Source organism: Nonomuraea sp. NPDC048882 (genome assembly GCF_040649755.1).
Lineage (GTDB): Bacteria > Actinomycetota > Actinomycetes > Streptosporangiales > Streptosporangiaceae > Nonomuraea > Nonomuraea maheshkhaliensis.
In genome coordinates this window covers 56,617-111,900 of the sequence record NZ_JBEZGB010000012.1, presented here as the reverse complement: position 1 = coordinate 111,900, position 55,284 = coordinate 56,617, and the positions used below count along the sequence as shown (strand labels likewise).

Sequence of the window (55,284 nt, the reverse complement as noted above, 5' to 3'; positions counted from 1 at the left end):
CTGTCACGGGGCATCGAACGGGAGATCCTGCCCGTCTGCCGCGAGCTCGGGATCGGCGTGACCGCGTACGGCGTGCTGTCGCGCGGGCTGCTGAGCGGCCACTGGAGCAAGGACCGCGAGCTGGGCGCCACCGACTTCCGCGCGCACGCGCCGCGCTTCTCCGGCGACAACCTCGCCCACAACCTGGCGCTGGTGGAGGCGCTGCGGGCGGTCGCCGAGGACAAGGGCGTCACGGTGGCGCAACTGGCCATCGCCTGGGTACTCGCGCAGGGCGAGGACATCGTGCCGCTCGTCGGCGCGCGCAGCCGCGAGCGGCTGGCCGAGGCGCTGGGCGCGCTCGACGTGCGGCTGAGCGCCGGCGATCTGGCCGCGATCGAGGCCGCCGTGCCCGCGGGCGCCGCCGCCGGCGACCGGTACCCGGAGTTCATGCAGGCGGACCTCGACAGCGAACGCTGAGCGGAACATCCCTGGAACGAGCGCTGTCCCGTGCTGAGCAGGCCCTGGGCGGCGCTAGGGTTGGCCGATGCACATCGACGAGTGGCTGCAGGCGATCCCCGCCGGATGGCTGTACGCGACGGTCGCGCTCGTGATCGGGTTCGAGAGCCTCGGGATCCCGCTGCCGGGCGAGATCGTCCTGGTCAGCGCCTCGATCCTGGCCTCCAGGGGCGTCGTGGACCCGGTGTGGGTGGGCGTGTGCGCGAGCGCCGGCGCCATCGTCGGCGACTCGGCCGGATACGCCGTCGGGCGCAAGGGCGGCGCGCCCATGTTCGCCCGGCTCGGGCGGCGCTTCCCCAAACACTTCGGCCCCCGCCACGTGGGCAGGGCGGAGGAGTACTTCCACCGCTTCGGCATGTGGGCGGTGTTCTTCGGGCGCTTCATCGCCCTGCTGCGCATCCTGGCTGGGCCGCTGGCGGGGGCGCTGCGCATGCCGTACTGGAGGTTCGCGGTCGCCAACGTGTTCGGCGGCATCGTGTGGGCGGGCGGCACCACCGCGGTCGTCTACAGTCTCGGGCTCGTCGCCGAGAAGTGGCTCAAGGGCTTCTCCTGGGCGGGGCTCGTGGTGGCCGTGCTGTTCGGCGTCGCCACCACCCTCTACCTCAAGCGCCGCGCCGCCCGGGTAGTGGGTGCGGACGACGCGGAAGACGGCACAGGGGACGACCTAGAAGACGACGCTGGGCCTCAGCGCTCGATGAGCGTGACCTCCAGCGAGTAGTGCGAGGCCCGGTAGACGTGTGAGCCGTGCTCGACCGCCCGGCCCTGGTCGTCGTAGGTGGTGCGGAGCATCGTCAGCAGCGGCGCGCCCCGGCGCTCCTCCAGTAGCCGGGCCTCGGCCTGCGAGGCGGCCCGCGCGCCGATGCGCTGGTTGGCCACCCGCATCCGCACGCCCGCCCCGCGCAGCAGCTCGTACAGGCCGCGGCCTTCGAGGTCGGCGGCGGTGAGCTTGGCCAGGCCCGTCGGCAGCCAGTTGTGCAGCACGGCCAGCGGCTCGCCCGCCGCGAAGCGCAGCCGCTCCAGGTAGAGGATCTCGGAGCCGACCGGCACGCCGAGGATGGCGGCGATCTCCTCCTCCACCGGCCGCGTGTCGAGGGCCAGCACCTGTGTGGCCGGCTCCTGGCCCGCCCTGCGCAGGTCGTCGTAGAGGCTGGTCAGCTCGACCGAGCGCTTGACCTGCCCGTGTACCACCTGCGTGCCGACGCCGCGCTTGCGCACCAGCAGGCCCTTGTCCACGAGATATTGGATCGCCTGGCGGATCGTGGGCCGGGACAGGCCGAGCTTGTCGGCCAGCAGGATCTCGTTGTCCAGCCGCGAGCCGGGGGCCAGGTCGCCCCGCCGGATCGCCTCGGCGATCTGCTCGGCCACCTGGAAGTAGAGCGGCACGGGACTGGATCGATCCAGGTCGATGGCCAGGTTCGCGGTCATGCTGATCAGCTTAACGCAGGTCAGAATGTCCTGACAAATGAGTCATGTAGCATTCAAGCGTGTGCCGCGGCCGCGCGGCAGGTAGAGGAGACGGCATGGATGCGACCGACCTGCTCGACACCGCCTGTGAGGCGGCCCGTGCCGTCGGCCCCCAGTTGCGCGCCGCCTTCAGGTCCCGGCCCGAGGTGAGCACCAAACGCGACTTCCACGATCCCGTCACCGAGCACGACCGCGCCGCCGAGGAGAGCATCCGCGCCGTCATCGAGGCGCGCGCGCCGCACAGCGCTATCGTGGGCGAGGAGGGCGGCACCACCGGCTCCGGCGACCTCGTCTGGTACGTCGACCCCATCGACGGCACCGCCAACTTCGCCGCCGGCCTGCCGTTCTTCTGCGTGTCCATCGCCGCCGCCGTGCGCGGGGAACTGGTGGCGGGCATCGTGTACGACCCCGTACGCGACGACGAGTTCACCGCCACCCCCGACGGCGCCTGGTGCAACGGCAAGCCGCTGCGCAGCGAAGGGGCGACCGGCGACCGGGAGGCCATGCTGCTGTCCAGCTACCCGACCCCGCTCGACCTCGACGCCGGCGGCGAGCTCGCGCTGGAACGCTACGGCCGGCTGCTGAGCTCCTTCTCCGCCGTACGCAAGGTCGGCAGCGCCGCGCTCAAGCTCGCCCACGTCGCGGCCGGCTGGTCGGACGCCGCGTACGGCACCAGGTCCAACCCGTGGGACGTGGCGGCCGGGGCACTGCTGGTGCGCGCCGCGGGCGGCGTCTACCTGGGGGATCCGCTGGTCAAGGGGGACTATCTGGCGCACGTGAGCGGGTTCGACCTGGAGTCGTCGGCGCTGGCGGAGGTCGTGCCCCGGTGATCGCAGGGCGGTCAGCCGAGCAGGCCGGGCAGCTCGGTCAGTGAGGTGATGCGCGGGAAACCGGCGGGCGGAGGCTCGGCGCCGAGCCGGTCGAGCCAGACCGAGCGCATCCCCGCCTCCGCCGGCCCCGTCACGTCGTTGCGTACGTCGTCGCCCACCAGCAGCACCTCCCGCGGCTTCAGCCCGAGCGCCGCCGCGGCCCCCTCGTAGCAGGCGGGCGCGGGCTTGAACCGGCCGTCCAGCACCTCGCCGGTCAGCACCGGCCCGACCAGGCCGTCCAGCCCGATCGCGCGGACCTTCTCCTCCTGCATGCGCTGCGTGCCGTTCGTCAGCACCCCCAGCGTGAACCCGCCGAGCCCGGCCAGCGCCTGCGCCACGTCGGGGAACGCGGCCCAGCCCTTGCGATAACGGCCGGCGAAGTCTTCGTAGGCGGCGTCCAGGTCGGCCGGGACCGGAACGGCCAGCTCGGCGCAGAGCGCGGACAGCCGCAGCCGCCGCTGCTCCTGCCACGAGCAGCGGCCCGCCTGCCACATCGCCAGGTACGGCACCTCGAACCCGGCCCACAGCGCGGCCGCCTCACCCAGCCGCGGATGGCCGGGGGAGCGGGCCTCCAGCCAGGCGGTGATGGCGGCGTCGGCGGCGCCGCGGTGGTCGAGCAGGGTGCCGTCCAGGTCGAACAGGATCCCCTTGACGTCCCCGATCACGCCGCCGCCCCGGAGGTGACGCGCGCGGCGATGCGGGTGGCCGTCTCGCGGGGCGGATAGCCGAGCGTGAGGCCGCGCACCGACAGCGGGGCCTGGGCGAAGAGCGCCTCGGCGTCGTCGCACAGCACGTAACGCAGCGCGGGGGAGCAGGAGCGGTGCTCCTCCAACGCCCGCACCTCCGGCTCGGCCAGCTCACCCGGCAGCGCCTCCCGGTAGTCGGCGATCAGCGCGTCGAGGTCGAACAGTTGCGCGTAACGCTCCGACGTGCCCGCCACCACCCGCACCAGGTCGTCGTCCTCCGTGCGCGCGTGGTAGATCAGGCTCGTCCCGCCGCTCTTGCCGCACCAGCGCAGCGCCTCGTCCGCCGGCAGGGTGAACGCGCCGTACGGCTTGCGCCCGTACAGCAGGGCCTCGGCGATCCACCGGTCGCACCACAGCTCGTCGCGGTACGGCGTCGGCGTGCCGGGAGCGGCGGCCAGGCCCTGGGCCAGCACCGGATTCCAGGCCGACACCATCGGGCTGCTGAACCTGGGCATGCGCGGGCCGCGCCAGCGGCTCAGGGCGTAGCCGTACCAGACGGTCACGACTTCCGTCCTGAGCTTGGGCAGGGGCCGCTCGTAGGTGCCGTTCATGACCTGGCCGCCGTCGGGATGGCGCCAGGGACCCGGGGGGAAGTGCGCGTCTGTGGGGGCCGGAGGAGTCCGGTAGTCGGGATGGAGGATCCACGCGTCCGCCACAGTGTTGAGCCTTTCGGATCGGCGTATGCATGACGTGTCAGGCCATTAGAGTGGCCATCGTGCATCAGCCGTCACTCCCTTGCAAGAGACCAGGTGTAAACGCTGAGTTTTGTCACAGATGGCTGTGACAGACGTATGCAGTTGAGCGTCGTGGCGGCCCGGCTCTGCTCGCTGCGGGCCGCGAGCGGGATGTCGATGGCCGCCGCCGCGCAGGCCGCCGGGCTCAACACCTCCACGATCTTCCGTATCGAGCACGGCCTCGTCGCGCCGCGCGAGGCGACCGTGCGCACCCTGCTGGAGCTGTACGGCCAGGGCGAGCACGCGCCCCGGCTGCTGTCGCTGCTGCGTGAGGAGCGGGTGCCCGGCTGGTACGACGCGCCAGGGGTGCCGCTGGGGCTGTCGGCGTACCTGGAGCTGGAGGACGGGGCGCAGGTGATCTACACCTACGGGCCGCGCCTGGTGCCGCCGCTGCTGCAGATCCCCGCGTACGCGCAGGCCGCGGCCCTGTCGGCCGGACTGCCCGGCGGGGTCGCGTACGAGCAGGCCGCCGACGCGGCACGGCTCGTCGCCGTCCGGCAGGAGGTGCTCGACCGGCCGCGCGGGCCGCACCTGTGGGCTGTGCTCGACCGGCCCGCCCTGCTCGACCCGCCGCTGCACCGGCCGGAGGAGCGGATCGCCCAGCTCGACGCGGTCGCCATGGCCGCCAAGCAGCCGCACATCGCCGTGCAGGTCGCCCGGCCAAGCGCCGAGAGCGGGTTCCTCCACCAGGGGCCGCCGTTCACGCTGCTGCGCTTCCCCGAATCGTCCCGGCCCGACGTGCTGGTGCTGCACCTGCTGCACGCCCCGATCGTGGTCGAGGACCGGCGGCGGGTGGAGGAGCACCAGCAGGCGTTCGCGCGGCTGTCGCTGTCGGCCTGCGCCGTGGACGCCACCTCCGGCGTCCTGGACGAGCTACGCGCCACCCTCCTCGGCTGACCGGCCGGCTGAGCGCGACCGGGCGGCTTTGCGCGGCCGGGCGGACGGGTGCGGCGGGTGGCCGGGCGGCTTATTGCTGCTGGCGGAACTCGCCGGCGCGCCGGACGTGGTCGATCATGATGCGTTCCGCACTGTCGCCGTCGGCCGCCTCCAGCGCGGCCAGGATGCCCTCGTGCGCCTCCAGTTGCGCCTTGACCTGCGTCTCGTCCAGCCACAGCGACGCCTCGGCGGGCACGGGGAAGCTGTTGCGCACCGACCTGGCGTGCTCGCCCAGGAAGGCGGGGCCGCCGATGTCGACGATGGTCAGGTGGAAGCGCCTGCTCTGCTCGCCCAGCCGGTCGTTCCTGCCCTGGGCGGCGTCCTCGGTCATCGAGGCGTGCAGCGCGCGCAGGTCCTCCAGCTGCTCCGGAGTGATCCTGGCCGCCGCCAGCCGCGCGCCCAGGCCCTCGACCACGGCGCGCAACCCGTAGTACTCGGCCAGCGCCTCGTCCCCCAGGTCCACCACGGTCGCGCCGTGATGCGCCTCGTAACTGATCAGCCGGTCCTTCTCCAGTCTGCGCAGCGCCTCGCGCACCGGCGTGACGGAGACGCCCAGGCGCTTGGCCACCTCCCCGGCCCGCAGCGCCGTCCCGCCCGGGATCCGCCCCGTGCGGATCTCGTCGAGCAGCACGCTGTAGACGTAGTCGGCCTTGCTCATGGGCGGCCGCGGCTCGCTGGGTGACATGTCGCTAAGTGTCTCGCATAACGGTCACATGGTTGACCTATGACATATTTCTTATAAGTTACATACCCATGACAAGCCTCGACGACCTGCGGGTCATCGACGCGGCGACGCTGTTCGCCGGTCCCTCCGCGGCCATGATGCTGGGCGACTTCGGCGCGGACGTGATCAAAATCGAGCATCCGCGCCGGGGCGACCCCTCGCGCGGGCACGGCGCCTCCGTGGACGGAGTGGGCCTGTGGTGGAAGACGCTGTCGCGCAACAAGCGCAGCGCGGCCGTGGACCTGTCGCGGGCCGAGGGGCAGGAGATCCTGCGCCGCCTGGCCGAACGGTCCGACGTGCTGATCGAGAACTTCCGCCCCGGCACCCTCGAACGCTGGAACCTGGCCCCCGAAGACCTCCTGGAGCTCAACCCGCGGCTGATCGTGGCCCGGATGACCGGGTTCGGGCAGTTCGGGCCCATGGCCAAGCGGCCCGGCTTCGGCACTCTGGCCGAGGCCATGAGCGGCTTCGCGGCCATGACCGGCGAGCCCGACGGGCCGCCCACCCTGCCGCCGCTGGCCCTGGCCGACGGCATCGCCGGCCTCGCCATGTCGTACGCGATCATGGTCGCCCTGCGCGCCCGTGAGCGGACCGGCCGGGGGCAGGTCATCGACCTGGCCATCATCGAGCCGATCCTGGGGCTGCTCGGGCCGCAGATGACTGCCTACAAGGCGCTCGGCGTCGTCCCCCAGCGGACCGGCAACCGTTCCAGCAGCAACGCGCCGCGCAACACCTACCGCACCCGCGACGGCCGCTGGCTGGCGATCTCCACCAGCGCCCAGCCTATCGCCGAGCGCGTGGTCACCCTGGTGGGGCGGCCCGACCTGGTCGAGCAGCCCTGGTTCGCCAGCGGGCACGGCCGCGTGCAGCACGTGGACGAACTCGACGCGGCGGTCGCCTCCTGGATCGCCGAGCGCGACGCCGACGAGGTCATCGCCAGGTTCGAGGAGGTGCAGGCCGCGGTCGCGCCCATCTACGACGTCTCCGACCTGGCCGAGGATCCGCAGTACGCGGCCCTGAACACGTTCGTCGAGGTGCCGGACGAGGAGCTGGGCTCGCTCACCATGCAGAACGTGCTCTTCCGGCTCTCCGACACGCCCGGCGAGATCCGCTGGCCGGGGCGGCGGCTGGGCCGCGACACCGACGAGGTGCTGGCCGAGCTCGACTACCCCGGCGATCGCATCGCCGCACTCCGCTCGGACGGAGTGATCGCATGAGCGTCCCCGACGGGCCCGCCGCCTCTGGGCCGGCTGGCCTCGGGCCCGCCGTCAGGCGGCCCGGCGCCGCCGAGGGGGTGCCGGTGCCGCCCGTGACCTGGCTGTACGTTCCCGGGGACCGGCCCGAGCGGTTCGACAAGGCGGTGGCGTCCGGCGCCGACGTCGTCATCATCGACCTGGAGGACGCGGTCGCACCGGCGAAGAAGGACGAGGCCAGGCGGAACGCCGTCGCCTACCTGCGCGCCCAGCACGGGCGGCCTGCCCGGTGGCCGCGGCTGCACGTGCGGGTCAACGACCCGGCCACCGCCCGCGGACGCGACGACCTGGCTGCCGTCGGGCCGTTCGCCGACGGGGTACGGCTGCCCAAGGTCGAGTCCACGGCCGTGCTCGACGCCGTGACGGGCGCGCCCGCGTACGCGCTGCTGGAGTCGGCGGCCGGGATCCTCGCCGCCCGCGAGATCGCCGCCCACCCCAGCGTGGCGGGCGTGGCGCTGGGCGAGCAGGACCTGGCCGCCGAGCTGGCCGTCACCGACGAACAGGCCATGAACCAGCTCAGGCTCCAGGTCGTCCTCGCCGCCGCCGCGGCCGGGCTGCCGCCGGTGCCCATGTCCGTCTATCCGGATGTCAAGGACGAGGTGGGGCTGGCCGACTCCTGCCGGGCCGGCCGCGCCATCGGGCTGTTCGGCCGGACCGCGATCCATCCGCGCCAGATCCCCGTCATCAGGCAGGCGTTCCGTCCGGCGGAGGACGAGGTGGCCAGGGCCGCCGAGATCGTCGCGGCGGCGGAACGCGCCGAACGGGCCGGCGTCGGCGCGGTGGCGCTGCCCGACGGCCGCTTCGTGGACGCCCCCATCGTGGTCCGGGCCCGCCGCACCGTCACCCTGGCCGCCCGCCTCGCTGACCCACCCGACCCCGCGGAACCTCCCGCCAACCCACCCGACCGGGCGGAACGTTCCGAAAGCCCGTCCGACCCCGCGTACCACCGCTCAGGCCCGCCGCCGGACGTCACCACCTGACCGCAGGCCGCCACCGCCGCCGGCGCGTGCCGACCACCCCCGCACCACCCCCCATTGGAGGTCCTTCGCCATGGGAATCGCCGTTTGGGCGCTCATCGCCTACATCGCCATCATCGTCGTCTGGAACGGAGTGCTGAAACGCAACATCGGTGAGGCGATGCTCATCGGTTTCGCCGGCGTGTGCCTCTTCGGCGGCACCCGCTTCTTCGAGCTGGCCTGGGCGGGCCTGGCCGACGCGTTCGCCGAGGAGGTCGTCTTCGCCGCCCTGGCCTTCGTCTTCATGGGTTACCTGCTCACCAAGCTGGGCCTCATCCAGGAGCAGGTCACCGTGCTGAACTCGGTGTTCGGCCGCCTGCGCGGCGGCGCCGGCTACGTCTCCACCTCCGCCGCCGCCCTCCTCGGCGGCCCCTCAGGCTCGGGGTCGGGGATCTCCGCGTCCGTGGGCTCGGTGACGATCCCGTGGATGATCCGCTCCAACTGGCGCCCCGACCTGGCCGCCTCGCTGGTCGCGGGCAACGCCGGGCTGGGCATCTCGATCCCGCCGAGCTCGTCGATGTTCCTGCTGCTCGGCTCAGCCGCGGTGGCGCCCGTGCTCAGCGCCGACCAGCTCTTCGTGCCCGCCCTCGTGGGCGGGTTGTGGACGGTGGCCTACCGGTTCGTCGTGGTGTTCGTGTGGGTGCGCAGGCACCGCATCGCCGCCACCGACGCCTCCGACATCCTGCCCCTGCGCGCGGCCCTGCGCGCCGGGTGGACGTCGCTGCTGGTGTACGCGGGCATCCTCGTACCGGTGCTCATGACCCTCGACTTCGGCGTGGCGCTGATGGAGTCGCGGGTGGGCGAGGAGGCGGCCGACGCCATCAGCATCGTCGTGTGGATCCCGGTGCTGACCGTGCTGGCCACGTTCGCGGTGGCGTGGCGGCGGCTGCCGCGCACCGGCCGCGCGTGGAACGAACTGCTCGGCGAGATGGCCCCCCGCTACGCCGTCATCGGCGCGACCCTGTTCTTCGCCTTCGCGGCCGCCGCCAGCCTGGGCGAGCTGGGCCTGGTCGACCAGCTGACCACGATCATGCAGGCCCTGGACGCGCCGGCCGTCGTCATCGCCACGCTCGTCGGGCTGCTGCTCGTCGTCATCGCCGCGCCGCTGACCGGCACCGCCACGATCGCCGCCGTCGGCGGGGTGGCCTTCAGCGCGCTGACCGCGGCCGGGATCGCCCCGGCCGCCGCGGCCACCGCGATCCTGGTCTTCGCCTCGACCGAGGGCGCGTCGCCGCCCGGAGCGGCCCCGATCTACATCGCCAGCGGCATCGCCCAGGTGGACCCGGCCAGGACGTTCGGGCGGCTGATCATCTGGTTCGTCGTCCCGACGCTGGTCATGGGCGTGCTGATCGCCGTCGGCGCGCTGCCGATCTGAGAGGAGAGCCCGTCATGAAGAAGCTCACCATGGTCCTGTTCAAGATCGGCCTCGTGCTGTTCCTCGTGCTCGGGGTCGCCGTCGTGCTGATCCAGGCGGCCGGGCTGATCGCGGGCAGCTCCGCGCTGGTCTCCGGTGCGGTGTCGGCGCTCGGCATGGCGATGACCGTGTCGGCCGGGGTGACCGGGCTGCTCGGCTTCCTGATGTCGTACCTCTACCACTGGCAGGCCGGCGAGGACTAAGCCTGCGGACGCCAGCGGGCCGCGAGCTCCACGTCCGCCGGTGGCGGGCCGGGCAGGTCGCGGTGGGCGGGCGGCACCCGCAGCGCGTCCATCGCCAGCGTCAGATAGCGCTGCCGCAACTGCCCCGCGCGCTCGTCGCCGCCCAGCTTGATCGAGGCGAGCTGCTCGAAGAGCAGCGCGATGTCGGCCGGCGTCACGTCCGGCCGCAGCACGCCCGCCGCCACCGCGCGGCGGTGCGCCTCGACGGCCAGCGCCGACGCCCTGGCGGCGTCGCGGCCCAGCTCCTCCGTCGGGGTGAACGTGCCGGCCAGCTTGATGGTCAGCGAGCTGCTGTCGGCCTCGACGATGCCGCGCAGATAGGCGGCGAACGACTCCCACGGGTCGCTGTCGTCGGCCAGCGCCCGCTCGGCGACCTCGATGTAGAGCTTCAGTCCGTCGCCGCACAATTTCTGCAGCAGGGCCTCCTTGCTCGGATAGCGGCGATACAGTGCGCTGATCCCGACGCCCGCCTTCTCGGCCACGGCCGCGATGGGGGCGCCGGGGTCGGCGGTGAAGACGGCTCGCGCGGCCTGGAGGATCAACTCGTCGTTACGCGCGGCCTGTGCCTTGCGGCCGCTCATGGGTGGGCTGCTCATAGATCCAGTGTACTCGGAACGTACGGTTCCGTTCTACTAGAGTGGCGCGAAAAAGCGTTCGCGGATCTCCTGGGACGGCGGCTACCTTCGGGCGGATGAACGACGTACCCCTGTCCGTGCTGTGGTTGTCCGGGCCGTCGGGCGTCGGGAAGTCCTCGGCGGGCTGGGAGACGTTCGCCCAGCTCAGCCGCGAGGGCGTCACGGCCGCGTTCGTCGACGGCGACCAGATCGGGCTGTGCTACCCGGACCCCGACGGCGGCCCGCACGCGATCAGGGCGCGCAATCTCGCCGCGATGCTGCCGAACTTCAGGCGTGCGGGCGTGCGCCGTCTCGTGCTGGCGGGTTTCGTGGACACGCGGGACGAGGTGGACGTGTACACGAGGCTCATGCCGGACGTGGCGTTCACCGTGTGCCGGTTGCGGGTGGACGCGGGCGAGCTCGAACGGCGCTTCCTGGCGCGGGGATGGCGGCCCGACCTGGTCGCCGAGACCGTCGCGGAGGCGCTGGCGCAGGACCGTACCGACTACGCCGACCTGTGCGTGGACACCACCGGGCTGACCGTCCAGGAAACCGCCCGGCTGATCCTGGCCCGCACCGCCGGCCTGCCGGCGGCCGGTGGGGAGCCCGTGCCCGTGCTGTGGTTCTCCGGCGCCACGGCCGCGGGGAAGTCCACGGTCGGGTACGAGGTCTTCAGCCAGATCGTCCGCACCGGTGTGCGCGCGGCCTACATCGACGTGAAGCAGATCGGCGCCCTGCGACCGGCCCCGCGCGACGGCCAGCGCGACGGCCAGCGCGACGGCCAGCGCGACGGCCAGCGCGACGGCCGGCCCGACGGCCCGCACGGCGACCTGGACGTGCGCCAGCTTGTGGCGGGCAACCTCGCCGCCGTCTGGGCCGGGCACCGCGCGGCCGGAGCCCGCTGCCTGATCGTCTCCGGCGGGCCCGACTCCGACGACGTCATCCGCGACCGCGTCGCCCCGATTCCCGGCATCGACCTGACCGTCTGCCGCCTGCACGCCACCCCGGCCACCCTCGCCGAGCGCATCCGCCTGCGCGCGGGCGGGCAGGCGCCGCAGTTGCCGGGCGACGAGCTGAAAGGGCTCGGCCCGCAGGACCTCGACCGGGTCGCCGAACGGGCCGCGGCCGAGGCGGAGGCGCTGGAACGCGCGGGGTCGGGCGACCTGCGCATCGAGACCGACGACCGCACCGCCCAGGAGATCGCGGCCTTCGTCCGGGAACGCGCCCTGCCCTGGTGAGCGGCCCTGTGCCGCTGAACACACCCTGTCCCTGAGGAGGCGCGCTGTCCGGGGAGCGTGTCCTCCGCTCGGTGAGTCGCGCTGTCCGACGAGGGCGCCCCGACCAGGCGAACCGCCCTATTCCGACGAGCGGGCGCGCCAGGCGGAGCCGCTTCCCGACGTCAATGAGGACAGCCGCTCGGTCAGCCGGCTGATCCCGTAGGACAGCCACGGCGGGGTGTGCGCGACCAGTGGCGAGTTCCGCTTGTCGAGCAGGGTGATCATCTGGTGCGGCGGGAGGTCGATGTAGCGCGGCAGGTTCTCGTACCAGCGGGCGCTGTAGCGCGCCGCCTTCTGCGGGGCCCGGATCACGGACCTGCGCTGGCGCTCGTAACGGGCCAGGGCGCCGGCCGGCCGCGGGTCGGCGTGCAGGGCGTCCACCAGGAAGGCGACGTCGCCCAGCGCCAGGGTGGTGCCCGCGCCGACGGAGTAGTGGGTGGTGTGCGCGGAGTCCCCGAGCAGCACCACGTTGTCGTGGTACCACCTGCGGTTGGTCACGGTGCGGAAGTTCAGCCAGTGGGCGCTGCCGTCGATCTGGGTGCGGCCCATGAGCGAGTGCCCGTCGAGGATGTCGGCGAACAGCTTCTCCATCAGGGCCAGGCTGTCGGCCTCGTTCGCCTCGTGGAAGCCGAGACCCCGCCACGTCTCCGGCGAGCATTCGACCACGACCGTGCTGCGGTCCTGGTCGTAGCGGTAGCCGTAGCACCAGATCCAGCCGTGCGGGGTCTCGGTGAAGGCGAAGGTGAACGAGTCGAAGACCTTCGTGGTGCCGAGCCAGACGTACTTGTTGCGCCCGACGGCGATCTCGGTGCCGAAGTGGGCGGCGTGGCGTTCGCGCAGCACGCTGTTGACGCCGTCGCCGGCCACGATCAGGTCGGCGTCGGGGAACTCGCGCTCGTCGGTGACCTCCCGCTCGAACTCGATCCGCACCCCGAGCGCCCGCGCCCGCTCGGTGAAGATGTCGAGCAGCCGCCGCCGGCTGACGCCGGAGCCCTCGTCGCCGTGCTCCACCGTGATCGTGGCCCGGTCGTGCAGGTGCACGACCCAGCTGTCCCAGCGGACGGAGCACTCGCTGATGGCGCGGGCGGACTCGGGGTCGACGCCGTGCAGGAAGTGGAACAGCTCGTCCCAGTACGTCACGCCCCAGCCGTACGAGGATCCGGCGGGGTTCCGCTCGTAGATGGTGATGTCGTGGGACGGATCCACCCGCTTCATCAGGATCGAGAAGTACAGGCTGGCGGGTCCGCCGCCGACACAGACGACCTTCACGAGAGCTCCCCCTACTACACGAAACGTCATCAATATGTAACAGAGAGTAGCAGTTGGTGAAGTCAGACAGCCGTCACAGAAGCCGTGTCGCGGGAGGTCGGGTCAGCCTGTCGCGGGCGGCCCGACGGGATTCACGCGGGTCGGATGGGCGGCGGGAGGGCGTTCGTGCCGGTCAGCCGGTGGCGGGCGACGCGAAGGCGTTCACGCCGGTCAGATCGGCCGACAGTCGCCACAGGCGGGCCGCCTCCCGCGGGTCCACGGCCCACTCGGCCACCCCGGCGACCAGCGTCGCGCCGGGCGGGAGAGGGTCGGCCACGTCGCCGTCCTCGCAGTAGAGCCCGCCGAGCCCGTCCAGCCGCGGCGAGATGGCCGCCCACACCTGGGTGGCGGCGCCCTCCTGCACGCTCTTCCAGCCGGGGTTGCCGGGCGTGGACTCGATGGTCTTCTTCAGCTCCGCGAACTCCTCTGGCGGGATGTCGCGGGCCAGGGACGTGCCGGCGATGGCGCCGGGGTGCACCGCGAACGCGCGCACGCCCGCCTCCTTGCCCAGCGCGTCCAGGTGCACGGCGAACAGCACGTTGGCGGTCTTGGCCTGCCCGTAGGCCAGCCACTTGTCGTACCCCCGCTCGAACTGCACGTCGTCCCAGCGGATCCCGGAGAGCTGGTGGCCGTTGGAGGAGACCGACACCACGCGCGCCCGGCCCCGCGCCAGCGCCGGCCAGAGCCGGTTGACCAGGGCGAAGTGGCCGAGGTGGTTGACGGCGAACTGGGACTCCCAGCCGGGGCCGACCCGCCGCTCGGGGCCGGCCATGATGCCGGCGTTGGCGATCAGCAGGTGCAGGTCGCGCCCGGAGGCGAGAAAACGCTCCGCGAAGCGCCGCACGCCGTCGAGGTCGGCCAGGTCCAGCTCGGCGACCTCGACCCCGGGGACGCCGGAGGCGTCGGCGCCGGCGGCATCCCGGAGCTCGCCGACCTCGACGCCGGGGAGGCCGGCCAGGGCCTCGATCGCCGCCTCGGGACGCCGGGCCGGGACGATCACGCGCGCGCCCGCCTCCACCAGCGCCCTGGTGGTCTCCAGTCCGAGGCCCGAGTAGCCGCCCGTGACGAGGGCCAGCCGCCCTGACAGGTCGATGTCCCGCAGGACATCGGCCGTGGTGCTGTGGATTCCGAAGCCGGAACCGAGTTTGTGCTGTTCAGTGCTCATGTCGGCGACGCTATGACCTGGAGTCGGCTCCAGGTCAAATGGCGCGCCGGGCGTCGACCAGGACCTCCACCCCGTCGAGGATCCGCTCCAGCCCGAACTCGTAGCCGAGCTGCCGCTCGTCCTCGGGCAGGCCGGCCGGATAGTCGAACGCGCCCGCGTCCACGGCGGCGCGCAGGGCCGGCAGCCTCCGTGCGTCCACGCGGGAGCCGAGCAGCGCGCTGTGGGCGGCGATCGACGCGCTGGAGGCGGCGGATCCGAGGTCGGCGCCCAGCCGGGCGGTGGCGTGCATGTACGTGGCCACCAGCAGGACGATGCCGGCCTTGTCGCGCTCGTCCAGCCCCGTTCCGCCGAGCACGGCCAGCGCCCGGTCGGTCCAGGCCAGCTGGTTGGGCGTGGCGGGCGGCCCGGTGATCGGCAGGCGCACGATCCACGTGTGGGTGCGCAGCATCTCCCACTGGGCCCGGCACCAGCGGCGCAGCCCGTCGCGCCAGTCGTCGCACGGCTCGTCGAGCCCGGCGGGCACGCCCGCGACCGAGTCGAGCATCAGCAGCAGCAGTTCGTCCTTGTTCTTGACGTGCCGGTAGAGCGACATCGTGGTGAAGCCGAGCCGCGCGGCGACCCGGGCCATCGACACCGCCTCCAGCCCGCCCTCGTCGGCCAGCTCCACGGCCGCCCGCGCGATCCGGGGCAGGCTCAGCCCGGTCTTCGGCTCCGGCTCCGGCCGTTCGAGTCGTTCCCAGAGATCCATCCCGGCAGTGTATGTCATACACTCGGTGTATGACATACACAGCATTGATCGCGGGCGGCGGGATAGCGGGCACGGCGGCCGCGATAGCCCTGCGCAAGGCGGGCGTCGACGCCGTGATCCACGAGGCGTACGACAGGACGGCCGACCAGGCGGGCGCCTTCCTGACGCTCGCGCCGAACGCGCTCGACGCCCTGCGCGCTCTGGACCTGGACGTCGGCGGGCTCGGTTTCGAGACCCCCGGCATCACGATCTCCAGCGGTTCCGGCAGGCGGCTCGGCGCGCTGTCCTACGCCCACGGCGGCGTGGTGAGCAGGACGGTCAAACGGGCCGACCTCTACCGGTTCCTGCGCGGGCACGACCTGCGCATCGAGTACGGCAAACGCCTGACCGCCGCCGCCTGTACCCCGGGCGGCGGCGTGCTGGCGACCTTCGCCGACGGCACCACGGCCGAGGCGGACCTGCTCATCGGCGCCGACGGCCTGCGCTCGGCGGTGCGCCGGATCATCGATCCGGACGCGCCGGGCGCGCGCTACACCGGCCTGCTCACCGTGGGAGGGTACGCGCGCGGCATCTCGACCGGCTCGGAGCCCGGCATGATGTGGGCCGTCTTCGGCAAGCGCTGCTTCTTCGTCCACACCACGCACCCGGACGGGGAGGTGTGGTGGGCCGCCAACCCCGCGCAGCCCGTCGAGCTCACCCCCGCCGAGCTGGCCGCCGTCACCGCGCGGGAAGGGCGGGACCGGCTGAGCGAGCTGTTCGGGAACGACCGGAGCCCCGCCCTCGACATCATCGCGGCGACCGGAGAGATTCTCGCGGGCTGGAACTCCTATGAGGTGCCGAGCGTGCCGAGATGGCACCGCGGCCGGATGATCGTCATCGGCGACGCCGCCCACGCCACCGCGCCGTCGATCGGGCAGGGCGCGGCGATGGCCGTCGAGGACGCCGTGGTCCTGGCCAAGTGCCTGCGCGACAGCCCGGGGGTGGAGGCGGCGTTCGCGGCGTACGAGCGGCTGCGCCGGGGGCGGGTCGAGCGCGTCGTCGAGCAGGGCAACCGTACCGGCGGCTGGAAGGCGCTCAGCCCGCTCGCCAGGGTGCCCCGCGACCTGGTCATGAGCCTGGGCATGAAGCTGGCGGCCATGACCGGGGCCGACCCCAGCCGCTGGATCTACGAGCACCACCTCGAATGGGAGGAGCCGGTCGGCGAGCCCGTCTGAGCGCCAGGGCGGCGGCCCTCAGCCCCGTCGCGGCGAGGCCGTGCTGGCGCGGGCCACCAGGCGGGTCGGGACGAGGTCGGTGCCGGGGCGGGACGCCTCGTTGTCGCGGATCTGCGCCAGGGCCTGCTGGACGCACCGCCGCCCGACCTCGGCGAAGTCCTGGTGCACCGTGGTCAGCGGCGGGACGAAATAGGCGGAGTCGGGAATGTCGTCGAAACCCACCACGCTGATGTCGCCCGGCACGGCCCGCCCGCGCTCGTGGAAGGCGCGCAGCAGCCCCAGGGCCATCTGGTCGTTGGAGGCGAAGACCGCCGTGCATGAGGGCTCGGCGGCCAGGGTGAGCCCGGCGGCGTAGCCGGACCCGGCCGACCAGTCGCCGTGCAGGGGCTCGGGCACCGGCCGCCCGGCCTCCTCCAGGGTGGCGCGCCAGGCCTGGGCCCGGCGCTGGCTCGCGTACGACGTCCGGGGCCCCGTCACGTGCCAGACGGTCCGGTGCCCCAGGTCGAGCAGGTGATGCACGGCCCGCCGCGCGCCGTCGGCCTGGTCGGTGTCGACCACGCTGTAGCGGTCGCCGGCGTCGGAGTCGACGACCACGGCGTGCACCCCGGGCGGCAGCGTGACGGTGCCGGCGTCGAGCAGGTGGACCTCGATGATGACGATGACCGCGTCCACGGCCAGCTCGCCCATCCGGGTGAAGGCGCCCAGCACGTTGTCCTGGGTCGGCACGTCGATGGGCGTCAGCGTGATCGCGTAGCCCTCGGCGGCGGCGTGGGTGGCGATGGCCTCGACCGTGCGGCTGTTGCCGGTCGAGGAGAGCCCGAAGAGGATGACGCCGATGGTGTTGAACTGGCCGTAACGCAGCGCGCGGGCGGCGCTGTTGGGCCGGTAGCCCAGCTCGCGCATCGCCGCCAGCACTTGCTCGCGGGTCGAGTCGATCACGCCGGGATGGCCGTTGGAGACACGGGAGACCGTCTGCGAGGAGACCCCCGCCCGCTGGGCGACGTCGGCCATGGAGACCCGCTGCTTGCGCCGCCCGCCGGGCACTCCGGAGCCGCCACGCTGCGCGCCGGCGTGCCCAGTCCCAGATACGGGCCCAGATACGGGCCCAGATACGGGCCCAGAAACGGGCCCGGGCCCGGGGCCGGGTTCGGGGGCGGGGTCCTGCCCAGTCGTCACTGCCATCGTCCGTCTGCCTCCGCAACGAGCATCCCGGGGGGTGCCTTGACCGGCCCGTACGGCCGGTGCCACGATACCGCAACAGAAGTTTACGTAAACATAACGGTGGGGAACCCCCCGGCGACCCTCGGTCAGCGGCCATCCCACGCCTCCCCCCGCAGTTGGTGTTTGCGTTGACGAAGCGGCGAGTGAGGAGTGCACGGGTGGTCGCAACAGTGCCCAGGGCGCGTCGGTCCTGGGCGGGCTGGCGGTTCGTCGGGCCGTTCATGGCGGTGTTCGCGCTGGTCTTCCTGGCGCCGATCGCGTACTCGATCTATCTGAGCCTGTTCAGGACCCAGCTGATCGGCGGCACCGCCTTCGTCGGCGCGGACAACTACCTCAAGGCGCTGGCCGACCCGCAGTTCTGGTCGGCTTTCGGCAACGTGGCGATCTTCCTGGTGGTGCAGGTCCCGATCATGCTGTTCCTGGCGCTGCTGGTGGCCCTGGCCATCGACAGCGGCCGGCTGTACGGGGCGAGCTTCTTCCGCATCGCGGTGTTCCTGCCCTACGCCGTCCCCGCCGTCGTGGCCACGCTGATGTGGGCCTTCATGTACGGCACCCGCTTCGGCCTGGTCGCCAACCTCAGCGACGCCCTCGGCGTGCGGCTGCCCGACCCGCTGTCGGCCGACCTGATCCTGGCCTCCCTCGGCAACGTCGTGACCTGGGAGTTCGTCGGCTACAACATGCTGATCCTGTACTCGGCCCTGCGCGTGGTCAACCCGTCCCTGTACGAGGCCGCGGAGATCGACGGCGCCGGCCAGTTCCGGATCATCCTGTCGATCAAGCTGCCCGCCCTGCGCGGCGCCCTGCTGATCGCCACGATCTTCTCCATCATCGGCAGCTTCCAGCTCTTCAACGAGCCCGCGATCCTCAAGAACCTGGCGCCGAACGCGATCACGTCCTCCTTCACGCCCAACTACTACGCCTACACGCTGTCCTTCGCCGGCCAGCAGTACAACTACTCGGCCACCGTCGCGATCGTCATGGGCGTGATCACGATGATCGTCGCCTACGCCGTCCAGCTGCGCGGCATGCGCAAGGAGGTCTGACACGTGACCGCCACCACCCGTGGCCCCCTGGTGATCCGCCACCGCCGTCACTCACCGCGCCGCCGGCGCAGCGTCACGCTGACCGTGCTGACCTCGATCATGCTGATCTACACGCTGCTCCCGCTGGTCTGGCTGGCGATCAACGCCTCCAAGACGCAGGAAGGGCTGCTCAGCTCGTTCGGCCTGTGGTTCGACGACGACTTCGCGCTGTTCTCCAACATCGCCGCCGCCTTCACCTACGACGACGGCATCTTCACCCGCTGGCTGCTCAACACCCTGCTCTACGTGGTCCTCGGCGCGGGCGGCGCGACGCTGCTGGCCACGATCGCCGGATACGGCCTGGCCAAGTTCGACTTCCCCGGCAAGAAGGCCGTCTTCGCCGTCGTGATCGGCGCGGTCGCGGTGCCCGGGACGGCGCTGGCCGTGCCGACGTTCCTGATGTTCTCCAGCCTCGGCCTGACCAACACGCCGTGGGCGGTCATCATCCCCTCGCTGGTCTCGCCGTTCGGTCTCTACCTCATGTGGACCTTCGCCGGCGACGCCGTCCCGAACGAGATCCTCGAATCGGCGCGGGTGGACGGGGCGCGGGAGTTCCAGACCTTCTTCCGCATCAGCCTGCCGCTGCTGGCTCCCGGGATCGTCACCGTGCTGCTGTTCACCGTGGTCGCGACGTGGAACAACTACTTCCTGCCGCTGATCATGCTGAAGGACCCCGGCTGGTATCCGCTGACCCTCGGCCTCAGCGCCTGGAACGCCCAGGCGACCACCGCGGGCGGCGAAGCGATCTTCAACCTCGTGATCACCGGTTCCCTGCTCACCATCGTCCCGCTGATCGTGGCGTTCCTGCTGCTCCAGCGGTACTGGCAGTCGGGCCTGGCCGCCGGGAGCGTCAAGGAGTGACCGGCGCCGCATCTCCACGAAAGGGACAACCATGACGACAATCCGCCGCCGCGCTCTGCTAGCGGGCGCGGCCCTGTCGGTAGCGCTGATCGCCACCGCCTGCGGCTCGCCGGGAGACGGCGGGCAGGGGGCGGCCCCGGCCCAGAGCACGTCGGCCACCGACCAGGAGGCCGCGCTGAACGCCGGCGGCACGATCACCGTCTGGGCGTGGGAGCCGACGCTCAAGCAGGTCGTCGCCGGCTTCCAGGCCAAGTATCCGAAGGTGAAGGTCAACCTGGTCAACGCCGGCACCGGCGACGACCAGTACACCGCCCTGCAGAACGCGGTCAAGGCCGGCTCCGGCGTCCCCGACGTGGCGCAGATCGAGTACTACGCGCTGCCGCAGTTCGCGCTGTCGAAGTCGGTCGCCGACCTGACGCCCTTCGGCGCGGACAAGCTCGAAGGTACCTTCACCCCCGGACCGTGGAACTCGGTCCACTCCGGCCCCGGCATCTACGGCCTGCCGATGGACTCCGGCCCGATGGCCCTGTTCTACAACAAGGACGTCTTCGACAAGCACGACATCGAGGTGCCGGAGACCTGGGAGGAGTACATCGAGGCCGCCAGGAAGCTGCACAAGGCCGACCCGAAGGCGTACATCACCAGCGACACCGGCGACGCCGGCTTCACCACCAGCATGATCTGGCAGGCCGGCGGCAAGCCGTACCAGGTCGACGGGACCAAGGTCGCGATCAACTTCGCCGACGAGGGCACCAAGAAGTTCACCGCCGCCTGGCAGCAGCTCATCTCGGAGAAGCTGCTCGCGCCGATCAACGGCTGGAGCGACGAGTGGTACAAGGGCCTGGGTGACGGCACCATCGCCACCCTCGTGATCGGCGCCTGGATGCCGGCCAACTTCGAGAGCGGCGTCAAGGCGGCGTCCGGCAAGTGGCGGGTCGCGCCGATGCCGCAGTGGGAGGCCGGCGGCAAGGCCACCTCCGAGAACGGCGGCAGCTCGCTGGCCATCCCCGAGGCGAGCGCCAACAAGACCCTGGCCTACGCGTTCATGAAGTACGCCGGCGTCGACGAGGGCGTCCAGACCCGCCTCGACGCGGGCGCGTTCCCCGCCACCACCGCGCACCTCAACGCGGCGGAGTTCAAGGACAAGAAGTTCCCCTACTTCGGCGACCAGCAGGTCAACCAGGTGCTCGCCGAGTCGGCCGCCCAGGTCGTGCCCGGCTGGTCGTACCTGCCCTACCAGGTGTACGCCAACAGCGTCTTCAACGACACCGTCGGCAAGGCGTACATCTCCTCGACCACGCTGGACGACGGGCTCAAGGCGTGGCAGGACGCCTCCGTCAAGTACGGGCAGGAGCAGGGCTTCAGCGTGCAGTAAGAGCCACGGCGAGCGGGAAGGCCGTGCCCGGAGGGATCCCCCCGGGCACGGCCGCCGTTTCACCCGCCGGTCAGGTTCACCGGCCGCTGTTTCACCCGCTGGTCAGGTCCAGCCGGACCCTGGCCAGCCACGACCCCCAGCCGTCCTGCGGCCGGCTGTCGCGGACGCGCAGGGAGAAGCCGCGGCTGTCACCCCGCACGTCGCGCAGGTCGAGCGTGCGCTCCTCGCGGTTGGACAGATCGCGCACGTTCTCCTCCTCCCGCAGCACCGTCCGCCAGCTCTGGTCGTCGGTCGAGACCTCGACCAGGAACTGGTTGCCGATGTCCAGCGTCAGCGTGCCCCCGGTCACCCGGGTCGGCAGCTCGAACCGGTAGACGGCTGCGGCGTTGCCGTCGGTGAAGCGGGCCCGCCCGTCGTGCACCTCGCCGTCGAGCTGGGAGCCGCCCTCGTCCAGCAGCCACGGCTCCTCCGCCGGGGTGCCCGGCGTGAACTGCACGGTGTCGCCGACCACCGTCACCGTCACCCGCTCCGAGGTCGTCCCCAGGCCGGAGACCGCCGACAGCAGCACCGGATGGGACCCGGGACCGGCCGCCGCCGGCACCGCCACCTGGAACTCGACCGTCTTGGACGCTCCCGGCGCGAGGCGCCCGAAGTCCGCGGACGCCGGCTCGACGGTCCAGCCCTGCGGCACGGCCGCGGTCAGCTTGCCGGTGACGGCCCGTTCTGCGTGGTTGGAGACCTTCGCGGTCAGCGTGACGCTCTCGCCGGGCGAGGCGAAGGCGCCGCCGGCCTCGACGACCAGCGGTGAGGTGGACGGCGGCGCCGCGGCGAGCAGCTCGATCTCCGACAGCGAGGTGCCGCCGGTGAACGTGAGCCGGTAGTGCGCGTATGCGCCCGGCTTCGCCACCTTGAACGGCCTGGTCTGCCGCCGCCACGGGAAGCTCTCGCCGGTCCGCTCGTCGAGCACCTTCCACTTCTGGCCGTCGGCGGAGCCTTCGAGCACCCAGCCGGTCGGATCCTCCTCGGGCCCGCCGGAGCCCGAGGTGAGCGTGTAGTGGCTCACCCGCCGCTCGCCGTCGAAGCCGTAGCCGACCCACGCGGGCAGCGCCGCCTGGGTGGCCGAGTCGTCGTCGAACAGTGCGCTCACGTCCGCGCCGCCGGCCGCCGACGCGGTGCCGCGCCCCGGCCCGGTGGCGTCACGCAGCGGCGTGGGCACCCGGTCGTCGCGGGTGATCGAGGGCGGCGCGGCGTCCGGTCCCGTGCCCCAGCGCGACGGCCGCGGCCCCATCTCGAACTCCAGCTCGCCGCCCTTGGCGAGCAGGTCGTGCGGCAGGTACGTCTTCCCGTACGGCCTGCCGTTCACCGTGAGCCCCTGCACGTACACGTTGCGCGCGCTGTTGCCCTTCGCCCTGATCACCAGCTTCCTGCCGTTCTCCAGGCGCACGGTCGCCTTCTCGAACAGCGGCGAGCCGATCGCGTAGTACGGGCTGCCCATCTGCAGCGGGTAGAAGCCCAGCGCGCTGAAGACCTGCCAGGCCGACATCTCCCCGTTGTCCTCGTCGCCCGGATAGCCCTGGCCGATCTCGCTGCCCAGGTAGAGCCGCGACAGCGCCTCACGCACCCTGGCCTGCGTCTTCCACGGCTGACCGGCGTAGTCGTACATGTAGGCGATGTGGTGCGAGGGCTGATTGCTGTGGCCGTACTGGCCCATGCGCACGTCCCTGGCCTCGGTCATCTCGTGGATGATCCCGTTGTACGAGCCGGGCGACAGCGCCTTCTCCGGGGTGGTGAAGAAGGCGTCCAGCTTGGCCGCCAGCTCGTCCGCGCCGCCGTACAGGTTGGCCAGGCCGCGGCCGTCCTGCGGGACGTGGAAGGCCATGTTCCAGCCGTTGGTCTCGGTGTAGTCGTAGCCCCACAGGCCCGGGTCGTAGGCGGCCGGCTTGCGGCGGAAGGAGCCGTCGGCGTTCCTGCCCTGGAAGAAGCGGACCGCAGGGTCGAACATGTGCACGTAGTTCAGCGCCCGGTCCCGGAAGTACTCGTACTCCTCCAGGTAGCGGGCCTTCTTCGCGCCCGTGGCGTGCCCGGCCAGCGCCTTGGCCATGTTCGCCAGGCCGAAGTCGTTGATGTAGCCGTCCATCGCCCACGACATGGCCTCGCCCGTGGACTGGATGCTGGTGTAGCCGAGGAAGACGGAGGTCGACAGGCCCTTGCGGCCCACATGGCGGGTGGGCGGGGCGACGGTGGCGTTCTTCAGCGCCGCCTCGTACGCCTTCTCCGGGTCGAAGCCGGTGATGCCCTTGAGGTAGGCGTCGGCGAAGGCCACGTCGGAGCTCGTCCCGACCATCAGGTCGGCGTAGCCGGGCGAGGACCAGCGGGCGATCCAGCCGCCGTCTTCGTACTGGCGCACGAACCCGTCCACCATCTCCCCGGCCGCGCTCGGCGTGAGCAGCGCGTACGCCGGCCAGGTGGTGCGGTAGGTGTCCCAGAAGCCGTTGTTGACGTACACCTTCCCGTCGGCCACCCGCGTGACCGGCGGTGTGCTGGTCGACGACTGCACGGCGTGCCGGTAGACCGGCGCGTCGGCGGTGCCGGTGTTCTCGAAGGCGGAGTTGGGATACAGGAACAGCCGGTAGAGGTTGGAGTACAGCGTGACGAGCTGGTCGCGGCTCGCGCCCTCGACCTCGATCACGCCGAGCTTGGCGTCCCAGGCGCGGCGCGCCCGCTCGCTGACCGTCTCCACCGTGTCGGAGGCGGAGACCTCCAGCTCCAGGTTCTTCTTCGCCTGCTCCACGCTGATCAGCGAGGAGGCGATGCGCATGTTCACCGTGCGCGCGGAGCCCGCGTCGAAGGACAGGTAGCCGAGGACGTTGTCGCGGCCCTGCCCGGTCAGCTTGCCGCCGCCGGTGACCGGGCGGTCGAAGACGGCGTAGAAGTACATGCGCGTGGCCCCGGTGGACAGGTCGCTGCGCACGTCGGAATGGCCGGTCACGACACCGCCGGACACGTCGAGGCTCAGCCCGCCGTCGTTGTTCACGTTGTCGAAGACGAGCTTCGCGGCGGAGCCGGGGAAGGTGAAGCGGGCCAGCGCCGCGTGGTCGGCCGGCGCGATCTCCGTCTTCAGCCCGTTGTCGAACGTGACCGCGTACAGGTGCGGCTGGGCCACCTCACGCTCGTGGCGGAAGGCCAGCGCCCGGCCGGTCCGCGACGGGTCGGGCACCCCCTCGGCCGCCGACGGCATGAACTGGAACGTCTGCCGGTCACCCATCCACGGGCTCGGCTCGTGGCTGGCGGTGAACGCCTGGATCTCGGGCAGGTTGGCGGCGTTGTTGGCCCGGTGGTACTCGTACAGCCAGCTGATCGAGCCGGCGTTGGTCATCGGGGTCCAGAAGTTGAACCCGTGCGGCACCGCCGTGGCGGGGAAGTTGTTGCCGCGCGAGAAACCACCGGTCGAATGGGTGCCCCTGGTCGTGATCACGTACTGCGACGGGCCGGACCTGTGCTCGCCGCGCCCCTCGTACGGCTGCCGCCGCCGCTCGGAGACGATCTTGATGTCGTCCACCCAGCCGCGGAACCCGGCCATCCCGGCCGGGCTGTCGTAGGCCACCAGGATGCGCTTGATCCGCTTGCCCCTGGCCACCTCGCCGATCCGGGACAGCTTGTAGTTCCACTGGTCGGCGTAGAGCGTCTTGGACTCGCCCTGCTCGCGCGGCGCCAGCCGGACGCCGTGCTGGTCGACCGCCTTCAGGCCGCTGAGGTAGGTGCCGTCGGAGAAGGCCAGGTCCACCGAGACGTACGTGCTGGGGTAGCGCAGGTCGGCCGCGGTGAGCTCGGGGAAGACCACGTACGACAGCTCCGTCGTGGCCGTGACCGGGATGTCCACCTCGAACACCTTGTTCGTGGCCCGGCCGCCCTTGCCGGAGGTGGTGCCGCCCGCGTACTGCAGGGCGCGCAGGCCGGAGAACCCGGCGCGCGGCTTGGACACGTGGCCGCCGTGCGGCCCGTTGCCCACCTGGGTGCGCATCGCGCTGGGCGGCTTGGCGCCGGTGCTGCCGTCCGACAGCTCCCACTCGGCCAGCTGCAGCGTCGAGCCCGCGCCGACGCGGGTGACGTTGAGCCGGTAGTGCGGGTAGGCGGTCGTTCCGGCGAAGCGGTACTCCTTGCGCTGCAGGCGCGCGTCGAACGTCTCGCCGGTCCTGGTGTCGAGCGTCACCCAGGTGCTTCCGTCGAGGGAGCCCTGCAGCTCCCAGTCGCGCGGATCGCGCTCGGGGACGTCGCCCGCCGAGGTCAGGGCGTAGTGCACGACCGTCACCGGCTCCGACAGCGTGTACTGGACCCAGCCGGTGGCGGCGAAGACCAGCCACTTGGTGTTGACGTCGGTGTCGGCGAGGTTCTCCTTCGTCTCGCCGCCGCCGGTGTTCTCGCCGCTGGCCGAAATCGCGGTGATCTTGTCGGAGAGGGTGCCCTCGATGCCGCCGGGCAGCCATCCGGTGACGTCACGTGACTTCTCGGAGGTGTTGACCCAGGTCGGCTGCGGATCGCCGGGCTCGAAGGAGGAGGCGAAGGCGGCGCCCTCGGCCTTGGCCAGGCTCTGGCCGTCGCGGGCCGCCCTGCTCACCTCCCCGGCGGGCGCGGCGGGTTCGGCCGGTTTCGGGTCGGGCGGCGGGCTGTAGGAGGGGCCTGGGGTAGGGGTGCCCGTAGGGCCGGGATTCGGAATGGGAGTCGGGCCTTTCTGCGCGGTGAGCGCCGCGGTGGCGGGAGCGGCGAGTGCTAAAGCGATGAGGGGGGATAAGAGTGCGGTCAGGACGGATTTTCTCATCGGGGACCTCTCGTACGGTTCAGCGGCCAGTAAGAACATGACAACGTTGTCAACCCCGATCTGCATAGAACCTCGCAAACCCGACTCACCATGTCAAGACAGCGCTGTCAGCTCTCTCACGTCACCGCCGCCCGACCGTTCGGTTCCGTCCCCGGTTATCGGTCGAAAACCTCCGCTGGACCAGGGGATTCGAGCGGAGGCACGATCGGCGCATGTCACCTCTGATCCGCTACTCGGGAGAGTTCTCCCCGGACGTGATCGCCCGCGCCTCCGGCTCCTGGCTGGAGACCACGGACGGGCGGCGCCTGCTCGACTTCACCTCCGGGCAGATCTGCGCCACCATCGGCCACAACCACCCCCGCATCGCCGAGGCCATCCGCCGCTCCCTCGACACCGCGATCCACCTCAACTCCCGCTTCCTGTCGCCGCCTGTGCTGGAGCTCGCCGAACGGCTGGCAGCCCTGCTGCCGCCGGGGCTCGACCACTCGATGTTCGTCAGCACCGGGGGCGAGGCGAACGAGGGCGCCGTCCGCATCGCCAAACTCGTCACCGGCGGGTTCGAGGTCGTCGCGCTGACCAGGAGCTGGCACGGCATGACCGCCGGCAGCCAGGCCCTGACCTTCTCCGCCGGCCGGCGCGGCCACGGCCCCACCATTCCCGGCGTCTTCACCGTCCCGGCCCCGTACTCCTACCGCTGCCCGATCCGGCACTGCGCGGACACCTGCGACATGACCTGCCTGGAGGTCGGCTTCGAGCTCTACGACGAACAGACCACCGGCGCCCGAGCCGCCGTCATCGCCGAGCCCGTGCTGTCGTCCGGCGGGGTCGTGGTGCCGCCGCCCGGCTACCTCGCCAGGCTGGCCGAGCTGGCCCGCGAGCGCGGCATGCTGTTCATCCTGGACGAGGCCCAGACCGGGTTCGGCCGGCTCGGCGCCATGTTCGCGATGGACCTGGCCGGCGTCGTGCCCGACCTCGTGACGCTGTCCAAGACGTTCGGCGGCGGCCTGCCGATCGGCGCCGTCACCACCACGGCCGCCATCGAGGAGACCGCCTTCGAGCGCGGGCTGATGTACTTCACCTCCCACCAGTCCGACCCGCTCCCCGCCGCCGCCGCCCTCGCGGTGATCGACCTGGTCGTGGCCGACGACCTCGCCGCCCGCGCCGCCAAGGCGGGCGACCGGCTCGGCGACCGGCTGCGGGAGCTGGGGGAGCGGCACGAGGCCATCGGCGAGGTACGCGGGCTCGGGCTGCTGTGGGGGGTGGAGCTGGTCGAGGACCGGGAGAGCAGGGAACCGGCCGCCGAACTCGGCGACGCCCTGACCGACGCCTGCCTGTCCTGCGGGCTGTCGCTGAACATCACCAAGGGCCGGGCCGCCGGCTCGACCGCCTGCCTGCGCATCGCGCCGCCGCTGACGGTGAGCGACGACGAGATCGACACGGCCGCCGAGATCATCGACGACGCCCTGACCGGCCTGGGCAGGTGACGCTCGGCCTATGTGAAGAGGGTGGCGGCCGTGCGCAGGGCCGCGCGGGTCGCCACCAGGGCCGGCCGGCTCAGGCCGTCGTCGCGTACGACGGTGAAGATGCGCCGGCCGACCCCGATGTCGAGCACCTCCACCGAGCTCTCCCGCTCCGGCCGGGCCAGATCGGGCAGCAGCGTGACCGCCTGACCGGCCCCCACCAGGGCCAGCAGGACGAGCAGGTCGGTCGCACGGTGCCGCAGGTCCGGCTGGAAGCCGCCCTTGGCCAGGCAGACGTCGCGCACCAGCCGCTCGTGGCTGGTGCCGCGGTGCCCGCCCGCCCATATGGCCCCCGCCACGTCGGCCAGCTCCCTGGCCGGATGGCCGCGGGGCACCACGAGGCGGACCCGTTCGGCGTACAGGTCCTCGAAGGTGAGCCCGCGCAGCTCCCGCCGCGGCCGACCGTCGTGGTCGTCACAGATCGCCAGATCCGTCTCGCGGCGCAGCAGCGCGTCGAGCGCCTGGTCCGACTCCAGCTCGGTGATCTCCCCGCGCACTCCCGGATGATCGCGCGCCAGCGCGGCCAGGGCCGGCGCCACCAGGTGCACGGCGGCGGTCTGGAACGCGGCCACCCGCACCACCCCGGCCACGGCCCCCGCCGCCGCGGCCATCTCGGCCTCCGCCTGCTCCACCCGGGCCAGCAGCACCTCGGCGTGCCCGGCGAGCACGTGCCCCGCCTCGGTGAGCCGCAGCCGGCGCCCGTCGCGCTCCAGCAGCCGTATCCCGGCCTCGACCTGCAGCTCGCCGAGCTGGTGCGACACCGTGGACGGGCTGTACGACAGCGCCTGCGCGACGGCGGCGATCGTGCCCCGCCGCCGGAACTCGCGCAGCAGCCGCAACCGATGGAGATCCAGCATCAGGGGCATTCTGCCCCCTCGCGCCCCCGTGCGGCTCAGTGACCGCCGGGATGCAGACCGGTCAGCCACTCCTCGAACGTCGTCGGCGTGATGCGGGCGCCTTCGCCGGGCAGCAGCACGTCGCCCGCCATCGACGGGTCGAACAGTCCCGACCACGTCGGCACCAGCTTCACCTTCCTGCCCTGCGCCTGGTGGGTGCGCCGGGCCATGTCCACGAGGTCCTGCTGCTCGGGCCCGGCGACGTCGGCGTACCGGCCCCGCGGCGCGCCCTCGGCGAGCTCCGCGAGGACGCCGGCCACGTCGGCGGGTGCGATCGGCCGCACGAGCAGCGGCGCTATCTCCGCCACGCCGTCCCGCTCGGTCCAGCTCGCCACCATGGCCGCGAAGTCGTGGAACTGCGTGGCCGGCACGATCGTCCACGGCACCGGGCCGGCGGTGACCAGGCGCTCCTGCTCCCGCTTGCCGGCGTAGTGCGCGTTGCCCTCGATCCTGTGCAGTCCGGCGATCGAGAGCAGCACGTGGTGGCGCACCCCGGCCCGCTGCTCGGCGGCGAGCAGATTGCGCGTGGTGGTCCCGAAGTAGGCCACCGTCTCCTCCCGGCCGGCCACCGGGCCGTTGATGACGTCCACGACGGCGTCGGCCCCGGCGAGGACGTCGTCGAGGCCCTCGCCGCTCAGCAGGTCGACGCCCAGCGAGCGGCTGATGGCCACGGTCTCGTGCCCGGCCCGCCCGAGCGCGGCCACCGTGAGCGCCCCGATGTTCCCCGTGGCGCCGGCGACTGCGATCCGCATGATGATCTCCCCCTCGATGACGTTGTCCGCCGACCATATCTCGGACTAAACGGATCCTCAATATCCGGGATAGGCTGGACGGCGTGAAGCTGCCTGTGAGCACCGAATGGCTGTTGCACTGCGCCACGACGCTGGCGCAGCTCGACCAGGGAGCCAGCACGTCGGCGGCGCAGCTCGCCGACTACTACGACCTGCCCGCCCCCTACCTGGCCAAGCAGTTGCAGGCGCTGGTCAGGGCCGGCGTGCTGGCGGCGACGACCGGGCCGAGAGGCGGCTTCAGGCTCGCCCGGCCGGCCTCCGAGATCACGCTGCTGAGCATCGTCGAGGCGGTCGACGGCGCGGCCTCGCCGTACGAGTGCCGCGAGATCCGCCGGCAGGGGCGGGGCGCGCTGCCGCCCGAGCAGTGCGAGCGGATCTGCGTCCTGGCCGCCAAGATGGCCGACGCGCACGCCGCCTGGCGGCGCAGCCTCGAAGGCGTCACCCTCGCCGGCATCCTCGGCGAGCTGCCCGACACGGCCCCGGCCCGCACCCGCGCGCGCCTCGCGAGCATCGCCCGGCCGGCCCCGCCGCGCTGAGGGCCCGCCCCTACTGCTTGGGCGTGACGTTGACGGCGCTGCCCGTCGGGACCGGGACGATGGAGACCTTGCCGTCCTGGATGGCCTTGTACAGGATCGCCCCCTGCGGGCCCAGCACCTTGGCCAGCTTCTCCAGCGACTTCAGCTCGGTCAGCGCGCGGGTGTTCTCCGCCTCCTGCGCCTTCTGCCGCTCCTGCGCGGCCTGCGTCTCGGTCTGGGCGTCCACTATCGACTTCGGCGGCTCGGGCTGGCGGATGATGAACTGCAGCCGCTCGAAGTACTCGCCCTGGGTCAGGCTGGAGACGTACTGGTTGGTCAGCTTGGACATGTCCTGCTCCCACAGCGCCTTCTTCGCCGGGTCGGAGTACAGCTCGCGCCAGTTGTACTTCAGCGTCGCCTCGTCCATCGCCCGCTCGACGCTGTTGCCGATGTAGAACTGCAACATCCGGGTCCAGCCGTCGGACTCGTACGCCGCGTACTTCTTGCCGATGTTCTCGTGGAACGCCTGCAGCTTCTTGCAGTCGGCGGCCGAGAAGTAGAACGTGAGACCACCGATCATGGTCATGATCTGGCCGTCCTTGCTGACCGAGGTGATGGGCTTGCCCTCGGACTCGGCGCGGCCGGTGAAGTCGTACGTGCGCTGCCCGTTCGGGTAGCGGTAGCCCTCGTCGCCCGGTCCCGACACGTCGCGGGTGGACGGCTTGAGGCACTCCTGGAAGGTGGTGCTGCTGAACATGCCCGCGTCGTAGACGATGCCGCCCTCGTCGGGCTCGACGTTCGTCACCGAGCAGCCCGTGAGGGCCGCCGCGGCGAGCAGGACACCCGGTAGCGTGCGTTTCACTTCGAGATCTCCTCAGGGGGAAGGTGGGAGGGTCACGGAGAGTTCAGTGATCATAGTGGGGCCTCCACGGCGGGAGCGGACCCGATCGGGCCGGGATAGGGTGCGCGGATGATCGAGATACCGGAGGCGTTCGCGCGCGGCACCGCCGAGCGTGAGGGGCAGCGGGGAGCCGCCTGGCTCGCCGAGCTGCCCGGCATCACCGAGCACCTCTTCGAGCGCTGGGACTGCGTCCAGGAGGGCGAGATCACGCACGGTGCCGTCGGAGTCATCGTGCCGGTGCGCCGGCGGGACGGCGGCAGCGCCGTGATCAAGGTGTCGTTCCCGCATCCGGGCAACGTGCACGAGCCGGACGCGTTCGCGGCGTGGGGCGGGCGTGGCGCGGTCCTGCTGTACGAGCGCGCCGACGAGCACTTCGCCATGCTGCTGGAACGAGCCGGCACCTCCACCCTGGCCCAGGCCGCGGAGGTCGAGGAGATGGTGACGGTCGCCGGGCGCGTCAACCGGCGGCTGGCGGTCCCCGCGCCGCCCGGCCTGCCGCGGCTGCGGGAGCGGGCGGGGGAGTGGGAGGAGGAACTGCGTAAGGACGCCGAAGAACTGGCGCACACGATGCCACCGTACGTCGTGGACGCCGCCGTCGCGACGGTACGGGAGCTCGGCCGTTTCCAGCCGGACGTCGTCATCCACGGCGACCTGCATCCGCGCAACATCCTGCGCGCCGAGCGCGAACCCTGGCTGGCCGTCGACCCCAAGGGCTACGCGGGCGATCCCGCCTACGACGGAGGCACGCTGCTCAAGGCGCTCGCGCCCCGGCTCCTGGGGGCCGGCGACCTGCGCGCGGCCGTCCTGCGCGCCCTGGCCGTCTTCGCCGAGGCCGCCGAGCTCGACCACGACCGCGTGCTGCGCTGGGTCCAGTTCCACGCCGTGCGGACCGCGTTCTGGGGCCGCCGCCACGGCTACGGCATCGCGAGGAGCGGGCAGGGCTTGGACTCGCTCACCGAGCTGGCCGACCACCTGGCCACCCAGCTCACCGGCCGGCCCTCCTAGGAGTCGCGTTCCGTGAGGTCGGTGACGCGGCGGCGGAGCGCGGGCTCGTGCTCGGGGTCGGTGCACAGTGTGAGTGTCGCGCCTTCGCCGGCGGCGCCGGCGAACACGGCCAGCAGCGTGCCGAGCTGCTCGGGAGGCTCGCCGGCCAGCAGCTCCTCGGCGTGCGTCACCACCAGGGCGACCGTGCCCGCGTCGCGCAGTGAGTCGGTGAGCGCGTCCCAGTTGCGGCCGAAGTAGCCGGGCAGGCGCAGCGCCCGCGCCACCTCCGCGAAGAAGGCGGCGCGGGTCGCGCAGGCCCGCCCGTCCACCACCACGGGCGCAGGGCCGGTGGAGACCGTCAGCCAGGGCGGCAGCGGGCGTGCGGCGGAGCTCATGGCGGTCCTAGAGGCGGTAGAAGTCGGTGTAGTGGTCGGGCGTGAACCACGTCGCGCCCGTGCTCCGGTTCACGACGATCCGGTACGCGTCCCGCGCGGCGCCGCGCGACCGGCTGTAGACGTCGTACTCGTAGTAGGTGGCGCCGGCCGGAAGCTGGCCCTCGCGGTTGTAGAAGCGGCCGCCCGTGTAGTTGTAGCGGCCGTCCGGCTGCTTCTGCTATCCACACAGAGGGAGCGGGGCATCATGGATGACATGCTCACGACGGCGTACGACGGGTGCGGGCGCTGCTTGGTGGGGGTACGGCGGCTGAGCAGGAAGACCGACGCCACCAACAGCCCGCAGCGCCAGGCGGACCAGATCCTACAGGCCACAGCGGACATCGGAGGGCACATCGTGGCATGGGCGGATGACTGGGAGGTCTCCGGTGCCACAGATCCGCTGACACGACGGGGGTTCGGACCGTGGCTGCGGGGAGAGATGGGGCCGTACGACGGCATCGCGGCGGCCACCGTCGATCGCGTCGGGCGCAACGTCCGGGACACGTTGAACACGCAGGATCTATTGACCGGTCAAGATCGCGTTATCGTGACGGCCGATCACGTCGGGATGTGGGATTTTAGCGACCCGAACCAGGAAAACGAATGGCTGATAAAGGCGTGGGGATCGCAAATGGAACTCCGTGCGATCCAGAAGCGAAACCGCGACGAGGCGGTACGCGCACGCGCAGCAGGAGAGCCCAAACAACGCCCGTCGTACGGCTACATGTATGTCCGTCTCGCCCCAAAAGCAAAGATTGATCACGTAGCGATCGATCCACTAGCCGCACAGATTATCCGGGAAGTAGCGCAGCGGATCCTGTCGGATGAGACGGGAAAAATCACATGTGCTACAGAGGCGACACGCTTGACGCGCGAGGGGATTCCCTGCCCGTCCGATCGGCTTCGCCAATTGTATGGGCGTCCGATGAAGGACGGACCGTGGACTGCGAAAGCCGTCAAGCACATCTTGTGCAGCGAAGCCGCACTTGGGTATCTGATGCACAACGGAAGGCCGGTGATTGGTTCTGACGGTCGGCCAGTTCGCATTGCCGAGCCGCTGTGGGATCGCGCGGCGCATGACGCTCTCGTCAAGAAGACTGCGCCGAAACGCGACGGAAGCCGCGCGCCGAAGAGCAAGCAATTGCTGTCAGGTATCGTCTTTTGCGGTAACTGTGGAGCTCGGCTCCACGTCACTGGCCGATACGGATGTATCGCGCGAGTACGTGGGATACCTGCGTCGGCGCATTGCAAGCCCGCCCCCATCATGGGACTCGCGGCATTGGATACTCTCGTAAGCGAATGGTTCCTCGCGCGCTACGGTGCCGGTGAGGTCATGCGGAAAGTCTACGATCCCGGCACCGGACATGCCGCCGAGATCGCGGAGTTGACGGCCACACGCGCGCGGTTGCGTGAGGACCGCCAAGCGGGGCTGTATGACAGTCCAGAGGACGCGGAATGGTACCGCGTTGAATACCGGCGACTCGGGGATGAAATCGCGGAGCTGAAGGCGCTACCGGAACGCAAGCCCGGAATGCGCATGGTGCCTACCGGCAAGTCGATAGGCCAGGAATGGGGCGCGGGAGATTCTGTCAAGCGGCGGGAAATGCTCGCAGAGTTTGAGGTCCGCGTGGTGTTGCACCCGATCGACCACAACCCGCGCTTAGCGATTACCGGCATGGAGATCAGCACGGACGGGATCGAACTAACCGGCTGAGGGGGAAGACACGCAGAGAAACCGCCCGGCACCTATGTAGGTAGGTCCGGGCGGTTTCGTCTTCCCGTGTTCCTCTGACGTGCCGAATGCGGGACTGTCCTTTCTTGAGGCGAGGGCTTCAGGCGGGAGTGAATACGGGAACCAGGTAGCGCACGGTGCGCCCCATGCGGGTGGTCGCTCGCACGTCGCGCATTGATAGCCGCCCCTGCCTCGGCAATTCGGTAATTGGGCATCTCAGTACGGTGGCGACAGGCCACGGCGCATATGCCAAAGCGAGGAGACAAGAATCGGAATGCTGGGTATCGAGACGACAGCATAGCGTTTCGGTGTCAGCCTCCACGATCACGACTGTCAGAGCCGCTTGCGTAATGCGGATCTGCCATTCGTCTTTTGTGGGGGAATAGATGGTTCCGCCAGAAACGGTGGCTATGGCATGGGCAAGGCGGCGGGATGGGCTAGCGATCTGCCATCCTGCCGCGCCAGTCTCCGCATGGACCCAAGGGTATAGATGTCCATTGCATAGATTGCGCGCGGGCGTCTCCGCGTGACTGGCCGGGAGTAGCCTCACCTTCTTTCCATCTTCTCGATTCGATACTTTTGATTTGCTCGTCGGGCATCACCTCTTTCCAGCCGAGCGCTCCGAAGCGCTTCCCCTCCTGGCTACTCTCCGTGTTCGTCTCATCGTCTCGTCTCAGTGCGCGTGCGTCGCCTATGTATGCGCAGACGTGCGGGAGACTGAGACATTGAGACGATGAGACGACTACCGAGAGTCGATGACTACGCGGGGTCGGGGTCGAGGCGGGCGCGCCACCGTCCCCGGCTGACTTGACGTACTCTCCCGTCGTTTTCGAGCTGTGACAGTCGCCGGTAAATGGTGGGGCGGCTCATTCCCGTTGCGGTTTTCAGCTCGTCTACAGTTATCCCGTTTTCGGGGGCGTCGTGTAGGACCGTCCACAACACGCTGTCGCCGCGTTTGGGCGCGCTTTGGCGGGCGTGCCGTGGCGATGTCCGCCCCTCGTCTGTCGGGGTGTCTGCGTACCTCTCAGCCGCCGATGCGGCGGCGTCAAGAGCGGCCAGGGACACCGCGTCGAGGGACGGGCGATGCTCGGCGTGCCGTTCGGCGGTCTCCGCTACCCCCGCGTCGTCGAGGAGGTAGCTGCGGGCACGGCGGGGGATGTCGTGTTCCGGGGAGCTGATCAGGAACTTGCCGGGGGCGTCCAGTTTGTGCGGATGCCATCCGGCCTTGACCATGCCCTGTCCGAGGATGAGGTCCCCATCACGGGGTTCGCGGACGCGGAAGCACAGTCGGACGTCCATCTGGGAACGGACTGCGCTCTTGCCCATCGCCTCTTTCGAGGGGCGTTGCGTGGCGGCGATCAGGTTGACCGCTGGGGCGCGGCCCCGTCGGGCGATCGAGTCGGCGTAGTTGATCGCGTGGGGTGCCTCGCTGGCCAGTTCGGCGTACTCGTCGATGATGATGATCAGGGCGGGGCGCTCGGGTGACGGCTCCCAGACGCGTTCGCCGCGTTTTGTGAGGTCATCGGCCCGTCCGTCGAGGATGATCACGGCATCGGCCAGCAGCGTCTCTGCCTCCTGTGGTGTGGTGGCCAGGCGGTTGATGCACGATGACCAGGGCAGCAGCTCCATGCCGCGTTTGAGGTCGATCGCCCACAGGATCACGTCTTGGCAGGCAGTCAGGTCCCCCAGCAGGACGTTCACGCCGCCGGACTTGCCCGCTCCGGAGATGCCCGCGAACAGCCCGTGCCGCCGCAGGAAGGGCACACGGACGGGCATGCCGTCCTCGAACAGCCCCAGCTTGACCGGTTGCGTGATCGACGTGATAGTCGGGCCTGGCCAGGCGATGGCGTCGGCGTGCGGGTCGGTCTCGATCACTCGGACGTCGGCGCGGTTGGCCTTCTTGCTGGCCACCGGCTGGACACGCACGCCGCCGCGTGTGGTGCCCAGCGCCGATTCCAGGCGGGGGACCGCCGTGAGGGCATCCTCAACGGTCTGGCCGAGCCCCAGCCCGAGCCGGAAGCGATAGCCCCACAGATCCACGATGGCGGACTGCACGCGCGATCCGGCCAGGCCGACCGCTTGGGCGATGTCCGGCCAGGCGGCCAGCGTGCGTTCTACGCGCACGCGGGCACGCCTGCGACGGTGCGCCCACCAGGGCACCGCCAGTACGAGTGTGCCGATGCCGAGCACGGCAGGTAGGGGCGCGGTGAACGGCCCCTGGTAGGCGGCCAGGGTGAGCCACGTACCGACGAACGCCGTGGTGACGGCGGCGTAGCCGCGTTCGATCGGGCGGGGCAGGTTGACCCACCGGCCCCAGATGGCCACGGCACCCGCCACCAGGACGGCGGCGATGATGACGGTGGGCCACCATTCGGGGAACCAGCGTCGCAGGATCACGCCCGTCACCAGGACAGCGGCGGCGATGGTGAGGGGGGCGAGTTCGGAGCGGTAGCGCCAGACGGCGCGAGCGATGCTGGCGATGACCAGGGGCGCGAAATCAAGGTCCTCGGTGATGAGCGCCATGGGTTCGACGCCGTACCGTCGCATGCGGCGGGCGTTGCGCCGCATCTGGTAGCGGGAGGCGCGATGACGGTTCATCGGCCACCGTCCGCCGCTTGTTGGGCGTCGGCGCTGTGCTGGGCGTGCAGCTCGTCACGCACGTAGAACAGCGGGTCGTGCTCGCCCTCGTCGTGGGCGGCCAGGGTGGCGCGGATGGCGGCGATCAGGTTCGCGCGCTGGTAGCGGGCGGTGGACAGTGCAGCCCGCAGACGATCGATGTCGGCGATCAGGGCCGGGGCGTCGGCCAGGGCGTCAAAGATGCGGCGCCATAGGTCGTCGAGGGCGGGGGCGGACTTGGCGAATGCCGTCAGCAGTTCGGCGGCGGTGGTGTTGCGGGTGGCAGCTCCCTGGAGATCAGCGTGCGGGTAGGGATGGCGTTGGGTCATTAAGCATCACCTTCTTCGGTTGGCGGGCAGGTCACTGGCCGGTGATCCAGCTCAGGGCTGAGCCGATCGCGGCGCGGATGTCGGGGGCGAGCGCGGTAGCGGCCAGCAGGAAGCCGAACAGCAGCGCAATGAGCGCGTGCCAGAGCTTCAACCCCAGGTAGCGCCAGGCGATGAACACCAGCACACCGACCACGAGCACCAGCGGGACAGTCACAGACACGGGACTTCACCTCCTCTTCGAGATCTCGGAGACTGGCGACGCGCGGGTCAGATGCCGTCATGGCGGGACTTGCGGCGGTGCCAGCGCCAGCGAGCGCGGCACTTGCGGCACCGCTGTGTTCCGGGCGTGGCCGCGCCGCACAGGCACCGGCCAGACTGGAGCGGGAGTGATCGCATCAAAGCTTCACCTCCCCCCGGTGTAGGCGGTCGGCCGGCGGGCGTAGGTGCCGAGCAGCCGGCGGCTCAGGGTTCCGGTTGGGGTGTGGCGGCGGTCCTCCGCACGGATCACGACGACCAGCACGACGAACAGCGCCACCGCGGCGACCGACAGGGCCAGGGCCAGGATCACGACGAACAGGGCGAGGTCCACCGCTCACGCCCCCTCGATCGCGTCGAGGGCGATCACGTCGCGGTAGGACTCCAGCGCGGCGCGGCGGTCCATTGCTGCCTGCGTGATCGCCACGGCCTGGTAGTGGACGCTGCCCAACGCCACACTGGCGACGTGGTGCCCGTACTGGACCGTGGGCGTGGTGCCCAGCAGGGTGGCGATCCGCTCGACTTCGGCGATCGCTTCAGCCTCGGTGCTGGCGTCGGTGTCGTAGAGCGGGTGGACTGACACTCGCACCGGCCCGTACCGGGGGACCGGTAGTAGCGGGTGGGCGTCGAGGAACGCGGCCAGAGCGCGCAAATTGGCGATCAGTTCGCGGCGATGGTGGTGCTGAGCTGGGCTCATCTAGATCACATCCCTTCCGTTTCCGGTGACCTACGCTGCGAAGGTAGGTTTCGGGGAAGGGCTCAACCCATCACGCGGTGTGATCGTGCGGTGAGATCAAAAACATCCGGCGATGAGATGAGACGGATCCTGCGGTGAGATAAACCCCAGCTCACGGCACATGCGGCATAAGAGGACCCCCGACAGAGTCCCTTGGGAACTGGCACTCTCGCGAGCGCAGAGGAACTCTGCCGGGGGCGATGACGCGACGGTACGGGACGCGGTGGCTAGGTGTGAGCGAGCCGGTCAACCGCACCGTCGCGGGTCAGAATGGCGTCATCAACGGCACGCGCGTTCACGCTCCATCAGGCACCTCTCGGCATGTGACCGGCGGCTTGAGCGCCCTGCATCCGCGCCCGTGCACGAGAGTCCAGGTAGATGCGATACAGGGCTTTGGCGGTGTACCCCTCACGGCACTCATCGACATTCAGACCGAAATGATCGAAGAACTGCACCCTGGAAAGGGCAGAGCGTTCTGCGCTGCGCTCCCCGAGGAGGGACGCTTTATGGGCTGTTGGGTGAGCGCGGCTCCAGTTACCTTGTGCCACGTTGATCACGCCCTGTCCAGCACGGTGCGCAGATCCATGTATCGAGCAGCGATTCGACGCGCGGCCCTCTTCGGGTCCGTCGCGGTATGCCAGGCGTAGACGGGGCGATCACGTCGGTTGTTCCAGCCCGCACGCCACCAGAACAGATCACCGTCAGTCCATACGAGCAGATCGCGCCATACCGAGACCACGGCCAAGCCGTAGCCGTCATGCACGTCGGCCGCGATCCCGTGCAGGGCCAACTCGCGCTGTAGCTGGTCAGCCACGGTGATGATGGGAGTGAGGCAAGAAGCCTCCCGCGCCCCACTCATGAACCGGCCTCCTCCGCATCGAATTCTCGTCGAGTGACGAATGGGCGGAAGCCAGACAAACGCGGATCTGTGACTTGCCTCAGATCAGCTCTGACTGTGCGCCGCGAACTGATGCGAGGCTTCCAATCAAACCCGTTACGAAGAATCTCACCGCGATATCTCACGGTGTGATGGACTAGATGGGCTCCACTAGTCCCGCAGAGGCGCGCTACCAGGGGAACGGAACGCCGCCATGACGATGGATCAAGAGCATCTCCGATCGGTGCTTGACGCCGTTTTCGCACGTCAAGATATGGAGGATGCGTGCAAGCGCCGTGATCTCGGCGGTGTGATCCGCATCCTGAACAAGTACGGCGTCACCCAAGGCCAGATCGCGAACCTCACCGGTAGATCCCAAGGGCGCATCAGCGAGTACAAGAGCGGCAAGCGCGTTCCGACCGCAAAGCATACATTTGAGGAGTTTGCTGACGGTTTGGGCATGCCTGGCACCTTGCGACGTCATTTGGGTTTGTCGTCCTCTGGTGGCAAGGGGGGTGCGCAGGTCGTCAGCGACGGAGTCCAGATCCCCACGGACACATTCGACCTGCAACTCTTCGCTGAAGCCATCGGGAAAAGGGGAGAGCCGTTGAAGCGTCGCGAATTGCTGGCCATGGTTGCACAACTCGGCACCCAGTCTGCACTAGCTCAAAGCGAGGCGTGGGAGAAAGTCGCCTTTGCTCTGTCAAGGCCGAGTGCCATTGATGAAGCAGTGGTGCGCGAGATGGAGGCGAGAGCCGCCGGTTTTCACCGTCTCGAAGAGATGCTGCCCGCACATACGATTTTCAAGGGCTTGGCGGCCCACCTGAACGAGGTCGGAACAATCCTTAACGGCACAGCCACCGACCCCAAAGACGAGCTTCGCAGGCGCTTGATCGTTGTTGCGGGCGAAAGCAGCGTGCTCGCCGGTTGGATCGCAACAGATCGAGGCAATATATCTGCGGCACGGAACTTCTACGACACCGCAGAGAAGGCTTCGAAGGAAGCTGGTGATCCAGCTATCATCGCGTGCGCTTTTGGGTACAGAAGCTATATTCCTAGCGGTAAAGGAAATCACGGGCGAGCACGTGCCCTTCTGGCGACTGCACTACAGCACTTGCCTCACGACACGTCGCCCGGAACTACATCATGGCTGGCTGCGAGACATGCCGAAGAGAGCGCGGCACTTGGAGAAACGGATGCTGCCCTGCGATCATGGGATGAGGCGCGCGAAGCCTTCATTATCGCCGATCCAGAAGAGGATCGCGTATGGACGAGATTCCTAGACCAGGATCGTTTTGATTCCTTTCACATCTCTACCTACGCCCAGATCGGCCGACTAGATGAAGCGGAAGCGATAGCGCAGGCGGTCATTTCGCGACTGCCCGAAGTAGAGAGAAAGCGGGCAGGAATCATACTCGGAGACATTGCCACGGCACATATCGTGCACGGCTCAGTAACAGAGGCAGCCAGAGCAGCCAGGGAAGGTCTCGCTGTCATTCGCGAGACAGAATCCGGAATCTGGCTGCCGCGCTTTCTCGTTCTCGGAGAAGCGCTCAGGCGTTGGCAGACTCAACCGGCCGTCAGAGTCTTCCTAGAAGAGTTGGCTATTACAAAGCGTCAATTTTCCGCGTCTCCTCGCTGATCCAAACCAGATATTCGGCACTTCCCGCAGCGATCTCGGTTGCGACGATTTCTGGCGTCTCATAGCTGTGGTTGGCCTTGATGTGGCTCTCAAGCGCGGAAAGCAGGGGCCGTCTGGTCTTGATGACCAGCTGCCATTCTTGCTCGTCGCGCAGAGAGCCTTGCCACCAGTACAGGGACCGGATCGGCCCGATTATCTGTACGCCAGCGGCCAGGCGCTCCGAGGTGATGCTATGTGCCAGCGCAATGCCCTCATCGACGCTCGGCACAGTGGTCATGACCTGCATGTAACCCTTCACAACCCAGTTCCCCTTGAGTGGATAAGCGGTGATCAGTACAACCCCGACACTAGAGGACCAGCTTCGGTCGTGTTCTCGCACTTCAGAAGGCACATGGTTGATGCAACTTCTAGCGACTACGTCGAGGGAACTGTAGCTCGCAAGGTGTCAAGGTGGATACGGCGCTGCGATCCGCTGGCCTGCACTTGCAAGATTGGGCATTATGCATGTCATGAGTGTTCGCAGGCTCTCGTTGCTGGCAGGACCTGGCCAGTACCACGCCGCACCGGGATGCCGTTGGAGCTGTCCGCCGGCCCAGGCAAACACTGCCCAGAGCGGCACACCGCATCAGCATACCGACCCAAAGTTTTCGCAGCTCACAGCCAAGATCGATGCCTTCTTGCTACGCATCTGCGGGTGCACGAGCACTTAGGTGTGTAACTATCCCATGGGGATAGCGATTCAATAGATTGCACCCATACGGATTCGGGAAGGTGTAAAATGGACATCGCACTACTCGCTAGTGCCGCAGCGGCGCTGGTCGCCCAAGGCTTCCTCAGCGAAGCAGGGGCAAGCACCTGGGTGAGCGTCGAACGGATGGTCGCCAGCCTCCGTGCTCGCTTCACGGGAGAGTCGTCGGCGCAGGCCGCCCTAGAGCGCGTTCAGGCGCAGCCTGAGGATGAGACCTCGGTGGATCAGCTAGCCATTCATGTAGCGCGAGCTATGAAAAGCGATACGCACTTTGCAGATGCAGTGAAGGAATTTGTTGAGTCCGAAGGGCAAGATCCTCGTGGTTCTCAAGTTATCTCCCGAGTATACAATGACTATAGAAATGCCCAGATTGGAAAAGTGGTCAATGTCGAAACAGTGCATGGGGACATGAATTTCTAAAACATTTCGACGGGATCGCGCTAGCAATGGGAAACTCTCGAAAAAGAACAAACCGGAAAAAGATTCAAAAAGTATCAAGCCTACGCAACTTGGTGAACATCGAGAGCGTCTATGGGAGTGCGAATTTCGGTGAGCATCATGATAAGAGTAGCGTGCATCTTCAGACTGCCGTACGTCCCGCGCAGCTCCCGCCTGATGATTCAGATTTTTTGGGGCGAGATGAACACTTAAGAGATCTGTGTAAGGCGCTGCAGGGAACAGAAGGATCGGTTAGATCCGTCGCGATATCTGGACAACCCGGTGTAGGAAAGACGACTCTGGCCATTAGGCTATCTCATGACTTGGTGTCACACTTTCCTGATGGGCAAATATTCATAAAACTCGGCGACGCGGATGCTGACGGACCTGTGCCGTCACGAGCTCTAGAAAGCATTTTACGGGCTTTCGGCTTCTCTGGCGACGAAATCGCAAATAGCTTCGAGGATAAGGTTGCACAGTATCGCACAGCACTCTCAACGAGGCATTGCCTTGTTGTGCTCGACAATGCAGTTAGCGAATCACAAGTAAGACCACTGCTCCCTGGCATGGGTAAAAGTGCAGTCATCATCACCAGCAGGAAAAAACTCGCCGGCCTTATCGGTGTGCGACCGGTACACCTATCAAATCTTACCGCCTCGGAAGGTGTTGCACTTCTCAAGAGGATCGTCGGAAGTGAACGTGTGGAGGCTGAACTATCCGAATGTAATCAGCTTGCTGCTTTGTGTGGCGGACTTCCACTGGCGCTGAGAATTGCGGCAAATAAACTCCGCGACAGAAGTAATTGGACTTTTTCATATTACGTTGACTTGCTATTGGATGAGCGCAATCGTCTGCAAATGCTCCAAGCTGGCGACCTGGAAATACGGGCGAGCTTTTCGCTCTCCTATAATTCGCTAGATGAAGTTGATAAACTGACATTCAGAAGGCTTGGTATTTGTGTTTCGGAGGGGTTCTCGCTTGCCTCGGCTTCGGCCCTCTGCGGCGATGAGGTGGATCCCCTCGCGGCGCTAGACAGGCTCGTAGAAGCCAACCTAGTGGAGCCTTCATCATCGCCTGATCGATATCGTATGCACGATCTTCTGCGAGCTTATGCTCGGGAGCGTTTAGAGGCAGACGAGGGTACGGAGAGCATAAAGGCATGCCTTAGTCGCTTACTTAACTGGTACATTCTGGTGGCGTCGCATGCCGATGGACATATTTACGAAGGGGACGTCCGCGCCTGCGAATGTAATTTTTTCGAGACATTGCAGGATGCCATCGATTGGCTGGAGCTTGAGCATTCTGCGCTTGTTTCCCTTGCGGCAGAAGCTTATCGCCATGATCTGTATGAGGCGGTTGTAGACATCGCTTCCTATATGAAGAGATTCTTTGACCGTCGCCTTCATGCGGCCGCATGGCGACAGATGTCTGAGCATGCCTTATTGGCGGCGAGGAGAACGGGCGAGAAGAAGCTGCTTATCGATGCCCTTACCGGTCTTGTGCGAGTTAGCACTAAGTTTCCGATTGACTCCGACAGGCCGATATCGTGGCTTGATGAGGCTCTCGCTCTTGCTAGAGATATTGGAAGCCCTCGATATGAGTCAAAGGTTTTGGCGAAACTTGGAGAGGTTCTAAGCCGTGGTGGAAGAGAAGAAGCGGCTCTAGGGATCTTGAGGCGTTCAGTGGAACTTGCAAGATCTGCAAGCGCGGTTCATGAGGAGGGCAACGCGCGCCTTGCTCTCGCTGAAGTGGAGCTCCACTTGGAACGTTATGATGCTTCGAAGGATACCTATAATAAAGCACGGTTGTGCTTTGTTGCGCAGCGGGACAAACACTGTCAAGGGCGCGCCTTTGTCGGTCTGGCCTCGTTGAATAGTGAAATTGACTTATATGATGAAGAGTTGGCTTGTCTCAGGCAGGCGATACGCTTTTTTAAGATGGTTCAAGACGAGCACTGCTTAAGTGGCGTTTTTACCCAAAGGGCGGATGCTTATGCCAGGCTTGGGCGCTTTCCTGAGGCCATCGAGGATTACCGTGCTGCTGACCAACTTCTTCGGCAGCTATCTGATTCCGTATGCCTGGCTCCCATGCTGGATCATTGGGGGTGGCTAGAGTTCCACGCAGGAAATTATGAAGAGGCTGCAAGTAGGCTAAGCGAGGCATGTTCTTTGTGGGAACAGTCAGGGAATCGAGCCCTTTTTGCCCAAGGACTTCTTGGTCTTAGTATTGCGACCGAAAAATCGCAATCCACGGAAGCAGCGCACATATTGCTGCAAAGGGCGATAGATATTGCGGAGGTCTTTGGATATGCCTGGCTTCCTGTCGCAAAGCGCGCACTTGAGTCGGGTGCAGTTCCGCCGATTGGTTCCCCATTCTACAAGAGTCTCAGTGCTGTACGGCTTGATCGTGCTGAGTGAGTTGTCTGAACGCGGCCTCAGGAGGAGTCGGTACCGGCTCACACTGGCGAACGTAAGCCTGTGTTCCCTGTGCGTGATCTCGACCGGGAACGTAAGAAGCATTCTCGATCTGCTGCATCGCGATCAGGTTCGACTAAACCTTCGGGGATTCCCCGGGGTTCGCCGGGAGCGATGGCGGGGAAAGTGTGTTTAGAGGAAGCGGCCGTCGGGCCATGAGTACCAGCCGGCGGAGGTGGGGAAGCCCTTGCCGGCCCAGGTCGCCCTGGCCGAGCGCGCGTCGGAGCAGCGGGAGATCGTGCAGGAGTTGTAGACGTCGGCACTGGCGGGGGCGACGCCGGCCAGGCCGATGAGGGACGACAGGACGGCGAGGACGACGGCGAGCCGGGCCGGCCAGGCGGGCCGGGAAGGCGGCGGAACTTGCCGGGAGTGCGGCGGAACGGGCACGGGACAACCTCCTTGCGGGGATGTGACCATCATTGTCATGATCTCCGGCCGTGTCCCGTCGGACATAGACGAAGTGTGCCAAGGGTCGGTGAACACTTCGCGCACAGCCCTCCCCACCGGAGCCCCGACCGGCCACGTCTTTCGCTTCCGCCACTGTCTTCGCGTCCGCCGCCGTTTGGGCGTCCGCCTGCGCCGGGATGCGTGCCGTACGGATGCCGCCCGGTTGTCGATCACGGACGGTCAGGTCGGCATTGTCGAGTCGGCGCCCAGGCAGACGAAGCCGGCCGCGACCGCGTACGCCTCCAGGTTGTCCCTGGCCACCTGCTGCTGTGCCTGGGCGAGTGCCGAGGCGGTGGAGTGGCCGGCAGCCAGCAGCTTGTGCAGCGCGATCATGAGGGTGGTGCTCTCGGTGTCCAGGATCGACAGGACCGGCGCCACGATCGTCCGGGTGCCCAGGGCCAGGAACGTGGCGCTGAGGCCGAGCAGTTCGTCGCCGGGCCGGACGACGAAGCGGCCGGTGTCGCAGGCGGCCAGGACCACGATCTCCGGTGCCCGGTGCAGGCGTTCGAGGTCGTAGACGGTGAGCGGGCCGTCGGCCAGGCGCAGGGAGGAGAACAGCGGGTTGCTCGGGTGGATGCGGCCGTGCGCTGCGACGTGGGCCAGGGCGGCGCCGTCCAGGTCGGCCAGCACCGCCTCCGCGCCGGCGGCGTCGTCGACCAGGGCCGGCACCGCGTGGATCGAGGCGACCCCCTCCGCCTCCCAGCGGGCTCCCGGCAGTCCTGGGCCGGCGGCCACCACGACCCGGCCGGTTTCGGTACGGGCGCGGCCCGCCTGGGTGCCGGCGTACCAGAGGGTGGCTGAGGGGGACACGCAGATCGCGCGGCCCGCGCAGGACGGCAGCAGCGACCAGGGCAGGGCCTGGATGGGGCCGCTCGGGACCAGCACGAGCGGCCGGTCGCGCAGGTCGCCGGCGAGCGGCCGCAGGAGCAGCGCGTCGAGCTTGGCGACGGTGTCACGCAGGAGGTTGAGCGCGGCGGCCTGGCTGCCCGGCACCGAGGTGCGCCGGGCCAGCCGTCGCAGCGCGAACGGCACGCGGTCGACGAGCGTGCGCACGGGCGCCAGCGGTCCCAGCGCGCGCAGCCTGCTCCGCCCGTCGACCACGGTGATCGCGTGCAGCGTGTCGTCCACCTGCACGAACTCCACCAGCGCCTGCTCTCCGAGCGCCTCCACCACCCGCCGCAGCGGAACGGGCGCGGTGGGGATGGTGTCGGTGGAGACCTTTTCCTGGCGGCGGCAGTGGTCGCGGATCTCGCGTTCCAGGGTGATCTGCCGCTCCACCAGCGCTGCGGTGTCCTCGCCCGCCGTCCGGCCCTCCTGGATCCTGGCGACCGTGATGCGGAGCTGCGCGAGCGCCTCGGCCAGGTGCCGGTCGTGGGCGGGTCTGGCCGGTCTCATCAGCAGATGGCGGGCGCGTCCCCGCTCCGCCCAGGTCAGGACGTCGGCGGGTACGCCGTCCCGCAGGGCCAGCCGCAGCCCCAGCTCGGCCACCTCCACCCGGGACTCCGACGCGTGCGCCCGCAGGTCGGTCGCCCCCAGCGTGGCGCGGTACTCGTCGTGCAGGCGTAACGCGGTGCGGACCGCGCTCTTGGCGCCGCGCGGGTTGCCCCTGGCCAGCCGTAACAGCGCCTCCGCGTGCCAGGCGTGGATGCGTTCACCGGCCGGGCCCCGGTGGCGGCGCCGCCCGGCGATCTCCCACTGCCGCTCCGCCCGCTTGGGCCGACCGGCGTCCACGGCCAGCCGGGCGGCGATCATCCGCGCCTCCACCTCGGGGGCGGGCCAGCCGGTCTCGGCCAGTTCGGCGGCGCACTCCTCCATCTGACGCACGCTCACCCGCCCGCCGCGCCCGACGCGCCCAACAGTGGGGGCTCGTCCTGGGTCGTCGCTCATCGCCGCCAGGGACCGCAGTGCCACGAAGCGTGCCACCGCCACCCACTCGCGGCGGTGCTGGCGGCCGAAGGCGAGCGCCGCGCGGCGGGCCTCGCGTACCGCCTCCTCGTGATCGCGTACGAGATAAGCGGTGCGGGCCAGCAGCAGCCGCGCCTCCGGCAGCCCCACCTTGCGCCCGCGGCGCTCGAACTCCTGCACCGTCTCCTCGGCCGCCTCCCTGGCCTCGGCGATCAGCCCGGCCGACAGCAGCAGCTCGGTGCGGTCGGCCAGCGTCCAGCACAACTGATGGGTGTCGAGGGCACGAAAGCGGCGCTCGGCCTGGTCGAGGTAGCGCAGCGCGGCCGGCACCTCGCCGCGCAGGGCGTTGAGCCAGCCGAGGTTCTGCCACACGACGGCTAGCGACAGATCGAGATCGAGCTGCCGGCACAGCCGTTCGGCCTCCTGGAAGTCGCTCTCCGCGGCGGCGAACTCGTGCCGGTAACCGTGCACGATGCCCCGGTTCGACAGGACCCGCTGCAGCCACAGATGATCTCCCGCCCGGCTCAGGACGGGAACGGCGAGCCGGTAGGAGGCCAGCGCGTCCTCGGGACGGCGCAGGTGGTTGAAGATCACCGCCCGCTGCGCCTCCGCCCTGGCCCGGCCGGCGCCGTGCAGGTCGGGCAGCGCCAGCTCCACCTCGGAGATCGCCTGCTCCATCCGCCCCTGGACACACCGGACGAACGCCAGCCGCAGCCGCGCCTCGGCGGCCAGCTCAGGAGAGCCGGCGCACACGGCGAGCCGGATCGCGTCCCGCAGGTGCCGCTCCGCGGTGCGCAGGTCGGTCACGTGCAGGGCGGCGATGCCCAGGGCGCGGCAGGCCGACGAGGCGAGCTCCAGGTCGCCTCCGTCGCGCGCCCGGCGGGCGACCTCCGTGGCCAGGCCGGTCAGCCGGGCGGGATCGGCCTCGGCCAGCCTGAGCAACTCGGTGGCGAGATCAGGGGGGCTCGCACTCACCCTCGTGAGTGTGCCGTGAAAACTGCGGTCTGTGATGTATCAACCCGGCAACAACTGTTCTCTGCATGTCGGCGCGCGCTTTCACCACCCGAGCGAAGGAGACATGCGATGACGGCCGGTCATTACGGTGTGGTCCGGCGCCGGATCGAGGCGTTCTATCCCGATCAGATCGTCGTCGATCTGAAGGACGAGGCCCTCCTCCGCCACGAACTGTCCGGCCTCGGCATCAAGGTGGAGCCGATCGAGTCCAGCAAGGGCCTCGGGCTGAGCCTGTACGGGCTGGTCGGCGTGGCCGAGGCGGTCACCAGGCTCGGCCCCGACCTCGAACAGCGCGTCAGGGCGCGGGCCGCGGGCGGCTACGAGCCGGGGGAGGCGCCCACGCCGCTGGACCTGCTGCTGTTCCACCTGCGGGAGACCTCGGCCCAGAAGCACGCCGGTTACCAGCCGATCGTGGCCAAGAACCGGGTCTACGAGAACATCGAGGGCTCGCCGTACAGCGGGGGGAGCGCGGGAGACCCCAAGCCGGTCGCGGCGTTCGAGCTCCCCGCCCGCTCCGACGGCCCCAGGCGGCGGCCGCGCATCGGCGTCTTCGACACGCCGATGTACCCGCACGAGGGGCTCGCGGGCCGCTACGTCATCGACTCCCCGCGCGCCCTGCTGAGCCCGCGCCCGGAGTGGGTGTCCTTCAGCGGGCACGCCGTCTTCGTCGCCTCGGTGGCCGCGCGGCAGGCGCCCGACGCCGACTTCGTCATCTACCCGGTGCTGGACGCCGAGCGGCTCGTCACGACCTCGTGGACGCTGGCCACCCGGCTGGTGCAGAGCCTGGACGACGACCTCGACTTCATGATCATCGCCCTGGGCAGTGCGGCGGCGGACGGGCGCGAGCCGCTGACCCTGGCGCGCGCCTGCGAGCGCACGTCCGGCGTCGTCAAGGTGGCGGCCCTGGGCAACCACGGCCAGGCGAAGGAACGGGCCCCCGCCGGCGCCGTCTTCTCCGACCTGCCGGCGAACATCCCGATGTGGCCCGCCGCCAGCTCCACGGTCATCGCGGTCGGGGCGAAGGACAAGGACGGCCTGCCGGCCTACTTCTCGCCCACGCCTGAGGAGGCCCCGTGGACCGACTGCCTGGCGCCGGGCGTCGATCTGCCCGGCCTGTACCTGCCGGGGGTCGTTCGGATGGCCGATCTGCACGTACCCTCCGGCAAAGTCGTCGTGAGCGACAGGCAGGCGACCTTCCCGCACCCCGGCCACGCCACCTGGAGCGGCAGCTCTTTCGCGGCCGCGTACACCGCCGGCTACCTGGCACATCAGGCCCACATCCAGGGAATCGACGCCGGAGAGGCGGCGGACCGGTTGCTGAGCGGGCAAGGTGTGGTCAAGCTGGACGGGTTCGCCGACAGTGGCATCGAGGTGGTCCGGCCCAGGAGGAACTGACCGGGGCGAGGACCGCCGGAGGAGGCGTGGTCATGCCGCAGGAGTCCGTTGTCGGAGCCCTGGTCGTCCGCGCACGCGCGGGTGACCAGGGCGCGTGGGACGTGCTCGTCGAGCGGTACGCCCCGATGTTGTGGTCGATCTGCCGGGACCAGGGGCTCGACCGCCGCGACATCGACGACGTGGCCCAGTACGTGTGGATGCGCGCGGTGGAGCACCTCGGCCGCCTGCGCGACCCCGACAAGATCGGCGCCTGGCTGGCGACCACCACGAAACACGAATGCCTGCGCGTACGCCGCGCGAGACGCAAGCAGGACCACTCCGAGCAGCTGCTCGACGTGGCCATGGCCATGGACGACCGCACCACCACGATCGAGCAGGTCGTGGAGGACGCCGAACGCGACGCCGTGCTGCGCGCCGCCTTCGCCCGGCTGTCGCCCGACTGCCGGCGGCTGCTCGGCCTGCTGATGAAAGAGATGCCCTACAACGAGATCTGCCGCCGCCTGGGGATGGCCATGGGCAGCATCGGCCCCACCAGAGCCCGCTGCCTGGCACGGCTGCGTGCGGACGCCGCCCTGGTCGCCGTCATGCGGGCGGACCTGGAATCGAGAGAAGGTGAACATCATGTCTGAGGTGTGGGACGACGAGGAACTACTCGCTCGCCTCATCGTGGCCCTCACGGCCGCAGACGCCGTCCCACGCGACTTCGTCGAGGCCGGGAAGACCGCTTTCGCCTGGCACAACATCGACGCCGAGCTCGCCGAGCTGGCCTACGACTCCGGCCTGCAACACGACGAGGAGGCGGCGCTGCTGCGGGCCGACCCGGCCGCGCTGCGGGCCCTGACGTTCGTGGCCGCCGAGCTGAGCATCGAGCTGGAGATCACCGAAGGCACGCTGATCGGCCAGCTCGTGCCGCCGCAGGCCGGGCGGATCCACGTGCTGAGCGAGTCGGGGTACTCGCACGTGGCGGCGGTGGATGAGATGGGGGTGTTCGTCCTGAACGAGAAGCCGCCGGAACCGTTCCGCCTGCAGTGCCGCACCGTCACGGGGCTGAGCGTGTCGACCGCCTGGATCAGACTCTGAGCGAGCCGCGTGCCCGGATACCGGCCATCCGCACAGATCGGTCATTTGCGCAGATCGGCCTCCGTACGTCCCGGTTCCCCCAGCGCGGGGACCAGCCGGAATCCGGTGGTGATCTCCGGACGGATCCGGATCACCTGATCCATCCCGCCCGCCACCCACGGCCGCAGCAGCCCCTTCAACCGGGCCACCTCACCGGGATCGGTCACCGCGCGCGCGACCCCGGTGACGATCACACTCCAGCCCAGGCGTTCGTGCCCGTCCAGCTCGTCCGCCTCGTACGCCACCACGGTCTCCGCCCGCGCCACCTGGACGCCGAGGATCGTGCCGGGATCGGAGCGGATCACGATGTGCCCGTCCACGACGACGTGGTTCACCGGCCTGATCGCGGGCAGCGCCTGGCGGGTGAAGACGATCCGCCCGAACGGCACGCCGGCCAGCAGTCGCAGCGCCTCGGCCGCGGGCAGTTCCTGGAGCCGCCGCGTGCCATCGGCCTCCGGCGGCTGGTCGTGAAGGTACATCACCCCAGCAGCGTGCCCACCGCGGGCCCTCCGCGTACAGGGACGAAAGTCCTCTGTTCGCCACCAGACGTCGGGGAAGGTGCGGACCTAAGCCTCTGACCAGGAGGTTCGTCGGTGTGTTGTGCTGGGCACATCGTTCGGTGGAGGGGGAACGGCCATGAGCATCCGTTCGGCGAAGCACCCGCTGGAAAGCGCCATGGAGGCCGCGGTCGAGGCCGCGCGCTGGGCGCCGTCGGTGCACAACACCCAGCCGTGGGCGTTCTCGGTGTCGGGTGAGGAGATCTGCCTCAAGGCCGACACCGACAGGAAGCTGCGGGTGGAGGACGCCTCCGGCCGCGAGCTGTCGATCAGCTGCGGCGCGGCCCTGTTCACCCTGCGTACGGCGATGCGCTGCCACGGCTACGAGCCCGTCGTCCGCGTCCTGCCCGACCCGGACCGCCCGTCGTTGCTCGCCACGCTCAGGCCGGGCGCGGAGACGAACCCGGACGAGACGGTACGGCTGCTCGGGGAGCAGATCGAGCGGCGGCGCACCCACCGCGCCGGCTTCGCCGACGTGCCCGTCCCCGATCAGCTGATCGACCGGCTGGTCAAGGCGGCCGCGGCCGAGGGCGCCGAGCTGACGCCGGTACGCTCGCCGGCGGCGGTCGACGTGCTGGCCTCGCTCACCCGGGCCGCGCAGGGGGTGCAGAGCCAGGACCGGCGCTTCAGCCTGGAAGTGATCCGCTGGGCGCGCCCGCCCGGCAGCAGCCGCGACGACGGGGTGCCCGCCACGGGCTACCCCCGGCATGCCGTTCGCACCGATCCCGACTTCCCGCAACGCGACTACGCCTGGCGCCACGACTGGGGCGGCGAGGGCGGCCGCGACCCGGGGCTCGGGGTGGTGGCGCTGCTCACCACGGCCGGCGACGGGCGGGCGGACTGGATCAGCGCGGGGGAGGCGCTGCAGCACGTCCTGCTGCACGCGGCGGCGTACGGGGTCAGCGCGGCCTTTCACACGCAGGCGCTGGAGATGGAGCTGCTGCGGGAGTTCCTGAGGCGGGAGATCTGCTCGGGCGCGTACCCGCAGATGATCATGCGCTTGGGCGTCACGTTCGACGACACGACCTCGGTCCGCCGGCCCTTGTCGGATGTCACGGGGTGACGTCGTGTGGTAAGCCATTCATGCGGTCTCTTTCGGAACGCTGATATGGGGGTCGATGTCCCCTTCGGACGCAGCACGCAGCCGGCGCGGAGTGCTGTACGCGGACGCCGTCGCCGTCGTTCTGCTTGCCGGGACCGGGGCTTTATTGGTGGCCGCTCGTGGGGTGGCGACTCATGGGCTGCTGTCCACCGTGGTGAACGCCGTGGCTCAGGCGTGTGCGGCCGGCGCTGTCCTGCTGCTGGTGGTGGCGCTCTGGCGCCGGCCTGGCTCGGGGGCGTCGCTGCGGGGTCCCGTCGGCGGTGAGCGCGAGGACACTGATCGGTTACGGGCGCAGCGGGTCGCGGGAGCGCTCCACTGGAAGCTGATCCTTCTTCGATCGGTCGTCGGCATCATCATCGTTCAGGCTGCTCTGACGGCCGTATCGGCGATCCTTCCCCTGTAGGAGAGCCGCTCGCAAGATTGTTGGGAAGGGTGAGGCGGCAGCGGGCAAGAAGGGATGTCGGCCTGATTCTGGAGCCCTGATTGAGACTTGCCCCTGACACGTTCGAAGCGGTCTTCGATGCCCATTACGAGGAGATCCGCCGCTACATCGCCCGCCGGATCCCCCTGGACATGGCGGAGGATCTGGCGGCGGAGACCTTCCTCGTCGCCTTCCAGCGGCGCGAGGCGTTCGACGCCTCCCAAGGGGCCGTGCGCCCCATGGCTGTACGGCATCGCGACCAAGCTCATCGCCCGATACCGGCGGGCAGAGCTGCGCCCCTACCGCGCGCTGCTCGCTGCCTACGGACACCTGAGCTATTCCGAGGTCGCGGCCGCGTTGGGGGTCGCCGAGGGGACGGTCGCGTCCCGGCTGAGCAGGGCGAGGACCAAGCTGCGCGACGCTCTGGGGGTGGAGGTGTGATGAGGGAGTTCCAGTTCATCGACGAGGTGATGCCGGACGTGCCGGCCGCCTCACCCGCGCAACTGGCCGCCGCGCGGGCCCGCGTCTTCGGCGCGGCACACGAGACGAATGCGGCCACGGTGGAACGCGCGCGGCGGGCGGGCGGCCTCAGGCGCCAGGGCCCTGGTGGACATGGTGGACATGGTGGCCATGCTGGACGTCGTCGACATGGCCTGATGGCGGTGCTGGCAGCGGCGGCGGTCGTCCTGGTGATCACGATCACGATGGTCGCGGTGCGAAAGCCGGGCGTGGAATCGGCGGTGTCTCCTGTCCAGGGGGTGCTCGGCGCGGCGGCCAACCGGCTCGCGGCCCAGCCGCGGGCCACGGGCGGCTACTGGCGGCTGGAAACCCAGGAGGTCATCCTGACCAAGGACGGCGCGAAGGGCTTCCCGGTTCAGGAACGGGGTAACAACGTGCTGGTCATCGGGCGCGACGGCCGCCGATACACCTGGTAAAAGCGGTGTCGGCCGCACCCTACGGCCCTGCGGCCGAACGCGCGTGGAAGAAGGCCGGTTCGCCCAAGCTCTGCCCGGCGCGAGGTTGCGACCCCAACGGACGCTTCTACGCCCGCCACCCGCTCGACCAGGCGCTCAAGCTTGCCGACGGCCTCACCCCGACACTCGGCGAACTTCTCGCCCTGCCCCGGGAAGCCACCGCACTGCGGGCTCGGCTGCTGGAGAGCTATCCCGCCGGCTCCGAGCTGAGCCGGGAACAATGGCTGGTGGGAGCCGGCGTCAAGCTGGTCGCGCAGACTCCGGCCACTCCCGGTACGCGGGCGGCGGGTTACCGGATGCTGGCCGCTCTGCCGGGTGCGGGCGTGATCGACGAGGCGGGTGACGTGCTCGGCCGTCAGGGACTGATCGTGCAGTTCCCGCCCGCGCGGGGCGATGTCGCGACCCAGTTGGTCATCGACAAGCAGAGCGGGCAGGCGCTGGCCGTCCAGCAAGTGGCTCCGCACCCGAGCCTTTCCGAGAAGACCGTGTGGCTGGCCACCATCATCAAAAGGCCGTACTGGACCGATGTTCGCCCCGTGGTGCCACCCGGCTGCCGCGCCGGATGCACCTACTGAAAGGGAGCCCCCTGTGGTGAACCGGATGTGTGACCAGCCGCTGGTCGTCTTGACCACGGCTGGGGAACCGGCGGCGCGTAGGGCCTGGGCGTCTCATCCAGCCTTCACCCGCCAAATCCCGAAATTTCGCGGCAAAACGGGACTTCAGGTCATCGATGGGTGGTGGTGCGGCGGAATTCCGGCCCGAAGGAGAGCCCGAGGACTCCGGCGGACCTGTACAACAGTGGCCATGGAGGAAGACGATGAGCGCCGGGTCCACGGCGAGGACCTCTCGGCCGTCGTTTCTGCGGTCCTGACCGGCTCCCGGCTGCTGGTCGCCGTCGCCGCACGATCGCTGGGCGCGGTCGAGGACCGCGTCACGCTGCCGCAGTTCCGCATGATGGTGGCGCTGGCCACCCACGGCGAGACCAAGCTGGTCACCATGGCGGACCTGCTGGGGGTCAACTCGTCCACGGCCATGCGCATGGCCGACCGGCTCATGGCCGCCGGGCTGATCGTACGGGAGGTCAACCCGCGCAACCGGCGCGAGAGCCTGATGCGGCTGACCGAGGAGGGGCGGCTCATCGTGGACCAGGTGATGGCCCACCGCAGCCGCGAGATCGGCTCCATCGTCGCCCGCATGTCGCCGGAGCAGCGGCGGGAGCTCGTCGCGGCGATGAACGCCTTCACCGAGGCGGGCGGCGAGCCTCCGGCGGACTCACCGCCGTACCCGCTGGGCTGGCCACCCGTCTGAGTCGCGGAACTCGGACGGGGCTCCGTCGTACCGCGACAATCCTCGCGAACCGTGAACCTGAGGGCCGTCTCGCCCGACTGTGCTGGTTGACGGAAGGGACGGGATGACCGACGAGCTTCTGGTGGTGAACGCCCAGCTGGGCGAGCGGGCGGCGGTCGCCGAGCTGGTGCGGCGGTGGCGGATGCCCGTCTGGACGTACGCGCGCCGCATGCTGGACGCCGAGCGGGCCGACGACGTGTCGCAGGAGATCTGGCTGGCGGTCGTCCGTGGCCTGCCCAGGCTGCGCGACCCCGCCCGGTTCAGGCCGTGGCTGTTCACCATCGCCCGCCGCTCGGTCAACGACCGGCTGCGCGCGGAGTACGCCAGGGCCGAGGCGGCCCTGGGGCCGGAGGCGCCGGTCGCGGACGACCCGGCCGAGGCGCTGGTGGAGCGGGCCGAGGTCATGGCGGGGCTGGCCGGCCTGCCCGTGCTGGAGCGGGAGATCCTCGTCCTGTTCTACCTGGAGGACCTGACGGTGCAGGAATGCGCGCAGATCTGCGGCATTCCCGCCGGAACGGTCAAGTCCCGGCTCAACCGGGCGCGTCGCCTGTTGCGTGCACATCTGACGGAGAAGGGGTACCGGCCATGATGCAGGAGGAGCCGCGCCTTTCGGCGCAGGAGATGATCGAACGGCTTGAGTCGTCCCTGTCGAAGGGCCGGCGGATCCGTGCGGTGGCGGCGCTGCTGGCCGGCCTGGTGGGCGCGGTCTTCGTCGCCACCCTGTGGGCGACCGAGCCGGGGCCGCTGCCCGGTGGCACGCGTACGGCCTTCGCCGTACTGACCGGGGTCTGCCTCGCCTGGGCCGGCTACGGGGGATGGGTGCTCACGCGCAGGGCGCCGCTGTTCGCGACCGAGCGGGTGATCGCGGCCTGGATCGCGGTGGCCGCCTCGGTCACGGCGACCGCGCTCGTGACGACGATCGCCGTCACCCGGGGTACGGGACCGCTGCCGCCCCTGGCGGTCGGGGCGGTGTTCGTGGGGGCGTCGCTGACGCTGGCCTGGCGCGCCCACACCCGCCGCACCCACCTCCTCCACCTCAAGCGCACACTGGGCGGCTGACACCACCTGCGGTACGGGGCCGGTCAGGTGTCGATGGCGGGTTTGCCGGGGGACGGGCGTAGTGCGTGCAGGCCGGCCACTGCCAGCACCGTCATCGTGATGGTGGCCGCGCAGGCGATCGTGAAGCCGCCAGCGGCGCCGAACGTGTCCACGGCCCGCCCCGAGGCCGCCGCCGCGATGGCCGAGCCGGCCGCGCTCGCCGAGTTCAGCCAGGTGAACGCCTGCGTGAGCACGTAGCGGTGCACCGCCGCCTGGGTGAGTACGCCAGTGATCACCAGAATCGGCGGAATCGTCATCCCGGTCAGCGTCACCGCGACCCCCATCGCCGGGAACGAGTCCGTCACCGGCAACGACAGGCAGCAGACAGCCAGTACAGACGTCCCCACCGCCAGCTGCACGCGCGGCGCCGCCCGCCATCGGCGCGTCCCGTACAGCCAGCCGGACAGCAGTTCGCCGCAGCTCGAAGCCGCGTAGAGCGGCGC

General features: G+C 69.6%; 56 protein-coding genes and 1 pseudogene (2 of these 57 cut by a window edge). 31 read left to right on the top strand and 26 right to left on the bottom strand.

Annotated elements, in window-relative coordinates:
* Together AB0C27_RS36415 and AB0C27_RS36410 are read left to right on the top strand one after the other, a co-directional pair.
* Nucleotides 1-456 carry the end of an aldo/keto reductase gene (locus AB0C27_RS36415; protein ID WP_357853806.1) on the top strand. Its footprint begins 534 nt before the window's first position, so only the last 456 of its 990 coding nucleotides appear in the window; its start codon lies off the left edge, out of view; its stop codon occupies nt 454-456.
* A 67-nt stretch (nt 457-523) separates the two neighbouring features.
* On the top strand, nt 524-1,213 hold the full coding sequence (locus AB0C27_RS36410) for a DedA family protein (RefSeq protein ID WP_357853803.1): 690 nt from the start codon (nt 524-526) through the stop codon (nt 1,211-1,213).
* Here the strand turns inward: AB0C27_RS36410 and AB0C27_RS36405 are convergent.
* The gene (locus AB0C27_RS36405) at nt 1,180-1,920 is read right to left on the bottom strand and encodes a GntR family transcriptional regulator (protein ID WP_346104932.1); all 741 of its coding nucleotides are present in this window, start codon (nt 1,918-1,920) and stop codon (nt 1,180-1,182) included. The genes AB0C27_RS36410 and AB0C27_RS36405 overlap by 34 nt on opposite strands.
* A 95-nt stretch (nt 1,921-2,015) precedes the next feature.
* Between AB0C27_RS36405 and AB0C27_RS36400 the strand changes: the two genes are divergently transcribed.
* Complete coding sequence (locus tag AB0C27_RS36400; protein WP_357853800.1) at nt 2,016-2,789, top strand: inositol monophosphatase family protein; 774 nt, start codon at nt 2,016-2,018, stop codon at nt 2,787-2,789.
* 11 nt (nt 2,790-2,800) lie between these two features.
* Here AB0C27_RS36400 and AB0C27_RS36395 read toward each other — a convergent pair whose 3' ends face one another.
* Nucleotides 2,801-3,493 (bottom strand): HAD family hydrolase, encoded by a 693-nt coding sequence (locus AB0C27_RS36395; RefSeq protein WP_357853797.1) that lies wholly within the window; start codon nt 3,491-3,493, stop codon nt 2,801-2,803.
* Nucleotides 3,490-4,230: a hypothetical protein gene (locus AB0C27_RS36390; protein WP_357853795.1), complete on the bottom strand. Its 741-nt coding sequence runs from the start codon at nt 4,228-4,230 to the stop codon at nt 3,490-3,492. The genes AB0C27_RS36395 and AB0C27_RS36390 overlap by 4 nt, the downstream gene beginning before the upstream one ends.
* Nucleotides 4,231-4,365: 135 nt before the next feature.
* Here AB0C27_RS36390 and AB0C27_RS36385 point away from each other — a divergent pair, with 135 nt between their 5' ends.
* Nucleotides 4,366-5,205, top strand: coding sequence for a DUF5753 domain-containing protein (locus tag AB0C27_RS36385; RefSeq protein ID WP_357853792.1), 840 nt, complete (start codon nt 4,366-4,368; stop codon nt 5,203-5,205).
* A gap of 70 nt (nt 5,206-5,275) precedes the next feature.
* Here the strand turns inward: AB0C27_RS36385 and AB0C27_RS36380 are convergent, their stop codons facing one another.
* Entirely contained in the window at nt 5,276-5,929 is a 654-nt protein-coding gene (locus tag AB0C27_RS36380; RefSeq protein WP_357853789.1) for a GntR family transcriptional regulator, read from the bottom strand.
* A 68-nt stretch (nt 5,930-5,997) separates the two neighbouring features.
* Here AB0C27_RS36380 and AB0C27_RS36375 point away from each other — a divergent pair, with 68 nt between their 5' ends.
* The 4 genes from AB0C27_RS36375 (at nt 5,998) to AB0C27_RS36360 (ending at nt 9,854) form a co-directional block, all read left to right on the top strand.
* On the top strand, nt 5,998-7,185 hold the full coding sequence (locus tag AB0C27_RS36375; RefSeq protein WP_357853786.1) for a CoA transferase: 1,188 nt from the start codon (nt 5,998-6,000) through the stop codon (nt 7,183-7,185).
* Nucleotides 7,182-8,201 carry a CoA ester lyase gene (locus AB0C27_RS36370; protein ID WP_357853783.1) on the top strand — a complete coding sequence of 340 codons (1,020 nt, stop codon included), beginning with the start codon at nt 7,182-7,184 and terminating at the stop codon, nt 8,199-8,201. Before AB0C27_RS36375 ends, AB0C27_RS36370 begins: the two co-directional genes overlap by 4 nt.
* Before the next feature lie 70 nt (nt 8,202-8,271).
* Nucleotides 8,272-9,612 carry a TRAP transporter large permease subunit gene (locus tag AB0C27_RS36365; RefSeq protein ID WP_357853780.1) on the top strand — a complete coding sequence of 447 codons (1,341 nt, stop codon included), beginning with the start codon at nt 8,272-8,274 and terminating at the stop codon, nt 9,610-9,612.
* A gap of 14 nt (nt 9,613-9,626) precedes the next feature.
* On the top strand, nt 9,627-9,854 hold the full coding sequence (locus AB0C27_RS36360; protein ID WP_357853777.1) for a hypothetical protein: 228 nt from the start codon (nt 9,627-9,629) through the stop codon (nt 9,852-9,854).
* On the opposite strand, the gene AB0C27_RS36355 is transcribed toward AB0C27_RS36360, so the two are convergent.
* Nucleotides 9,851-10,489, bottom strand: a complete 639-nt coding sequence (locus tag AB0C27_RS36355; protein WP_357853774.1) for a TetR/AcrR family transcriptional regulator — start codon at nt 10,487-10,489, stop codon at nt 9,851-9,853. The two genes, AB0C27_RS36360 and AB0C27_RS36355, sit on opposite strands and share 4 nt — an antisense overlap.
* A gap of 95 nt (nt 10,490-10,584) precedes the next feature.
* On the opposite strand from AB0C27_RS36355, the gene AB0C27_RS36350 reads away from it, so the two are divergent.
* Nucleotides 10,585-11,745, top strand: coding sequence for a hypothetical protein (locus AB0C27_RS36350; RefSeq protein WP_357853771.1), 1,161 nt, complete (start codon nt 10,585-10,587; stop codon nt 11,743-11,745).
* A gap of 117 nt (nt 11,746-11,862) precedes the next feature.
* Here AB0C27_RS36350 and AB0C27_RS36345 read toward each other — a convergent pair whose 3' ends face one another.
* From AB0C27_RS36345 to AB0C27_RS36335, 3 genes are all read right to left on the bottom strand, one after another.
* On the bottom strand, nt 11,863-13,053 hold the full coding sequence (locus AB0C27_RS36345) for an FAD-dependent monooxygenase (RefSeq protein WP_357853768.1): 1,191 nt from the start codon (nt 13,051-13,053) through the stop codon (nt 11,863-11,865).
* Nucleotides 13,054-13,225: 172 nt separating this feature from the next.
* Nucleotides 13,226-14,257, bottom strand: a complete 1,032-nt coding sequence (locus tag AB0C27_RS36340) for an oxidoreductase (RefSeq protein WP_357853765.1) — start codon at nt 14,255-14,257, stop codon at nt 13,226-13,228.
* A gap of 34 nt (nt 14,258-14,291) precedes the next feature.
* Entirely contained in the window at nt 14,292-15,005 is a 714-nt protein-coding gene (locus tag AB0C27_RS36335) for a TetR/AcrR family transcriptional regulator (RefSeq protein WP_357853763.1), read from the bottom strand.
* A 29-nt stretch (nt 15,006-15,034) separates the two neighbouring features.
* Between AB0C27_RS36335 and AB0C27_RS36330 the strand changes: the two genes are divergently transcribed.
* Entirely contained in the window at nt 15,035-16,219 is a 1,185-nt protein-coding gene (locus tag AB0C27_RS36330) for an FAD-dependent monooxygenase (protein WP_357853761.1), read from the top strand.
* Nucleotides 16,220-16,237: 18 nt separating this feature from the next.
* Here AB0C27_RS36330 and AB0C27_RS36325 read toward each other — a convergent pair whose 3' ends face one another.
* Nucleotides 16,238-17,230 (bottom strand): LacI family DNA-binding transcriptional regulator, encoded by a 993-nt coding sequence (locus AB0C27_RS36325; RefSeq protein WP_357853758.1) that lies wholly within the window; start codon nt 17,228-17,230, stop codon nt 16,238-16,240.
* Between the two features lie 368 nt (nt 17,231-17,598).
* On the opposite strand from AB0C27_RS36325, the gene AB0C27_RS36320 reads away from it, so the two are divergent.
* Genes AB0C27_RS36320 through AB0C27_RS36310 form a run of 3 tightly spaced genes read left to right on the top strand, consistent with a single transcriptional unit; the run spans nt 17,599 to nt 20,758 of the window.
* Nucleotides 17,599-18,483, top strand: coding sequence for a sugar ABC transporter permease (locus AB0C27_RS36320; RefSeq protein WP_357853755.1), 885 nt, complete (start codon nt 17,599-17,601; stop codon nt 18,481-18,483).
* Nucleotides 18,484-18,486: 3 nt separating this feature from the next.
* Nucleotides 18,487-19,383 (top strand): carbohydrate ABC transporter permease, encoded by an 897-nt coding sequence (locus tag AB0C27_RS36315; RefSeq protein ID WP_357853752.1) that lies wholly within the window; start codon nt 18,487-18,489, stop codon nt 19,381-19,383.
* A 31-nt stretch (nt 19,384-19,414) separates the two neighbouring features.
* Entirely contained in the window at nt 19,415-20,758 is a 1,344-nt protein-coding gene (locus AB0C27_RS36310; protein WP_357853749.1) for an extracellular solute-binding protein, read from the top strand.
* A 91-nt stretch (nt 20,759-20,849) separates the two neighbouring features.
* Here AB0C27_RS36310 and AB0C27_RS36305 read toward each other — a convergent pair whose 3' ends face one another.
* On the bottom strand, nt 20,850-25,574 hold the full coding sequence (locus AB0C27_RS36305) for a GH92 family glycosyl hydrolase (RefSeq protein ID WP_357853746.1): 4,725 nt from the start codon (nt 25,572-25,574) through the stop codon (nt 20,850-20,852).
* Nucleotides 25,575-25,786: 212 nt separating this feature from the next.
* On the opposite strand from AB0C27_RS36305, the gene AB0C27_RS36300 reads away from it, so the two are divergent.
* Nucleotides 25,787-27,058: an aspartate aminotransferase family protein gene (locus AB0C27_RS36300; RefSeq protein ID WP_357853743.1), complete on the top strand. Its 1,272-nt coding sequence runs from the start codon at nt 25,787-25,789 to the stop codon at nt 27,056-27,058.
* A gap of 8 nt (nt 27,059-27,066) precedes the next feature.
* Here the strand turns inward: AB0C27_RS36300 and AB0C27_RS36295 are convergent, their stop codons facing one another.
* The gene (locus AB0C27_RS36295) at nt 27,067-27,951 is read right to left on the bottom strand and encodes a LysR family transcriptional regulator (RefSeq protein ID WP_357853740.1); all 885 of its coding nucleotides are present in this window, start codon (nt 27,949-27,951) and stop codon (nt 27,067-27,069) included.
* Nucleotides 27,952-27,986: 35 nt separating this feature from the next.
* On the bottom strand, nt 27,987-28,742 hold the full coding sequence (locus tag AB0C27_RS36290) for an NAD(P)H-binding protein (RefSeq protein ID WP_357853737.1): 756 nt from the start codon (nt 28,740-28,742) through the stop codon (nt 27,987-27,989).
* A gap of 83 nt (nt 28,743-28,825) precedes the next feature.
* On the opposite strand from AB0C27_RS36290, the gene AB0C27_RS36285 reads away from it, so the two are divergent.
* Nucleotides 28,826-29,317: an Rrf2 family transcriptional regulator gene (locus AB0C27_RS36285; protein ID WP_357853734.1), complete on the top strand. Its 492-nt coding sequence runs from the start codon at nt 28,826-28,828 to the stop codon at nt 29,315-29,317.
* Nucleotides 29,318-29,327: 10 nt separating this feature from the next.
* Here the strand turns inward: AB0C27_RS36285 and AB0C27_RS36280 are convergent, their stop codons facing one another.
* On the bottom strand, nt 29,328-30,158 hold the full coding sequence (locus tag AB0C27_RS36280; protein ID WP_357853731.1) for an SPFH domain-containing protein: 831 nt from the start codon (nt 30,156-30,158) through the stop codon (nt 29,328-29,330).
* A gap of 108 nt (nt 30,159-30,266) precedes the next feature.
* Between AB0C27_RS36280 and AB0C27_RS36275 the strand changes: the two genes are divergently transcribed.
* Complete coding sequence (locus AB0C27_RS36275; RefSeq protein ID WP_357853728.1) at nt 30,267-31,202, top strand: aminoglycoside phosphotransferase family protein; 936 nt, start codon at nt 30,267-30,269, stop codon at nt 31,200-31,202.
* Here AB0C27_RS36275 and AB0C27_RS36270 read toward each other — a convergent pair.
* Entirely contained in the window at nt 31,199-31,576 is a 378-nt protein-coding gene (locus AB0C27_RS36270) for a barstar family protein (protein ID WP_357853724.1), read from the bottom strand. The two genes, AB0C27_RS36275 and AB0C27_RS36270, sit on opposite strands and share 4 nt — an antisense overlap.
* Before the next feature lie 7 nt (nt 31,577-31,583).
* A pseudogene (locus tag AB0C27_RS36265) lies at nt 31,584-31,754 on the bottom strand (ribonuclease domain-containing protein); the annotation flags it as partial.
* Between the two features lie 66 nt (nt 31,755-31,820).
* Here AB0C27_RS36265 and AB0C27_RS36260 point away from each other — a divergent pair.
* Nucleotides 31,821-33,329 carry a recombinase family protein gene (locus tag AB0C27_RS36260; RefSeq protein ID WP_357853721.1) on the top strand — a complete coding sequence of 503 codons (1,509 nt, stop codon included), beginning with the start codon at nt 31,821-31,823 and terminating at the stop codon, nt 33,327-33,329.
* A 777-nt stretch (nt 33,330-34,106) separates the two neighbouring features.
* Here the strand turns inward: AB0C27_RS36260 and AB0C27_RS36255 are convergent.
* The 6 genes from AB0C27_RS36255 to AB0C27_RS36230 form a co-directional block, all read right to left on the bottom strand.
* Complete coding sequence (locus AB0C27_RS36255) at nt 34,107-35,945, bottom strand: cell division protein FtsK (protein ID WP_357853718.1); 1,839 nt, start codon at nt 35,943-35,945, stop codon at nt 34,107-34,109.
* Nucleotides 35,942-36,292, bottom strand: a complete 351-nt coding sequence (locus AB0C27_RS36250; RefSeq protein ID WP_357853715.1) for a hypothetical protein — start codon at nt 36,290-36,292, stop codon at nt 35,942-35,944. Before AB0C27_RS36250 ends, AB0C27_RS36255 begins: the two co-directional genes overlap by 4 nt.
* Nucleotides 36,293-36,323: 31 nt before the next feature.
* Entirely contained in the window at nt 36,324-36,512 is a 189-nt protein-coding gene (locus AB0C27_RS36245) for a hypothetical protein (RefSeq protein ID WP_357853712.1), read from the bottom strand.
* Nucleotides 36,513-36,695: 183 nt separating this feature from the next.
* Nucleotides 36,696-36,881 (bottom strand): hypothetical protein, encoded by a 186-nt coding sequence (locus tag AB0C27_RS36240; RefSeq protein WP_326640131.1) that lies wholly within the window; start codon nt 36,879-36,881, stop codon nt 36,696-36,698.
* Nucleotides 36,882-36,884: 3 nt separating this feature from the next.
* Nucleotides 36,885-37,244 (bottom strand): hypothetical protein, encoded by a 360-nt coding sequence (locus AB0C27_RS36235; RefSeq protein ID WP_357853709.1) that lies wholly within the window; start codon nt 37,242-37,244, stop codon nt 36,885-36,887.
* Between the two features lie 592 nt (nt 37,245-37,836).
* Nucleotides 37,837-38,097, bottom strand: a complete 261-nt coding sequence (locus AB0C27_RS36230) for a hypothetical protein (RefSeq protein ID WP_357853706.1) — start codon at nt 38,095-38,097, stop codon at nt 37,837-37,839.
* 277 nt (nt 38,098-38,374) lie between these two features.
* Between AB0C27_RS36230 and AB0C27_RS36225 the strand changes: the two genes are divergently transcribed.
* Complete coding sequence (locus tag AB0C27_RS36225; protein ID WP_357853703.1) at nt 38,375-39,802, top strand: helix-turn-helix transcriptional regulator; 1,428 nt, start codon at nt 38,375-38,377, stop codon at nt 39,800-39,802.
* Here AB0C27_RS36225 and cutA read toward each other — a convergent pair.
* Nucleotides 39,768-40,079 (bottom strand): divalent-cation tolerance protein CutA, encoded by a 312-nt coding sequence (gene cutA / locus AB0C27_RS36220; protein WP_357853701.1) that lies wholly within the window; start codon nt 40,077-40,079, stop codon nt 39,768-39,770. The two genes, AB0C27_RS36225 and cutA, sit on opposite strands and share 35 nt — an antisense overlap.
* A gap of 501 nt (nt 40,080-40,580) precedes the next feature.
* Here cutA and AB0C27_RS36215 point away from each other — a divergent pair.
* The gene (locus AB0C27_RS36215; RefSeq protein ID WP_357853698.1) at nt 40,581-40,970 is read left to right on the top strand and encodes a hypothetical protein; all 390 of its coding nucleotides are present in this window, start codon (nt 40,581-40,583) and stop codon (nt 40,968-40,970) included.
* Nucleotides 40,971-40,996: 26 nt separating this feature from the next.
* On the top strand, nt 40,997-43,405 hold the full coding sequence (locus AB0C27_RS36210; protein ID WP_357853695.1) for an NB-ARC domain-containing protein: 2,409 nt from the start codon (nt 40,997-40,999) through the stop codon (nt 43,403-43,405).
* A gap of 189 nt (nt 43,406-43,594) precedes the next feature.
* On the opposite strand, the gene AB0C27_RS36205 is transcribed toward AB0C27_RS36210, so the two are convergent.
* Both AB0C27_RS36205 and AB0C27_RS36200 read right to left on the bottom strand, forming a co-directional pair.
* Nucleotides 43,595-43,849, bottom strand: a complete 255-nt coding sequence (locus tag AB0C27_RS36205) for a hypothetical protein (protein ID WP_357853692.1) — start codon at nt 43,847-43,849, stop codon at nt 43,595-43,597.
* Nucleotides 43,850-44,089: 240 nt separating this feature from the next.
* On the bottom strand, nt 44,090-46,789 hold the full coding sequence (locus AB0C27_RS36200) for a CHAT domain-containing tetratricopeptide repeat protein (RefSeq protein WP_357853689.1): 2,700 nt from the start codon (nt 46,787-46,789) through the stop codon (nt 44,090-44,092).
* Nucleotides 46,790-46,897: 108 nt separating this feature from the next.
* On the opposite strand from AB0C27_RS36200, the gene AB0C27_RS36195 reads away from it, so the two are divergent.
* Genes AB0C27_RS36195 through AB0C27_RS36185 form a run of 3 tightly spaced genes read left to right on the top strand, consistent with a single transcriptional unit; the run spans nt 46,898 to nt 49,303 of the window.
* Nucleotides 46,898-48,223, top strand: coding sequence for a S8/S53 family peptidase (locus AB0C27_RS36195; protein ID WP_357853686.1), 1,326 nt, complete (start codon nt 46,898-46,900; stop codon nt 48,221-48,223).
* Between the two features lie 32 nt (nt 48,224-48,255).
* Entirely contained in the window at nt 48,256-48,852 is a 597-nt protein-coding gene (locus AB0C27_RS36190; RefSeq protein WP_357853683.1) for a sigma-70 family RNA polymerase sigma factor, read from the top strand.
* The gene (locus AB0C27_RS36185; protein WP_357853680.1) at nt 48,845-49,303 is read left to right on the top strand and encodes a hypothetical protein; all 459 of its coding nucleotides are present in this window, start codon (nt 48,845-48,847) and stop codon (nt 49,301-49,303) included. The genes AB0C27_RS36190 and AB0C27_RS36185 overlap by 8 nt, the downstream gene beginning before the upstream one ends.
* A 41-nt stretch (nt 49,304-49,344) precedes the next feature.
* Here the strand turns inward: AB0C27_RS36185 and AB0C27_RS36180 are convergent, their stop codons facing one another.
* Nucleotides 49,345-49,821, bottom strand: coding sequence for a pyridoxamine 5'-phosphate oxidase family protein (locus tag AB0C27_RS36180; RefSeq protein ID WP_357854497.1), 477 nt, complete (start codon nt 49,819-49,821; stop codon nt 49,345-49,347).
* Between the two features lie 157 nt (nt 49,822-49,978).
* Between AB0C27_RS36180 and AB0C27_RS36175 the strand changes: the two genes are divergently transcribed.
* The 8 genes from AB0C27_RS36175 (at nt 49,979) to AB0C27_RS36140 (ending at nt 54,802) form a co-directional block, all read left to right on the top strand.
* Nucleotides 49,979-50,962: a hypothetical protein gene (locus AB0C27_RS36175; RefSeq protein ID WP_357853674.1), complete on the top strand. Its 984-nt coding sequence runs from the start codon at nt 49,979-49,981 to the stop codon at nt 50,960-50,962.
* Nucleotides 50,963-51,053: 91 nt separating this feature from the next.
* Complete coding sequence (locus tag AB0C27_RS36170) at nt 51,054-51,404, top strand: hypothetical protein (protein ID WP_357853671.1); 351 nt, start codon at nt 51,054-51,056, stop codon at nt 51,402-51,404.
* A 117-nt stretch (nt 51,405-51,521) separates the two neighbouring features.
* Nucleotides 51,522-51,863 (top strand): sigma factor-like helix-turn-helix DNA-binding protein, encoded by a 342-nt coding sequence (locus AB0C27_RS36165; RefSeq protein ID WP_357853668.1) that lies wholly within the window; start codon nt 51,522-51,524, stop codon nt 51,861-51,863.
* Nucleotides 51,863-52,357, top strand: a complete 495-nt coding sequence (locus AB0C27_RS36160; protein ID WP_357853665.1) for a hypothetical protein — start codon at nt 51,863-51,865, stop codon at nt 52,355-52,357. The genes AB0C27_RS36165 and AB0C27_RS36160 overlap by 1 nt, the downstream gene beginning before the upstream one ends.
* A gap of 5 nt (nt 52,358-52,362) precedes the next feature.
* Entirely contained in the window at nt 52,363-52,971 is a 609-nt protein-coding gene (locus tag AB0C27_RS36155; protein ID WP_357853662.1) for a hypothetical protein, read from the top strand.
* Between the two features lie 229 nt (nt 52,972-53,200).
* A complete protein-coding gene (locus AB0C27_RS36150; RefSeq protein ID WP_357853660.1) occupies nt 53,201-53,704 on the top strand; it encodes a MarR family transcriptional regulator in 504 nt (167 codons plus the stop codon).
* A gap of 103 nt (nt 53,705-53,807) precedes the next feature.
* The gene (locus AB0C27_RS36145) at nt 53,808-54,332 is read left to right on the top strand and encodes a sigma-70 family RNA polymerase sigma factor (RefSeq protein WP_357853657.1); all 525 of its coding nucleotides are present in this window, start codon (nt 53,808-53,810) and stop codon (nt 54,330-54,332) included.
* Complete coding sequence (locus tag AB0C27_RS36140) at nt 54,329-54,802, top strand: hypothetical protein (RefSeq protein ID WP_357853654.1); 474 nt, start codon at nt 54,329-54,331, stop codon at nt 54,800-54,802. The genes AB0C27_RS36145 and AB0C27_RS36140 overlap by 4 nt, the downstream gene beginning before the upstream one ends.
* A gap of 23 nt (nt 54,803-54,825) precedes the next feature.
* Here the strand turns inward: AB0C27_RS36140 and AB0C27_RS36135 are convergent, their stop codons facing one another.
* A protein-coding gene (locus AB0C27_RS36135; RefSeq protein ID WP_357853651.1) for an MFS transporter crosses the window boundary here: on the bottom strand, nt 54,826-55,284 show its final stretch. The gene runs 762 nt beyond the window's last position; 459 of the gene's 1,221 nt are visible here — the last part of the coding sequence; its start codon lies beyond the right edge, outside the window; the stop codon is at nt 54,826-54,828.

Coding starts and splice junctions, on each gene's coding strand:
- AB0C27_RS36185 (WP_357853680.1), top strand. CDS start 48,845: ATGTCTGAGGTGTGGGACGACGAGGAACTACTCGCTCGCCTCATCGTG.
- AB0C27_RS36365 (WP_357853780.1), top strand. CDS start 8,272: ATGGGAATCGCCGTTTGGGCGCTCATCGCCTACATCGCCATCATCGTC.
- AB0C27_RS36325 (WP_357853758.1), bottom strand. CDS start 17,230: ATGGCCGACGTCGCCCAGCGGGCGGGGGTCTCCTCGCAGACGGTCTCC.
- AB0C27_RS36375 (WP_357853786.1), top strand. CDS start 5,998: ATGACAAGCCTCGACGACCTGCGGGTCATCGACGCGGCGACGCTGTTC.
- AB0C27_RS36350 (WP_357853771.1), top strand. CDS start 10,585: ATGAACGACGTACCCCTGTCCGTGCTGTGGTTGTCCGGGCCGTCGGGC.
- AB0C27_RS36290 (WP_357853737.1), bottom strand. CDS start 28,742: ATGCGGATCGCAGTCGCCGGCGCCACGGGGAACATCGGGGCGCTCACG.
- AB0C27_RS36270 (WP_357853724.1), bottom strand. CDS start 31,576: ATGAGCTCCGCCGCACGCCCGCTGCCGCCCTGGCTGACGGTCTCCACC.
- AB0C27_RS36255 (WP_357853718.1), bottom strand. CDS start 35,945: ATGAACCGTCATCGCGCCTCCCGCTACCAGATGCGGCGCAACGCCCGC.
- AB0C27_RS36225 (WP_357853703.1), top strand. CDS start 38,375: ATGACGATGGATCAAGAGCATCTCCGATCGGTGCTTGACGCCGTTTTC.
- AB0C27_RS36300 (WP_357853743.1), top strand. CDS start 25,787: ATGTCACCTCTGATCCGCTACTCGGGAGAGTTCTCCCCGGACGTGATC.
- AB0C27_RS36360 (WP_357853777.1), top strand. CDS start 9,627: ATGAAGAAGCTCACCATGGTCCTGTTCAAGATCGGCCTCGTGCTGTTC.
- AB0C27_RS36195 (WP_357853686.1), top strand. CDS start 46,898: ATGACGGCCGGTCATTACGGTGTGGTCCGGCGCCGGATCGAGGCGTTC.
- AB0C27_RS36250 (WP_357853715.1), bottom strand. CDS start 36,292: ATGACCCAACGCCATCCCTACCCGCACGCTGATCTCCAGGGAGCTGCC.
- AB0C27_RS36190 (WP_357853683.1), top strand. CDS start 48,256: ATGCCGCAGGAGTCCGTTGTCGGAGCCCTGGTCGTCCGCGCACGCGCG.
- AB0C27_RS36165 (WP_357853668.1), top strand. CDS start 51,522: ATGCCCATTACGAGGAGATCCGCCGCTACATCGCCCGCCGGATCCCCC.
- AB0C27_RS36305 (WP_357853746.1), bottom strand. CDS start 25,574: ATGAGAAAATCCGTCCTGACCGCACTCTTATCCCCCCTCATCGCTTTA.
- AB0C27_RS36145 (WP_357853657.1), top strand. CDS start 53,808: ATGACCGACGAGCTTCTGGTGGTGAACGCCCAGCTGGGCGAGCGGGCG.
- AB0C27_RS36215 (WP_357853698.1), top strand. CDS start 40,581: ATGGACATCGCACTACTCGCTAGTGCCGCAGCGGCGCTGGTCGCCCAA.
- AB0C27_RS36385 (WP_357853792.1), top strand. CDS start 4,366: ATGCAGTTGAGCGTCGTGGCGGCCCGGCTCTGCTCGCTGCGGGCCGCG.
- AB0C27_RS36310 (WP_357853749.1), top strand. CDS start 19,415: ATGACGACAATCCGCCGCCGCGCTCTGCTAGCGGGCGCGGCCCTGTCG.
- AB0C27_RS36355 (WP_357853774.1), bottom strand. CDS start 10,489: ATGAGCAGCCCACCCATGAGCGGCCGCAAGGCACAGGCCGCGCGTAAC.
- AB0C27_RS36140 (WP_357853654.1), top strand. CDS start 54,329: ATGATGCAGGAGGAGCCGCGCCTTTCGGCGCAGGAGATGATCGAACGG.
- AB0C27_RS36175 (WP_357853674.1), top strand. CDS start 49,979: ATGAGCATCCGTTCGGCGAAGCACCCGCTGGAAAGCGCCATGGAGGCC.
- AB0C27_RS36210 (WP_357853695.1), top strand. CDS start 40,997: ATGGGAAACTCTCGAAAAAGAACAAACCGGAAAAAGATTCAAAAAGTA.
- AB0C27_RS36335 (WP_357853763.1), bottom strand. CDS start 15,005: ATGGATCTCTGGGAACGACTCGAACGGCCGGAGCCGGAGCCGAAGACC.
- cutA (WP_357853701.1), bottom strand. CDS start 40,079: ATGACCACTGTGCCGAGCGTCGATGAGGGCATTGCGCTGGCACATAGC.
- AB0C27_RS36235 (WP_357853709.1), bottom strand. CDS start 37,244: ATGAGCCCAGCTCAGCACCACCATCGCCGCGAACTGATCGCCAATTTG.
- AB0C27_RS36370 (WP_357853783.1), top strand. CDS start 7,182: ATGAGCGTCCCCGACGGGCCCGCCGCCTCTGGGCCGGCTGGCCTCGGG.
- AB0C27_RS36340 (WP_357853765.1), bottom strand. CDS start 14,257: ATGAGCACTGAACAGCACAAACTCGGTTCCGGCTTCGGAATCCACAGC.
- AB0C27_RS36405 (WP_346104932.1), bottom strand. CDS start 1,920: ATGACCGCGAACCTGGCCATCGACCTGGATCGATCCAGTCCCGTGCCG.
- AB0C27_RS36380 (WP_357853789.1), bottom strand. CDS start 5,929: ATGTCACCCAGCGAGCCGCGGCCGCCCATGAGCAAGGCCGACTACGTC.
- AB0C27_RS36410 (WP_357853803.1), top strand. CDS start 524: ATGCACATCGACGAGTGGCTGCAGGCGATCCCCGCCGGATGGCTGTAC.
- AB0C27_RS36295 (WP_357853740.1), bottom strand. CDS start 27,951: ATGCTGGATCTCCATCGGTTGCGGCTGCTGCGCGAGTTCCGGCGGCGG.
- AB0C27_RS36275 (WP_357853728.1), top strand. CDS start 30,267: ATGATCGAGATACCGGAGGCGTTCGCGCGCGGCACCGCCGAGCGTGAG.
- AB0C27_RS36160 (WP_357853665.1), top strand. CDS start 51,863: ATGAGGGAGTTCCAGTTCATCGACGAGGTGATGCCGGACGTGCCGGCC.
- AB0C27_RS36400 (WP_357853800.1), top strand. CDS start 2,016: ATGGATGCGACCGACCTGCTCGACACCGCCTGTGAGGCGGCCCGTGCC.
- AB0C27_RS36150 (WP_357853660.1), top strand. CDS start 53,201: ATGGAGGAAGACGATGAGCGCCGGGTCCACGGCGAGGACCTCTCGGCC.
- AB0C27_RS36180 (WP_357854497.1), bottom strand. CDS start 49,821: ATGTACCTTCACGACCAGCCGCCGGAGGCCGATGGCACGCGGCGGCTC.
- AB0C27_RS36330 (WP_357853761.1), top strand. CDS start 15,035: ATGACATACACAGCATTGATCGCGGGCGGCGGGATAGCGGGCACGGCG.
- AB0C27_RS36260 (WP_357853721.1), top strand. CDS start 31,821: ATGGATGACATGCTCACGACGGCGTACGACGGGTGCGGGCGCTGCTTG.